We start from the raw sequence: 57,671 nt of genomic DNA, 5'->3' as shown, positions 1-57,671 counted from the left end.
AGTAATTTCGTTGTAATACATATAACTGTAGTTTGGAAACAGATGATGGGCTACATGAAAATTAAAGTTTCCCAATACATTTCTTACAAACCAGTTATTTTCTGTTAAATCATTGGTCACCTCCAATTGGTGACGAAGCCAGCTGAACGGAAGGCCGTTCTCTTTATTTAACCTTGGAAAGGCATTATCAGGAAGCGGATGCAAAGGCAGTAACACAAACAATGCAAAAATACTTGCTGAAATTACCTGTAAAAACCACGCTCCTAAGGCTAATCCTATTGATACTTTAAAGAACACAACGGGAACCACAATCTGATAAAAGAAATAGAACAGCTTATAACTCACCATTTTCACTTTTTCAACAACAGGTATTCTTCCCTGGGTTTTTAAAATCACTCTTTCCTTATCAAAGAAATCCCGAAAGTCTCTTATAAACATCCAGTTGAACAAATACAGCGGATATACTAAGAAAAAGAACTTATGCTGATACTTCTGAATTCCTTTCGCTTTAATCCATGGAACGATCAGGAGCAATCCGCTCTGTTCGATATCCGTATCCCATCCATCTACATTTGGGTAAGCATGATGGCTTACGATATGTCTTTTTTTCCAGATGTAGGAATTGGCTCCTATAAAATCAAAAATGTGGAGAACCAGAGCATTCAGCTTTTTACTTTTATAGATGTTGTTATGAGCTGCTTCGTGGATTAAGTTTAAATAAATCAAAACCAGAGAAATTCCCATTAAAACAAAACTCAGAATATAGACCCAATGCTTTTCAGCATTCAAAACAGCCAGAAAATATAAACCAATATAAACCAGTGGGAGTATTACCGCTTTGATCTGAATATAGATATCCCTGTTTTCAGAAATGGCTTCTACTCTTTTGTTCACTTTCTTTCTAAGCTCATTAAATAATCTGACATCTTCCGAATCTTTTAAATAAATTGGCTTTTCCATATATTTAACTTTGTGGTTTACTTAAAGTTAACATTTATAATTCAGCCTTCATTCTTGATTTTAATTAAAAAAATCTATCAAATCACACAAATTCCTTCAATTTTCTCGGTGGGTAATCTTTCACCAGCTCTGCAATTGCTTTGATATGCTCAGGCGTTGTTCCACAGCATCCACCGATAATATTGATCAATCCTTTCTCAACATATTCTTTAATCTGTCTCGCCATATCTTCGGGGGTTTCATCATATTTTCCGAAAGCATTCGGTAAGCCGGCATTCGGATATGCTGAAACATAGAATTCTGAATTATGGGCCAGTGTTTCAAGATAAGGAGTAAGCTGATCTGCTCCCAATGCACAGTTAAAACCTACGCTTAGTAAATTCAGGTGTGAGACAGAAATCAGAAAAGCTTCTGCCGTCTGTCCGCTCAATGTTCTTCCTGAAGCATCGGTAATGGTTCCTGAAACCATGATCGGAATTTTAATTCCTCTTTCATCCTGCAATTCATCAATGGCAAACAAAGCTGCTTTTGCATTTAAGGTATCAAAGATGGTTTCTACCAGAAGGATATCTGAACCTCCATCCAGTAACGCTTCACATTGCTGCTTGTATGCTACTCTTAATTCTTCAAAAGTAATAGCTCTGTATCCGGGATCATTAACATCAGGACTCAAACTTGCCGTTCTGTTCGTAGGGCCGATAGATCCTGCCACAAATCTCGGTTTGTCCGGATTTTTTGCTGTGTATTCATCACAGGCCTTTCTGGCAATTTTTGCCGACTCATAGTTCAGTTCATATACCAGATCTTCCATATGATAATCTGCCATGGCAATGGTAGTTCCTGAAAACGTATTGGTCTCAATAATGTCTGCCCCTGCTTCAAGATATTTCTTGTGAACTTCTTCAATGGCCTGAGGCTGTGTCAGAGAAAGCAGGTCATTGTTTCCTTTTACCGGATGTTCCCAATCCTTGAAACGCTCTCCGCGGTAATCTTCTTCTTCAAACTTATACCTCTGAAGCATCGTTCCCATGGCACCGTCAAGAATTAAAATTCTTTCGGATAGAGCTTTATATAATTGTTCTGAATTTTTCATTTTTAAATGTTTGATTAAATTCTGTTTCTATTGAATTAATCCAACGCCTGCTTAAGGTCCGCAATGATATCCTCTACATTTTCCAAACCTACTGAGCAGCGCACCAATCCTGCTGTAATCCCTACTTCATTTCTTTCTTCGTCTGAAAGCTTGGAGTGTGTAGTGGATGCCGGATGCGTAACGATCGTTCTTGTATCACCTAAGTTGGCAGACAGTGAACACATCTGTATCTTATCTAAAAAGGCTCTTCCGCCTTCTATTCCGCCTTTTATTTCAAAGGCTACGATATTTCCTCCAAGCTTCATCTGCTTTTTGGCGACTTCATAACTTGGGTGGGATTTAAGAAATGGATATTTTACGAGCTCTACATTCGGATGACTTTCTAAGAACTCAGCTACCTTCAATGCATTTTCGCAGTGTTTTTCTACACGGATAGCCAGTGTTTCAAGACTTTTTGATAATACCCATGCATTAAAAGGAGACAATGCAGGTCCTGTATTTCTTGCAAAAAGATAAATTTCTCTGATCAGATCTTCTTTTCCTACAGCTATTCCTCCTAATACCCTTCCCTGACCGTCAATCAGCTTTGTTGCTGAGTGTACAACAATATCTGCACCATATTTGATTGGTTGCTGAAGATAAGGTGTTGCAAAACAGTTATCTACAATAAATATAAGATTATGTTTTTTGGCGATCTGACCGAAAAACTCAAGATCCAGAATTTCAATAGCCGGATTGGTAGGGGTTTCAAGGTATAAGACCTTTGTATTAGGTTTGATATATTGTTCAACATTCGCTGCATCTTCTGCTTTGAAATAAGAGGTTTCAATATTCCATTTTGGGAAATATTTGGTGAACAAGGTGTGTGTCGACCCGAATACAGACTGACAGCTTACGATATGATCACCCGCATTTAACAAAGCTGCAAATGTAGAATAGATGGCTGCCATTCCTGTCGCAAAGGCATATCCTGCTTCTGCTCCTTCCATTTTAGCGATCTTATCTGTAAATTCTGTTACATTTGGATTGGAGAAACGGCTGTATAAATTTTTAGGTTTTTCTTCTGCAAAGCTTGCTCTCATATCTTCCGCATCCTGAAATATAAAACTGGAGGTAAGATATAGCGGCGTAGAATGCTCGTCAAACTGAGTTCTTTCAGTCTGGGTTCTTATTGCTGATGTTTCAAAATTTTCCATATAGTTTTAATTTGTCAATTTACCAATGTATCAATCTAACAGTTTAACAATGATATTCTTTCCATGCCAAGAATGACAATTACAGTAATTGCTACACTGCTAAATTGGTAGATTGTTACATTAAATATTATTTCGTTTCACTTACTCTTAAAATATCCCCAAATACTCCTCTGGCCGTTACCTTTGCTCCGGCTCCGGCTCCCATAATAACGATTGGATTTTCTCCGTAGCTTTCTGTATAGATTTCAAAGATTGAATCTGAACCTTTCAGCTGTCCTAATGCAGAAGTTGCAGGTACAGAAACCAATTTTACATCCAGTTCCCCTTTATCCTTCTGCAGATCACCATGTAAATCACCCACGTATCTCAATACATGGTCAGGTTCCTGATTTTCTTTTATTTTCTGGTATTCTTCGTCCAGTTCTTCCAGTCTGGAAAGGAATTCTGATTTTGAAACCTCCAATAAGGTTTCCGGAACCAGATTCTGAATATTGATATCTCCGAACTCGTTGATCAAGTCTAATTCTCTCGCCAGGATCAGTAATTTTCTTGCAACATCATTTCCTGATAAATCTTCTCTCGGATCTGGTTCTGTGTATCCTTTTTCCAGAGCTTCATTAATGATGGTTGAAAATTTATCGTTCCTTAAAGAAAAATTATTGAAAACATAACTTAGCGTTCCGGAGAATACGCCTTTAATTCTGGTTATATTTTCTCCTGAAAGATGTAATAATTTGATGGTGTCAATTAATGGTAATCCTGCACCTACATTAGTTTCATACAGATAACGTCTGTTATTTTTGTTCAACGTATATCTTAGTTTTCTGTACTCCTCTATCGGAAGGGTATTGAAAATCTTGTTGGAAGAAACAAGATCGAATCCGTTTTCTGCTAAAGCATGATAGTTTTTTACAAAATCCTTGCTTGCCGTATTATCCACAACGATTAGATTCTCAAGTTGGTTTTCGTTGGAGAAATTGATTAATTCTTCAACGTTGGACGGATGTTGCGCTGTCAAAACCTTATCCCCCCAATTGGCATCAAACCCCTTTTTGTTGAAGGCAATTTTCTTTGAATTGGCTACCGCAACTACTTTAAGGTCTATTTTTTTACGTTTTTTAATTTCTTCAGCAGATTCAAGTACCTGCTCTATCAGGGTTTTTCCTACGTTTCCGTGACCAATGATGGCCAGATGAACCGTCTTTGGTTTTTTGAAAATTTCAGATTCTATAATATTTCTTGTTTTCTCATCCTGCGAAGAAGTCACTACGATATTAACTCTGTTTTCGCCTGCTATCTGGTTTAACAGCAACGGAAAAACATTATTTCTTGCCAGTTCAGCAAAGACTTTATTAAAATCTTCTGCTACGAAACCGATCACAGAAACATTATTGATACTATAGATCTGGGAAACTTTTCCTGACTTTCTTTCTGCTTCAAATTCATCAATAAGACAAGCCACTGCCTTTTCGGCATCGTTTTCGTGAACCAGAATAGAAATTCCGTTTTCGATGGCCTGTTGAGAAATTACTCCTACACTGATACGCGCTAAGGTAAGCGCTTTAAAAATTCGTCCGTCAATCCCTATTTCTCCCAGGAAATCTTCTCCTTCAAATTTGACGATTGATCTGTTCTTCAAAAATTTTATTTCGTTAGCATTTTTCATTTTTCCTGTAAAATGTTTTTTATGATATTATTTAATTGTTGATATTCCATTAGGAAGGCATCATGCCCGTGTATAGATTGGATCTCGTGATAAGAAACATCCTTATTTTTCTCTTTTAAGTTTTCAAAACACATCCGGATTTCAGAAGCCGGGAAAAATAAGTCTGAATCTACGGAGATCATGCGCATTCGTGCCTGTATGTTCTCCAGTGCTGTTTCATCAGCATTTATATTCATCAGGAGATGATTCATCAGTTTATAAGCTTTTAAACTAAACCTTTCGTTTAGAGCATTACCATGATAAATCAGCCAGTCTTCTGATTCCAGGCGCTGTTTTTCCTGGTTATATTGGTTTTGAAATCTGTCATTGAGTGACTGCGGTGTTCTGTAACACAACATGGCATGAATTCTCGCTTTCTGTAATGGTTCTTCATTATCATTTAATAAGAATTTCTGAACCAGACATTGTGAGTGAAGCCAATCGTGCGTTCTGTAATCGCAGGCAATGGGAATAAATATCTCTGCGAGATCCGGCTGCTGGGCAAGCATTTCCCAGGCAATTCCTCCTCCCAGAGAGCCTCCGATAATGGCATATAGTTTTTTGATCTGTAAAGCTTCAAGCCCTTTCAGGAATATCGCAGCGATATCTGAAGGGGTAAAGTCTTCATAGTCTTCAATTAAAAAATTGTCATAACCGTTTCCGGGTATGTTGAAACACAGAACAGTATATTGATCGGTATCAACAATCTGATTTTCTCCTACCAGCTGCTTCCACCAGCCTTTTTCTCCGGACACATTTGAGTTTCCGGTAAGAGCATGATTGATTAAAATGACGGGCGCTGTAAACAGATCTTTCCCAAAAAGCTGATAGCTTAATGAGATATTGTATTCCTTTTGGGAATAAGTTTGATACGTAAGATTAATATAGTTTAGTTCTGTTTTCAATTCTATTATGTTTAATACAATTGAAAATGCCACAGGAAATGGCTGAAAAGAACTTCAGTGAGTTATCTGTCCAAAATTATTTTTGGTAGAACGTAGCACCTTCTTTGCTTCCGCAAAGGGTTGCTAAGGTTTCATAGGGTCTAATCCCTCAACCTTTCTTGATAACATTTTCAATATTTGAATGAACGAATGGTGCAAAGGTAATTCTTTTCTTTCAATTTCAAAAAAAAATTATTTTAATATTTAAAAAAGCCCTTAAATACAAGTATTTCAAGCCCATATTAATAATTATTCAGATGAAAAAAATTGGAATTACCTGTCAAAAAAACTAACTTCGTATGGAAAAATGATGAGATATGACCGCCGAAAAAGAAAGATTACAAGATACCAAATGGAAAAACTGGGGACCTTATGTAAGCAACCGGCAGTGGGGAAATGTACGCGAAGATTATAGCCCGAACGGGAATGCCTGGAATTTTACCAATCATAATAATGCTGAAAGCTATGCTTACCGCTGGGGTGAAGAAGGTATTGCCGGAATTTCTGATGTAAAGCAGCTTTTATGTTTTGCCTTTTCGTTCTGGAACAAGAAAGATAAAATGGTAAAAGAACGATTCTTTGGTTTGAGCAATCCTCAGGGAAATCATGGGGAAGACATCAAAGAAATCTTTTATTATCTGGATAATACACCTACTCATAGCTATATGAAGATGGTTTACAAATATCCGATCAATGAGTTTCCGTATGATGATATTCTTATTGAGAATGGAAAACGCGGCAAAAAAGAACCTGAATATGAGCTTTTCGATACCGGTATTTTTGATAATGATGAGTATTTCGATATTTTCATTGAATACTGTAAGGCCGATCACAATGATATTCTGGCCAGAGTAACGATCTGCAACCGAAGCCAGCATGATGCCCCTATTGTGGTGGCACCTACTGTATGGTTCAGAAATAACTGGAAATGGGGATATAATACCTACAAGGCAGAGCTGAGTGCTTCCCATGACGGAAGCATTACTATAGTCCATGACAGTATTTCAATCAAAAAGCTTTATTCCAGAAATACAAATGCAGAAACTGCATTTTGTGATAATGAAACGAATACTTCAAAGCTTTATGGAGCTCCCGTCGTTGAAAACACCTATTTCAAAGATGGGATCAATAATTTTATTACCCATCAAGCGAACACCATAAATCCTGAAAAAAAAGGAACAAAAGCATCTTTCCTTATAGATGAAACTGTGGGTTCAGGGGAATCAAAAGTTTTTGAATTCAGACTATGTCCTGAGGAAAAAGATGAACCTTTTGAAAATTTTGATACTATTTTTAGTGTAAGGCAAGCCGAAGCTGAAGAGTTTTATAGCGAAATTCAGAATGATACCGTCAATGAAGATGAAAGAAATGTTCAGAGACAGGCTTTTGCCGGGCTTCTCTGGAATAAACAATTCTATCATTACAATATTGGAAAATGGCTGAAAGGAGATCCTAACTTTGAAGCTCCAAGAAACTTCAACGAATATGTAAGAAATACGGAATGGAATCATCTCCACAACAAGGATATTATTTCCATGCCTGACAAATGGGAATATCCATGGTATGCGACGTGGGATCTGGCATTTCACTGTGTTCCTTTTTCTATCATTGATGCTGAATTTGCTAAGGGACAGCTTTTATTGCTTACCAAAGAATGGTATATGCATCCTAACGGACAGCTTCCTGCCTATGAGTGGAATATGAGTGATGTAAATCCGCCTGTGCATGCCTGGTCATGCTTCCGTGTTTTTAAAATTGATGAAAAAAATAATGGAAAACCAGATTTATTATTCTTAGAGAAAGTATTCCAGAAACTGCTTCTCAATTTCACATGGTGGGTAAACCGAAAAGACAAAAACGGCAAAAATATCTTTGGCGGGGGCTTCCTTGGCCTTGATAATATCGGTGCTTTTGACCGAAATATAGAATTAAAGGATGGCCAACATCTTGAACAGGCTGACGGAACAAGCTGGATGGCCATGTATGCATTGAATATGATGCGCATTGCAATGGAACTTGCTCAATATTATCAGGTATATGAAGATATGGCGATCAAGTTTTTTGAGCATTATCTTTACATCGCTGAAGCTATGGAAAATCTCGGTGAAGGAACAAAGGGTCTTTGGAATGAGGAGGACGGATTTTTCTATGATGTGCTTCAGCTTGGAAACGGAGACAGCGTTTCTTTGAGATTAAGAAGTATTGTAGGTTTGATCCCCATGTTTGCCGTTGAGATTGTAGACCACCGTTTATTGGAAAAGATGCCTAATTTCAGAAGCAGAATGGAATGGATCTTAAAAAATAAACCGGAGCTCACGAAACTTGTTTCCCACTGGGATGAGGAAGGCCACGGAAGAAAACATCTGATGAGTATCCTCCGCAAAAACAGGCTTACTAAAGTTCTGACCAGAATGCTTGACGAAAAAGAATTTTTAAGTACTTACGGAATCCGGGCCATGTCTAAGGTATATGAGGAAAATCCCTTTATATTCTCAGTACATGGAACTGAAAATATAGTGTACTATACGCCAGCAGAAAGTGACAGCCGGATGTTTGGCGGAAACAGCAACTGGCGAGGCCCTATCTGGTTTCCTATTAACTTTCTGATTGTAGAAAGCCTGCAGCGTTTCCACTATTATTATGGAAACAGCCTGAAAGTAGAACTTCCAACGGGAAGCGGTGATAAAAAAAATCTTGATGAAGTGGCTCAGAATATCAGCAAAAGACTCTGTTCGATATTCTTAAAAGATGAGCATGGGCAGCGGGCCTTCAATGGAGGTAATCCGAAGTTCAATTATGATGAACATTTCAGGGATTATATCACATTCTTTGAATATTTTCATGGAGATAACGGCCGGGGTGTAGGGGCTTCTCACCAGACAGGATGGACTGCCACTGTGGCGAAACTTATAAAACCAAGACTTACCTTCTAGATGAGAATGAGTAATTAGTAATAGGCAATAGAAAAGCCGGATGATTCATCCGGCTTTTCTATTTTTTTTAATGAGAGATTAAATTTTTTCTCCGTTCACATATACCTCATATCCGATTTCTACATTCGGTTCTAAAGTTTTTGATACAGAACAGTATTTTTCAAAAGAAAGCTCCGCAGCTTTTAGTGCCTTTTTAGGATCAATTTCTCCTTCCAAAAGAAATTTAACATTAATGGATTTAAAAGGTTTCGCATCTTCTACCTGTACTCTTTCTCCTTCTACCTCTGCCTGAAAACTTTTGATTTCCTGACGCTGCTTTTTCAGAATAGAAACTACATCAATTCCGCTGCATCCAGCCACTGCCATCAGTACACTTTCCATTGGAGAAACTCCTTTTGCTCCCGGCTGGGAAGTATTATCCAAAAGAATTGAATTTCCTTGAGCATTGGTACATTCAAATAAAAAATCGTCGTTTATTCTGTTAAGTGTAATTTTCATTTTGTATTGCTTATTGCTTCTGCAAAGTTATAAAATTCCTCTCGCTTTTATCTCCAGATATTTATTGATAACATCGATATTCAAATTCTCAGGAAGTGTATATACGGTATAGATCCCATATTTACGAAGTTCCTGGATGATCAGTTTCTTTTCAAATTCGAATTTTTCACTAATAATCTCATCATAGATTTCCTGCATATTTTCAGGATTTTTGTTGATCAGCGTCTGCAGTTCAGAATTTTTGAAGAATACAACTACCAGCAAATGGTTTTTCGCAATTCCGCGAAGATATTTCAGCTGGCGGTTCAGTCCGTCCAGGGTTTCAAAATTCGTGAAAAGCAAAATTAAACTTCTTTGATTGATAGAATATTTTACATCCTGGTACAAGCGGTTGAAGTCGCTTTCAAAGAAATCAGTTTTAATATTATAGAGTGCTTCTGAGATTTTTTTCAATTGTCCGGATTTATTATCAGCAGCAATTTTATTTTCAGCTTTTTTAGAAAAAGTCATCATTCCGGCTCTGTCTCCTTTTCTCAAAATGATATGAGACAATGCCATGGTTGCATTAATGGAATAATCCAGCAGGCTTAATCCATTGAAAGGCATTTTCATCGTCCTTCCTTTGTCTATCAGCATAAAGATGCGCTGTGATTTTTCATCCTGAAACTGATTAACCATCAGGCGGTTTGTTTTTGATGTTGCTTTCCAGTTGATCGTTCTGATATCATCTCCGGGAACATATTCTTTGATCTGCTCAAACTCCATGGTGTGTCCCAGTTTTCTGACTCTCTTGATTCCACCTAATAAAAACTCACTCTGAATGGCCATCAGCTCATATTTTCTGAGATGAATGAAAGACGGATAAGAAGGCAGCATGGCATCTTTCTGGAAAATAAATCTTTTTGAGATGAATCCCAATGGTGATGATGCGTAAACATTCAAACCTCCAAAATGATATTCTCCCCTTTCTTTAGGCTCTAATGAATACTGAAAAAATGTATTTGCTCCTGAAGCAATCTGTTTTTTAATCAGAAAATCTCTTTTCTGAAACTGGAACGGAATTTCATCAATAATCCTAGTAGATAGAGTAAAGCTGTAATTATTTTTGATGTCAATTTTCACAAAATTTTCATCCCCATTGGACAATTTTTCCGGCAAAATTCTTTGCACCTGTAAGGCATTCTTTTGATTAAAAAGCAACAGAAAATCTACCATTGCTGCCAGAAAAGAAATCAACAGCGCAATATGGGCTACCCACATCAGCACTGGAAAGAAAAATGCCAGAACATACAGTATCCCCACTCCGATGAGCGTAAAAAAGAAACGGGTATTGATGTATAAGTTTTTCATTGGTTAGGTTGCAGGTTGCAGATGAAAGGTTTTAGGTGGTCGTTTATTAGCTTTTTTATATTCATTATTATTGTAGAGAATAAATGAGTCCATTCAACATTTTAGATATATCTATAATCTCCTGATTTAGTTTCAAATAATCATCTTCATTTAAAAAACCGAGATTTTTTGAAATAATTAATTGTGTTTTTACTTCTGCACAACTACCTCTTGATATTTTTAAAAATTGCAGATAATCAGGTTTACTTCTTCTTGAGTTTTCTTCTGCAATATTGGAGGGTATAGAAATGGCGGCTCGTTTGATTTGTGATATTAATCCATAGATTTCGGTTTTGGGAAATGCTTCAGTAATTCTATAGATTTCAGTAACAAAGTCAATCGATTTCTGCCAAACTAAAAGCTCTTTAAAATTTGCCATATATGATAATTTTGTAACTATTAAACATTCACCACTATCACCTGCTACCTGCCAACTATTATCTACCTGGGAATCTCTATTCCTTCTAAAATCTGACGGATAATTTCATCTGCAGTAAGACCTTCCATTTCTCTTTCAGGAGATACAATTACTCTGTGTCTCAACACAGCATAACTTGCCTCTTTAATATCTTCAGGAGTTACAAAATCTCTTCCTCTGATAGCTGCAAATGCCTTTGAGGCAGTAAGAAGTGCCAGGGAAGCCCGCGGGGAAGCTCCCAAATATAAAAACTGGTTTTCTCTTGTATTGATGATAATTTTAGCAATATATTCCATCAGCTGGGCTTCCACTATAATCTCTTTAACCAGATGTTGATAGTTTTTCAATTGTTCAGCTGTGATAACTCGGCTGATCCCTTCCGTTTTATCTTCTTTTTTACTTTCATGCTGATTTTTAATAATCTCTATTTCCTGTTCAAGATTAGGATATCCTACATTGATCTTAAATAGAAAACGGTCTAGCTGTGCCTCCGGAAGCCTGTACGTTCCTTCATGTTCTATAGGGTTCTGTGTTGCTATAACAAGAAAAGGTTCTTCCATAGTATACCGTATCCCATCCATTGTGATCTGCCTTTCTTCCATCACCTCAAACAATGCAGACTGCGTTTTTGCAGGCGATCGGTTGATCTCATCAATCAGGATGAAATTGGAGAAGACAGGTCCTTTTTTAAATTCAAATTCTGAGTTTTTCACATTAAATACAGATGTTCCAAGGATATCAGAAGGCATAAGATCCGGTGTAAACTGAATTCTGCTGAAACCAACATCAATGGTTTTAGCCAATAGTTTTGCTGTTATCGTTTTGGCCACACCGGGAACTCCCTCGATAAGAACATGTCCGTTTGAAAGTAATGCTGCCAAAAGATGTTCTATCATTTTCTCCTGTCCTACGATCACTTTTCCAATTTCTGATTTTACTTTCTCCAAACTTGTACGGAGCTCAATCATATCGATTCTCGAATGAAACGGCTCTTCCTGTTTATTCAGATTTATAGAGCTTGGGTTTTCTATATTTGGGTTATCAAAGTTTTCCATAATACATTTTATTTTACCAATCTAGCGACGTACCAAATTAACGATTATCCTTTGCATGAATAATTATCATTATCACAGGGACTGCTATATCGTCATATTATTATTTTTGTTATTTAATTATTTCATCAAGAAGCTTATTAATCCTTGTAAGGTCTTCCTTCATTACACTGGCATAAGGGTCCTGAGCTTTTTTGATAAGCCCTATCGCTTCATTGATCATCTCCATGGTTTTCCCTGTTTTAAGATGCAGTTTTTTAGCAAATTCCTCATCCAGATTCTGAGTATCTATTAACAGATCCATTCTTACTTTATTCAGAAAATACTGAGCTTTCTTTGCCATCATATCATGGAAATCACCTTCCTGAAGATACAGATTTCCAATACTTTTTACAAAATCCAGGGACGTATTTCTCAATGGCTCTATTACAGGGACTATTCTCTGCTTTCTTTTGGCATTAAAGAAAATAAAAAGAATAAGGCCTCCTAAAAATATCCACCACGCATATTTCAAAGCAGGTTTTGACAATATAAACCGCATAAAGAAACGTGACGCTGAACTTTTACCGGCGACGAACCAAAGGGTTTCCCTATCCTGAAGATAGGAAAATACATCCTGTGCATATTTTACATTTCCTGGTTTAAGAAGATAGTAGTTGGTCAGAAAAAGAGGTTCTGTATGGGCATAAATATATCCTTTCCCAAATTTAACTTTAATAAAATTGGCCTGATCTGTATTCTTTTTCTCAACCGTTTTCCCAAGTACTTCAACTTTAGGTTTGATGAATGAAAACCCTCTTCCTGATGGAAATTTATCTAATCTGATAAAATCATTCTGGTATTTTTTATCGGTAAGTTTCAAGACATTTTGTTCTTCAAAAGATATTTCCGAATCGTAATATCCGATACTGTCTGAAATTTCTTTAGGCATACGGGTCACCATCAGAAATGCATCTGAACCTTCAGATACCTGGCCCAGTATTTTCTTCCAGGACTCATTGTCCAGGGTGTTTTCAATAACAATAATATTATGAGCTCCTTTTTTGTGCTGACTGTAATATTCATAAGGAACCTGCTCCACCTTCTTCAGCTTATTTTTAAAAAGATCTTTCGCTTCATTATTAAAAACAAACAGCCCAAACGGAGATTTTTCATTGATATCAAAGTTCTTTCGCCAGTCTGTAGTTTCTTTTTTGTTAACCTCAAGCAATGCCAGAATAACCATCACAATGATGAAAATTACAGCATATGTTTTGAAAGTTTTATTCATGGTTAATATTGTTATGGTTTAAATCCCTGATACTGATTTTTAAATTTCTGGTAGCTTTGTTCCTCAATACTGAATTCTCCATACCAGACATAATCAAAAATATAAGACAGATTAGAGAACTCATTTTTCAGATGTGGAGCTTTCAGCTCCATGGCATAATCTTTATTTGTTTTTTCAGGATTCCAGTTAATCAGTTTTTTATCACTCAGTTTTTTAAGAATAAACAGGAACTGGTAACGAATGGCAGAACGGTAATCTCCTGCCAGTTCAAATTTTGATATACTTTCAGGAAAATTAATTTCGTGGATATTCTCATGCAGTTCTTCAACATTAAGGTCAAGTTTCTTATTCTTTTTACCAAAAATAAAATTTCCGTCTTTTCCCATAATGTACTTAACAATGAAATACAGCAGAAATCCTACAAGGATAATTGCAAAAAGACGGATAAGGACAGTGGTAAGTTCTGCCGACTTCGTTAGTGCCGTTTCTCCAAAAATTCCCTGTATAATCTGATTAATCTTTCTCATCAGCTTTTGAAAGAAAGACTCTCTTGGCTTTGAAACAGAATAGTTGAACTCATTTCCTTTATATCTGGATGGAATATCTTCTTTGAATGTTTTGGGGTAGATAACATTATCTGATACCGGATTTTTCATCAGCACAGAATCCGCACGCAACATATTCCTGTAATGTCCGGTTGTATATAATGAATCTACTGCATCATCAGGAGCAGGATTGCCATCCTGGGCGTAAATCCGTCCAAGAGAGAAAAAAAGCAGTATGAAAAAAAGAATTTTATTCATTGATTCCTATCGTGTCTATTTCTGCCAATTCTACTTTCTGGTGAAGATCTGTCCGGCTGTCGTAATACATTAATCCTGCGTTCACATACATCAGATTTGAAAGAAAAAATGAAAGGAGCATGGATATTCCATAGAATACAAAAAACAAAACTCCGAAAGTCCCGGTAAAAGGATTTTGTTCAAAATTTCCATCCGGTGTAGTGGTAAGAAGTGATCCGTAAAAGAATATCATCGGAATAAATGTGAAAACAGATGTTGCCATGTAAATAATAATAAACATCACAAAGGCAGCTCCCCAATACTTCCAATACGGAGATTTTTCACTTCCGTTCGGGTAAGAAAACTGTGATCTCAAAGCATAGCTTAAACTTCCCCAAAAGCCTCTTTCTGAATTAAAATAATCATACATCAGAAATGTAGTGAAATTAAATATCGTTGGATAAACCAGCAGGATAAGGAATAACCCGATAATAATAAAGATCAGGATGTAAGAAAATCCTACCACAAAAAGGATCATAGGTGTAACGATAAAGATCATTCCAATGCACAACTTAGCTATTCTCCCTGCATTACTCTTAAAATCACTCAAGATCTCATCAGCTTTTATCTTTTCTGCTCCCTGTGCTATTCTTTTTAAATAAAAAACCGGATAGAGGTAATTCACGATCATTAAAACCATGAAAAGAAGGAACGTCAATAATCCCACCGTAATCAGCATTCCAGCATTATCCGAAAAATACTGTTCAAAGTAATACGTCTCTCCTCCCAGATTGGAACCGAATATCTGCGAAAAAAGTTCTTTATATCCGAAAATTAAAACAGCAGTCATTAAGATCAGAAGCAAACCGTTGATCAGAATATAATTTTTAAAATAATTCTTTCCGTATAATTTGAAAAAATTAAAACTGTCGCTGATAAAGTTCCCGAAGTCTCTTTTTTTATAAAATTGTATCATTGATGTGTTTATTAGTTTTTTTGTTGACTACAGATGGGTATACAAAATAATAAAATCCTATAATCACCAATGAGCCCAGAATAATTATCAGGTTAAGTACCAAAGGCATCTTTAATGCATGTCTTGTAACATAACCTTCTATAATCCCTGCACAAATAGTGAAAGGAACTGTACTTAAAAATATCTTGAAGGAATCTTTAAATCCTTTTTTAAAAGAGTTAAATCTTGAAAATGTCCTTGGAAACAAAATAGAAGCCCCCAGGATCAATCCACACATAGCTTCCACCACCATAGCGAAAATTTCAAAAACTCCATGAAGCCATATTCCTCTTGCACTGTCTTTCAAGGCTCCGTAATCATAAAAAAAGTATTGAAAAGCACCCAGCATAACACTGTTGGAAAGCAGAGCAAATAATGTCCCTACTCCGCCGGCAATGCCATAAATATAAAGTTTAGCCCCTACCTGGATGTTATTAAAAATAATTCCTATCGTACTTCCCCATGTGCTTCCACTCTGATAAACTCCTACGGCATTATTGTTTTTAATATTTTCAATGGTTTCATTCACATATCCTTCACCCAAAATAATATTGACAAAGTCTTTATCATAAATTGCAGACAGTACTCCTATCAGGGTAAACAAAATGAAAAAGAGAAAAGCATACATCAGATATCTCCGGTACTGATACATCAGCAGTGGGACTTCCGTTTTGAAAAAATAAACCAGTCTGTTCTCCTCTACCCTTTTTGTTTTATAGATCTTCTGAAATATCTGGGCAGATAGATGATTCAGGTACACTGTCGTGTTACTTTTGGGATAATAGGTCTGGGCAAAAGAAAGATCATTGATCAGATTTATATACAGCGAAGACAGGTCATCAGGATTTTTTTTAATTTTCCCTTGAATAACCTGTTCTATTCCCAACCATTTTTCTTTATTTTGTTTAATGAAATAAACTTCTCTCATAATTGTTAAGGCTAAAATAATAAAAAATATGTCTCAAATTGCGATAAATACCTCACAAAATGTAAATATTAATTTTAATATTGCAGGTGTAGGAGAAAGGATGCTCGCTTTCATTATTGATCTGCTGATCAGGATTACCTATGTAATGATTATCCTGTATCTGTTCTTCAATATTTTTGATTTGGGATACCTTTTAGACGGCCTCGATGGCTGGTCTGTAAGAGCCGTTTATCTCATTCTCACATTTCCTGCTTACATCTACCCACTTGTGCTGGAAAGCCTTATGGAAGGCCAGACTCCCGGTAAAAAACTTATGAAAATCAAAGTAGTGAAGATTGACGGTTACCAGGCAAGCTTTGCAGATTACATGATCCGTTGGGTTTTCAGAATTGTTGATATATCATTTGCCGGGGTTGTAGGACTTATCTCTATGATTGTTTCCAAAAACAATCAGCGCCTGGGTGACATTGCATCCGGAACAGCTGTCATTTCTCTGAAAAACAATATCAATATCTCACACACCATCCTTGAAAATATTCATCAGGATTACATTCCATCTTTTCCACAGGTTATTGCTCTGAGTGACAACGATATGAGGATCATCAAAGATAACTATACCAAGGCTTTAAAAGTAGATGACCGTCAGATCATCAGCAAGCTGTCTGATAAGATCAAGAGCATTCTGAAACTGGAAATAGACCCCACTAAAATGACAGAAAGACAGTTTATCAATGTAATTATTAAAGATTATAACTATTATACGGGGAAAGATAATTAATTGAGTCAATGGTCAATTTTGCTTCATTGGTGAATGGTCAATTGAAAAATTAGAAAGTGGGACGTTTAAAAAGGCTATCATTCAGTTTCTATAATACTGTAACGCTTTTTGTTTTAATGGATTTTTGCTCCACTCTTCCCATGTTCCTTTATAAGGATCATAGCCACACTTTAAAGGTTTGGAAATATCCAGATTTTCTTCATTAATATGAGTCCGTTCTGTAAAAGCCCGACAATCTGTACAAACATAACGAAACTCACAATCTTTGCATATATCCACACTATCTTTGGTTACATTCCAATATTTTCTAAATTCAGTTTGTTTTAAAGCTTCTTCAAGAGTAGAGGTATTAATATTTCCAAAAATATTTTCCATTAAAGGACAATTTTTAATATTACCTTCTTTATCTATTCCAATTTTTTTGAACAGGCAAGAATTATGATTGATGGCCTCCAAAACTTTAGGAAGGTTAGTATTGAAATATTTTATATCTACTTTCCCACAAGAAGAAATTTTCAAATCCTCTTCAACAAAATTTACGACAAAACATAGTTTATTAATTTCTCTATTATAAGGATTAATTTTACAGTTATAAAAAAACAAATTACTTATTCTACAAGCTTTTGCGCTCAGCTCCTCTAAATGATCCATTTGAATATTAATATGATACGGAGAATATATTTCAATATTTTCTAATGGAGTATTGTTGAATAGCCCATCTATTTCCAAAAACTCACAAAGAGAAATATTTCTTTGGGAATAAAGCACTAAATGCCTTATATGTAAATTTTCAACAGAACATTTGATTTTATATAGAACATCTATATTTTCAAACTCCACAAATAAGTCTGAAATCACATTATAATCTTGGTATTTTAAGGATAGTTGGGGAAATTCATAATCCCAGTCATTTTCTGAAACAAAACCATATTCATTTTCCAAAAGAATCTCTATATATTCAGACAAAATTTTCTGAGATTGATTATCATAATTTTGAAGAGTATTTTCAATAGAACCTATTTTCAACTCCTCTATCAGTTCATATAATTCCAGAGAAAACAATTCGGAAATATTTTTTTGCAAATCTGAAATTAATATCCTACTCACACCTTTTGTTATTAATATATTGGAAAATAAATTGAAATATTTCATAACATACGAACTAAAGATTTTACAGGCTTTTCTTTCATATAAAAACCTGTTCCATATTTTTCACATTCAACATAATAAGAAATATTGGATTTTATAAGCAATCTTCTCTTTTTAACTATTTCTATATATTGGAATGTAAGGGGAAGTTTATTTTTTTCATTAATAATATTCTTCATTAAGTACAAAATAAATTATTATATATTATAAATATTCGGCTATTTCTTTATCTAAAAAATAGTTGCATGTTTTAGATACATTTAAGAATTGTCCTACCGGATTTACTTCAAGAAAATAAAATTGATTTTTACTTTTTATGAAATCAATAGATCCACAATTCAGATCTAAAGAGAGCATCAATTGATGTATTTTTTCTTCAACAGTACTAGGAAGATCATAGGGCACATTTCTGTTAGGATTTTCGTCATTATATTTTCTATAATCTATTTCTGTCTGCCCATCATTTTGTGAAAAAACAGCCATTGACCAACACTTTCCATTTAGATAAAAAGTTCGGATTTCGAAATTTTTCTCTATTTTTTCCTGAAAAAAGGAAATGAAAAAATTATCTTTTGTGTATTTGTCTATCACCGTAGTATACATTACCCCGTAGGAATTTTCCCGAATGCTTTCTAGTGTAGGATTACCTGTAATAGGCTTTACAATAGTTTTTCCAAGTTGTATATCATCTGTATTCTCAGCAAGATAATAGGTAGGAACATCTAATCCGATAATTTCAGCCTTTTTAAGAACAAGCAATTTATTGACATAGCAATTACTCTGTTTATTAATATGTCTTTTCGATTCTAACATTTTAATAACGTAATCTTCCAACCAATGCTGATACTCACTCATATGAATATCTACTGAGAGATTTTCATAATGATTTCTTTTGAACTTTAGCCCACCTCTCCTATACCAAACACTGCTGATATCATCAACAAAAAAACTATTCTTTGTGCTTTCAATATAGACTCTTTTTTCTTTTATTTTGATCTCAAAAACTTCATCTTCATTTACCCTTATAAATTTCTTACCTAAGATGAAGAGCCATTTAATGACCTCGTCAGTTGTAGCTTCTTTATTTTTAGATATAATGAGTATCATTTTAGTAATTTTAAAATCTTTTTTATAGCAATATTTGATGAAGACCTTATTTTACATTTTTCAACAACTCCCATATTGGTTTTGAAGAATCTTTTATAATAAGATTGGTATGTTTTAAACTCGGCAAGCCTATGCTTTTCCTGTTACGGTTTATTTTCGCAGAGTCCGTTGATACGCCGGGATTAAACCCATATATCCTTTCTTTATCTGCAAGAAAAGCTGGATTATCAATCATTAATACATAATCACGGGGAGGACAGTCTCCAGACTTTACATACTCATAGAGTTTTGTCTTTATCTGAGGATAATATTCTTTTGTCTCGTTCATATGGGTAAGAAAAGTTGTCATCGCAAAAAATGTATCTTTATGCCCCATAGCACCCATTTTTTGTGGGGTAGGATAACCATACTTCTTAAATGTCCAAAGAAGAAGCCTTGCATTTTTCATTACATTCTTCTGTGCTAATGCTGTGTCAATTGGTCTCCCTTCCTGGTCTCTTTTCATTGCTACAGTAAAAGAGTCGATAAGTCTTTGGTTTAGATTTTTTTTCCAATCAGAAATCTGTTCCTTTACATCTGCACTATCAATTCCATATTTTTTAAAAAGGGAGTAATATTCTCTGCAATTACCACCCTGTTCTGCTTTTAAAAGGATTAGCTTCTTCAAACTTTTCTTATCTCCAAAATCAATATTATAATGATCTGCCAAAACAATATACGTTTCATATTCATTTATTCTTTCCTGATTTTTGGGCTTATATTCTTCAAAAAGCTTTTTATATTTTTCTACTGCCAGCTTTGGGTTATGTGCTATTCTATATATGCTATCAATTTCATTAACCTTTTGATAATATACAATATAATTCTTTTTTTTACAAGCCGTAAAAAAAATAGAAATAGTAATTATAACTAAGAATAGTCTACAGATGGAGATATATTTATTCATCATATCTAGTAATTATTATCATACAAAATAAGGAGGATCAAATCCTCCTTTAATTTTTGTTAATAAGGGTCTGTAGATACAGCACTTCCTACTGAAAGCCGGTGTGAGTACTTCCAAGTTCCTTCTACTGCATCAGTATAATAATCCACATCATATACAGGACCGTCAGGGCCATTATACCCCGATGATGCACTTCTACTACTTCCAGCACCTCCAGAAATAGCTTGTAAATTTCTAAGTCTTTTGTTTTCTAAAGAAGAGAAGTCTCCCTTCATTCCTTTTAATTTTTTCATAATAATTCTTTTTTATTGTTTGTGTCAACGTTAACATTTCAAATATATCAAACTACATTGAAATACACCCATGATTTTTATGTGAATTTTATGTGATTTTCAACCCATAACCAGCATTTATATTATCAAATAAGTATTCTTTATTTATAATGGTTTCCAAAGAATTAAAACCTCACAGGTTTTAAAAATAGGTGAGGTTTAATCGTTTTTTATATCTATCTAACCCATAAAATCCTATATTTGTATAGACATAAAAAACACCATAATGATCAAAAACAAATTGATAAAAGCCCGAAAGGCGAAAGAGCAAACCCAGGAAAGCATGGCCAAAATACTGCATATGACACAGTCACAATACCAAAGAAGAGAAAAAGGGGAAATTAAGATTTCAGACGAAGAGTGGGAACGTATGGCAAAAGCATTGGATACTTCTGTAGACGATATAAAAGAGGATGATCTAGCCAATATTCATCAGGTGAATAATTACGACAATAACTCCGGCAACTATTCTGCGAGTAATAATTACTTTTATAATATACCTGAATTTCTTCTTCAAAACCAGCAGGAATACATTAACCTTCTGAAAAAAGAAATTCAGGAGCTTAAAGAGCGTATAAAAACACTGGAACAAAAATAAATAACAGTTTGATCCAATGAAATTTGAAAATAATAAATCCGGAAACGGTGGAGTTCTTACTTTAAATAATGAAATAAAAGAAGTCGGGAGGCTTACCTATACTATTTTTCCGGAAGACCATAAACTGATCATTTCTTTTGTATTGGTACATCCTGAATTTGAGGGTAGAGGAATGGGAAAATTCTTAGTGGAAGAAGCCATCAGATTTGCCAGAGAAAATGACTGGAAAGTGTATCCTCATTGCTCCTATGCAAGATCCGTGATGATGAGAATGAATGACGTGGATGATCTGTTTTTAAAAAATTAAAACTTCATTCAAAAGAATATCTTCAATATCATTAGGATAATCCACTTTAAGATGGTGGTCTGAAGCAACCCACTCCATAATTTCCTGAAGGTTTAAAACTTTAGAATTGGGTATTCCCATTTTATCAAGGGCACATGCATTACATTCCTGTTCATACTGATTGTGAATAGGGATTACGAATAATTTCTTATCCATAAACAATGCTTCTGCAGGGGTTTCAAAACCTGCGTTGCACAAAATTCCTTCACAACCTTCAAAATATCTCAGATACTGGCTTTCATCTATAGGAAATACTTCCACATTTTTTACCTTAACCTGTACTTTGCTGTATTTTGAAAACACTTTCCATTCAACAGGAATTTTTCTTAAAACCTTTATAATATTTTCATCTGCAAAACTAGGTAGATATACAAGATAATATCCCTGTTTAGAAGGATTAAGATTTCTGATTTTCCTTCTGATAACAGGTTTTTTGATCTGTGGATGATAATTTTCAAAGTGGAAACCGATTTTTCTTTCACTGGGAACATAATATTTTAGAATCATCTCCCCCAGGAAGTCTTTTTTCTTTGGTTTTGGGGTTTCCGGAAAGCTCATTGACGCCTGATGGCTCAATTCTATCATCGGGAATTTTTTCAGCCTGGAAGCCCAACCCGTCAAAGGTTCATAATCATTGATGATTAAATCATATTTCGAAAGGTCCAGTTGTCTGATGACTTTGGCTGCTTCAAGAAATTTATTTTCACTAAATGTTTTTCGGTAGGATAAACCTCCTGTTTTATTATAGAGAAGGGAAATCCCCCTGTATTGAAAGTTAATGTCAAAATCAGCCTTTAATTGAGACTGATGGCCACTGATCAAAGTATCAACAGATGCATGTTTTTTGAGAAGAGGAATAATTTCCTGTGCTCTGGCAACATGTCCGTTCCCTGTCCCCTGGAATGCATACAAAATCTTCATTTAGGAAAAATTGGTTACGATTTTTAAAAGGGCTGAATTATCCATTTCCGGGATTTCTTCTGCTTCATCATCTTTCAGCAGATGTTTATGCTCGTCATAATAAAAAATCTTCCATTCTTTATCATGATATTCCAAAGCAGAGAGGTTTTCAATCCAGTCACCTGAATTCAGATAGGTACATGAGCCTTTTTTAGTAACAACTTCACGAATTTGCGGCTGATGGATATGCCCGCATACCACATAATCATACTGATTATCGATCGCCAGCTCAGAAGCGGTAAGCTCAAAATCGCCGATATATTTTACAGCCTTTTTCACATTGTTCTTGATTTTTTTAGAAAACGAGTATTTTTCTTTACCCATTTTTTCTAAAAACCAATTTACAACATTATTGATAATAATAAGAAGATCATATCCTTTTCCACCAAGTTTGGCGATCCATTTTGAATGCTGAACGGATGCATCGAAAACATCCCCATGAAAAATCCATGTTTTTTTCTGATCTATATTAAGACAGATTTTATTACAGACCTTGAGTTTTCCCAATTCAAAATCTGTGAACTTTCGAAACATTTCGTCGTGATTACCTGTAATGTAATAGACATCTGTATTCTTGGTCGCAAATGAAAGTATCTTTCTGATTACTTTCAAATGAGGTTTAGGGAAGTAAGACTTTTTAAACTGCCAGATATCAATAATATCACCGTTTAAAACTAAAGTTTTAGGCTGGATAGAATTAAGATATCTCAACAATTCTTTAGCCTTACATCCATAAGTTCCCAAATGAACATCCGATATAACAACTAATTCAACGTTTCTTTTCATAGTTTTATACAAAGAAACTAATTGAAAGTTAACTGTATATGAATGCTATATTATTTTTTATAAAGAGTTCATCAGCTCTTCTGTAATTTCCATGTTATGGTAAACGTTTTGCACATCATCGTCCTCCTCGAAACGCTCAAGCATTTTCATATTTGCTTTGAACTGTTCCTCGTTTACTTCTTTTGTATTATTTGGAATTCTCTGCAGCTCTGCACTTTTAGCTTCAATTCCAAGCTCATCCAATTTATGAGATAAAGAACCGAAATCTTCAAAAGCAGTTGTAATCATCACTTCTTCTTCGTCTTTTTCTACGTCTTCAGCTCCTCCGTCAATCATTTCCATTTCAAAGTCATCCCAATCCATTTTGACCTGTGCCAAATCAATTGTGAAAATTCCTTTTCTATCGAAGATAAATGCCAATTCTCCATTTTTACCAAGGTTGCCGTCAAACTTATTGAAAACAGCTCTTACGTTGGCTACAGTTCTTGTTGTATTGTTTGTAGTACATTCTACAAAAAAAGCAACACCTCCTTGCCCATATCCTTCATAAGTAATTTCCTCATAGTTTTCTGCATCAGCACCACTTGCTTTCTTAATGGCTCTTTCTACATTATCCTTAGGCATGTTTGCCCCTTTGGCATTCTGGATGCATCTTCTCAATGCAGGATTAGATTCTGGATCAGGACCGCCTGCCTTTACTGCAAGGGCAATGTCTTTTCCTATTTTAGAGAATGTTTTGGCCATCTTATCCCATCTGGCCATTTTAGAAGCTTTTCTATATTCAAATGCTCTTCCCATTTTAATTTTTAAATTTCCAACAAAATTACTTAAAAGTCAACAAAAAAAAAATACCTCCAAAAAAATTGGAGGTATTCATTATTTAGAAAAATTAATTATTTTTTCTTTTTAGCTGGAGCTTTTTTCTTTTTAGCCGGAGCTTTAGCTTTTTTCACTACAGTCTTCTTCTCTACAACTTCTAGATCAGATTTCTTAAGTGCATCCCAAGCAGCACCGTTGATAGCCTCAACAACTACTTTTCTGTCAGCCATTCTTTCAGCGTCAGAAGCTTTAGCCGGGATTTGAGCATCTCTAGATCCAACACCTACAGATTTCAATTGGTTTCCACTAACTCCTCTAGCCTCTAGAGCACCTACAACAGAAGCAGCTCTTTCTCTTGAAAGTTTCAAGTTGTAAGCAGCAGCACCTTTAGCATCTGTATGACCAGTTACCAAGAAGGTACCATCGTTAGATTGCTTAATGATTGTTGCAGCTTGATCTAATTTACCACTAGATTCAGGTCTGATTGTAGCCTTATTGAAATCAAATAAGATATCTTTAAGAGCTCCTGTAGCTTCCTTAGCGATAACATCTTTTGGTTTAGGACATCCGTTGTATTCAGGAAGACCTGGAACAGTAGGACAAGCATCATCTTTATCTAAGATACCGTCACCGTCTGTATCTGGCCAAGGACAACCGTTGTTTTCAGCAGGACCTGCTACAGTAGGACAAGCATCATCTTTATCGATTACACCGTCACCGTCTGTATCTGGCCAAGGACAACCGTTATTTTCAACTGGACCAGCTACATCTGGACATTGATCGTCTTTATCTGGAACTCCGTCACCGTCTGTATCAGGACATCCTTGGAATTCTGGTAAACCTGGTGTATCTGGACAAAGGTCATCTTTATCTAGGATACCATCCTTATCTCTATCTCTGTTTCCAAATCTGAATAAGATAGAAGCAGAAGCTTGCCAGAAGTTAGCCACTGTAGATTTATCACCTGGAGTTGATACATAATCACCCTGTACACCAAGACCGAAGTTCTTAGTTACCCAGAAGTTAGCACCAGCACCTGTAGCTACAGTAAAGTGATTAGCTTTACCGTTTTCGTTACCATCCTTACCGTTAGTTACGTTTTCGATTGGGTTACCGTTAGCATCAACAGATGTTCTAGGGAAAGTAAGAGCTGTATAGTCATGTCTTAAGTAGTTAGCACCAACTCTTAAATATGGATCAAACCAAGATTCTTCGTTCCATAAAAGACCTGCCCCATGAGCCTGGAAACCAAGACCTGTCATTAGGAAAAATTCTTTCCCCATGTTGAATCTTTTGTTTTCAACATTTCCAACAGAAGTTTGCCAGTCAATTACTAAACCTTTTCCAATGTTTCTAGCAACTGTTAACTTAGATAATGGAGGTGTAATAGAAAAGTTGTTCACATTGAACATACTTTTTGTCAAATTGTTAGCAGAGAACGTATTACCGAAGCTTGTACGTGCTGCTACGTGGTTTTCTGCATGAGCACCAACTCCGATCAACCACGGATTGTTGGTAGTCTGCGCGAAAACAGTAGAGGCAACAGTAAGCGCCAATGCTGAAATTCCTAATTTTAGATTTTTCATAGAATTAAATGATTAAATAATTGATAATGCAAAATAAATATAATTTTTCTTTATATACAAAGTTTTTCAAATGATTTTTAACTTTTCTTTAATATTCTGTCCAGGTTCCGTTTATTTTCTCTATCTTTTATCGCCTCTCTTTTATCGAAAAGCTTTTTACCTCTGCCAAGCGCTATCAGCACCTTTGCTTTACCCCGATCAGTGATATACAATTTTAAAGGTATTATGGTGTTCCCTGCATCCTTTAACTTTTTTTCAAGTTTTTGCAATTCTTTTTTGTGCAAGAGCAATTTCCGTTCCCTTTTTGTTTTATGATTGTAAAAAGTTCCCAATTTATACTCATCAATCATCATGTTGATGATGTATAATTCCCCATCAATAAACTGACAGAACGATTCTGTGATGGATGCTTTGGATGAGCGTAAAGATTTTATTTCGGTACCCGTCAAAACCATTCCGGCTTCATATTCTTCAAGAATTTCATATTCAAAACGGGCTCTTCTGTTTAATATATTAACTGTTTTCTCAATCTTCATCATTTTAAAATTTCGTTAATGAAATATATAAAAAATACCGTACATTTAAAAACTTGACTATTATAATATTACAAAATACCCAAATTCTTTTCGTATTTTTGCGCCAAATTTACAAAACTATATGTTAACAGTATCTAACTTATCTTTACAATTCGGGAAAAGAGTTCTTTTTGACGAGGTAAATATTATGTTTACCAAAGGAAACTGCTACGGAATCATCGGAGCAAACGGTGCGGGAAAGTCTACATTCCTGAAAATATTAACAGGAAAGCAGGATCCTACAAAAGGACATGTATCTCTGGAACCAGGGAAAAGAATGTCAGTTTTGGAACAGGATCACTTTGCTTACGACCAGTTTACTGTTCTTGAAGCGGTTTTAAGAGGTAACAAGAAATTATTTGAGATAAAAGAGGAAATGGATGCGTTATACGCAAAAGAAGATTTCTCTGACGAAGACGGAATTAAAGCCGGCGAACTAGGCGTAATTTATGATGAAATGGGCGGATGGACTGCAGAATCTGATGCACAGACCATGCTGTCTAACGTAGGAATCACTGAAGATATGCACTGGCAGCTGATGGGTGAACTTGAGAATAAAGACAAAGTAAAAGTTCTTTTGGCTCAGGCACTTTTCGGTAATCCTGATGTATTGATTCTGGATGAGCCTACCAATGACCTTGACATTGATACTATTTCATGGCTTGAAGACTTCCTTGCTGACTATGAAAACACAGTAATCGTTGTTTCTCACGACCGTCACTTCCTGGATACCGTTTGTACACACATCGGTGACCTTGATTACTCTAAACTTAACCTTTACACAGGTAACTACTCTTTCTGGTATCAGGCTTCTCAGCTGGCAACTAAACAAAGAGCCCAGGCAAACAAAAAAGCTGAAGAAAAGAAAAAAGAACTTCAGGATTTCATTGCCAGATTCAGTTCTAACGTAGCAAAAGCTAAACAGGCTACTGCAAGAAAGAAGATGATCGATAAATTAAACATCGATGACATCAAGCCAACTTCAAGAAGATATCCGGCGATCATTTTTGAAATGGAAAGAGAGGCAGGAGATCAGATTCTTGATGTAAAAGGTCTTGAAAAAACCAAAGACGGAGAACTATTATTCTCCAATATTGATTTAAACCTTAAAAAAGGAGATAAAGTAGCGGTACTTTCTAAGAACTCTTTGGCAATAACAGAATTCTTCGAGATCCTTGCTGGAAATGTGGAAGCTGATAAAGGAACAGTTGCATGGGGAGTTACTACAACTCAATCTCACATGCCTTTGGATAATACCAAATTTTTCCAGGAAGATTTAAGCCTGGTTGATTGGCTGAGACAATTTACAAAGAATGATGAAGAGCGCCATGAAGAGTTTGTAAGAGGATTTTTGGGAAGAATGTTATTCTCCGGAGATGAAGCTTTGAAATCATGTAAAGTACTTTCGGGAGGTGAAAAAATGAGATGTATGTTCAGCAGAATGATGCTTCAGAAAGCCAATGTTCTTTTACTGGATGAGCCTACCAACCACTTAGACCTTGAAAGTATTACAACCTTGAACAACTCTTTATCAAACTTCAAAGGAAACATCCTGTTGGCATCACATGACCACGAAATGCTTTCAACTGTCTGTAACAGAATCATTGAACTGACTCCTAAAGGAATCATCGACAGAGAAATGAATTATGATGAATACCTAGCTGATAAAAAGGTAAAAGAATTAAGAGAAAAAATGTATTCCTAAATCAGAACAACATTAAAATCTATATAAAAAACACCTCAAAGCTTTGCTTTGAGGTGTTTTCGTTTAAATAAACAAATAATAATTATTTTGTCAGTTTTGCAGCCGGCAAAGAAACGGTTCCCGGATCTTTCCACAGCCCATCTTTCTCAGCCCTCTTTTTAATAGATTCTGCCCTCTTATTACTGTCCGGATGGGAGTTGAACATTTTTTCAAAATTAGTTTGTGTACTTCCCTGAGAAAGCAAGGCAAGCTTTTTAAAGGCCGTATAGGCACCCACCACATCATATTTATTAGCTTTCATGAAGTCATAAGAATAAGTATCTGCTTCAGACTCCTGTTTTTTACTGTGTGAAGCATCTAGAAATGCATTCGCCATCTTTCCTACCTGGCTGTCATTAAGGGTAGCTACTGCAGATGAGGCTGAGGACGCTGCATCTAATGCTGCGGCTTTCAGATAAGCTGACTTCATGGCGTCTTTTGTATCCTGATTTTTAACGTGACCGATCTCATGCCCGATTACAGCAAGCAATTCGTTATCTGTCATGATATCCATCAATGATGAAAATACACGAACACTTCCATCTGCGCAGGCAAATGCGTTGATATCTTTTACTTTATAAACTTTATAATTCAGGTTCAGACCATCCTGAGACTTGTGTTTTCCGAACAGTTTGTTCAATCTCACAGTATATGGGTCTTTCACTCCTGCAACAGGATTGTTTTTATCCATCCACTCTACGGATTCTTTGGATAGTTTGACAGCATCTTCGTTGGTAAATGTTAATGCTTTTGCACCATTTGAAACCATTCCGGCAGCTTTTCCGAGGTTAATTTTCTGTGCATTGATCGAATACGCAGCCCCCAATACAAGAAGGCATACACTGATTTTTTTCATACCTATTTAAAAATTTGGAGCACGAAGATAGCATTTTTTTAACAATGATTAAGTCGAAACTTCACTCCGGTTCATTTCAGAATGCTATTTTTTTTCCTTATTTTTGTGAAATGAGTCAAAAATGGATTTACAAGCCCGAACCCGATGAGGAAGTTGTGGACAGACTAAGTTCGTCACTTGGTTTTGGTACTTTTGAATCTAAAATCCTCGTTCTAAGGGGAATTGACAATTATCAAAAGGCCAGAGAATTCTTCAAACCGAATCTTAACGATATCCACAATCCGTTTTTAATGGCAGATATGCAAAAAGCTGTAGAGCGTATTGCCACCGCCATTGAAAATGGTGAAAAAATACTGGTATATGGTGACTATGATGTGGACGGAACCACAGCAGTTGCGCTGATGTATCTTTATCTCAGCAAGATTGTTGAGAAAAGATATCTGGACTACTATATTCCGGATAGGAATTCTGAAGGCTACGGAATTTCCACAGAAGGAATTGATTTTGCCAAAGAGAATGGTTTTTCATTAATCATTGCCCTGGACTGTGGAATCAAAGCCCTTGATATGATCAACTATGCCACCCATCTCGGCATAGACTTTATTATCTGTGATCATCACCTTCCCGGTGAGGAAATTCCCAATGCTGCAGCTGTACTTGACCCTAAAAGGAGTGACTGCCGATATCCTTTCAAAGAGCTTTCTGGATGTGGCGTTGGTTTCAAGCTTTGCCAGGGACTTAATACCATTTATAAGTTACCGGAAGCCGAACTGTTTGAGCTTACAGATCTTCTGGCTATTTCTATTGCTGCGGACATCGTATCTATGACAGGAGAAAACAGGGTTCTGGCTAAGATGGGCTTAAAAACGCTTAGAAAGACCCGCAATCTAGGTTTGAGACTGTTGATTCCTGAAGATAAGCTTTCTCATTTTGAAATTTCCAATATTGTTTTTGAAATAGCGCCTAAAATTAATGCCGCGGGAAGGATTTCTCATGGTAAAGCTGCTGTGGAACTTATGGTTTCCGATAACCTGAAACATGCCAACCAGATTGTAAATGACATCATGAATCTCAATGATGAGAGACGTGAACTGGATATGAATTCCACACTTTCTGCCCTGAATCAGATTATAGAATCCCAGCAGGAAACCAAACATACGACTATCGTTTACCATCCTGAATGGAATAAAGGAGTCATTGGTATTGTAGCCTCAAGACTTATTGAAACCTATTATAAACCTACACTGGTATTTACCGATGGGAATAATGGTGAAATGGTTGCTTCTGCAAGATCAGTTTCTGATTTTGATGTACATGAAGCTCTTGATATGTGTTCTGAATATTTCCTTAAATTCGGGGGCCATCATGCGGCTGCCGGCTTGTCAATGGAGAAAGATAAATTTGCTGCTTTTAAGGAAAAATTTGAAAGAATTGTTTCTGAGAAAATCCAGGAACATCAAAAAGAACCTTCCATTACCATTGATACAGAAATTAAAATTGATGAGATCAACAGAGAGTTTATCAATTTTCACAGAAAACTGGCTCCATTCGGGCCTCATAACATGAAACCTATTTTTACACTGACCAATCAGAAGCTTTCAGGATATGTAAAAACCATGGGAAAAGATAACAATCACCTGAAGTTTTATATCAAGCAGGAGTCTACGGGCAGGAATATTGAATGTGTAGGGTTCAAGCTTGGTCAGTTTGTAGAAGATTTTAAAAATAAAAATTTTGATCTTGCTTTCACCCTGGAAGAAAATCACTGGAAAGGCAATGTAACCCATTATCTTAATATTAAGGATGTGAAATTTAGGCAGTAAGAAGGTTGCAGGATTTAGGTTGCAGGTAATAAAAGCCTGCACAAAGATAAAATTCTGATCAAAATATTGATATTTTAAACTACTGTAACCTGCTACCTGGCATCTACTACCTATTACCTAACAAAAAATGAAAAAAATCGGTTTATTTTTCGGATCATTCAATCCTATTCATATCGGACATCTTATTCTGGCCAATTATATTCTGGAAAATTCTGATATGGATGAGCTTTGGTTTGTGGTAAGCCCGCAAAACCCATTCAAGGACAAAAAATCTTTACTGAATGACCATAACAGGCTTGATATGGTACAGCTGGCAGTAAAGAATTATCCCAATATGAGGGCTTCCAATGTGGAATTTTCTCTTCCAAAGCCAAGTTATACTATTGATACTTTAACGTATCTTCATGAAAAATATCCAAATTATTCTTTCAGCCTAATCATGGGAGAAGATAATCTGAAAAGTCTTCACAAATGGAAAAATTCTGATATTCTGATCAACAATCATCATATTATTGTTTATCCCAGAGTGTTTGAAGGAGAAAAGAAAGACTCAGAATATTTACAACATGACAATATCTCTATGATAAAAGCACCTGTAATAGAACTTTCTGCCACAGAAATCCGCAATATGATGAGGGATGGTAAAAATGTAAGACCTATGCTTCCTCCTGAAGTTTTTGAATATTTGGATGGTAGCAGTTTTTATAAGTAATTTTGCAGTTCAGAAATGAGAACATACAGGAAGAAATACCCTTCTTTTAACACTCAGCTCATAATAAAGAAATGAATTTTATCGGAAAAATATTCTCAAAATATCCTCAGGAAAAAATTATCAAATGGTTTAAGCAGATTTGTCTTGCAGAAGCACTTTCATGTCTTTTACTGTACTGCGTGGCGATGATCTGGATACGATATGATGAAAATGTATATTCTATCATCTTTATCAGTGTTATTGGCAGTTTACATGGATTATTTTTTACCCTTTACCTTTTACTCTGTCTGCCCGCCAGAAAAATTTATGCCTGGGATGATGAAGATTTTGTTTTTGCCTTATTATCAGCATTTTTCCCTTTTGCAACGGTTTGGGTAGATAAAAAACTGGCACGATTCGATAGAGAATAAATAATATAATAAGAATAATCAAAGGACCTTTCGGTCCTTTTTATTTTTATGGTCATTACAAACCTCGTTTAGCAAGTGTTTTTAATTCCTAAACTATATGAATAAGCTCCAATGTCGGTTATCTTTTTTCAAAAAATTCTTCAATATTTTTTCATTTGATGTAACATTTAACATCTTTCATTTGTCTTATTACACAGAAAGGTCAAACAATCAATATTTTTAACTAAATTTTTAATAACTGATAATCAATTGATTACAATAAATTAAAAATATTTTTAAGTACTTTGTATTGCATAATACTTAATTTATTATATATCTTTGTAATGTTAAATAACAAACCATACAAGCTATTAATTAAAAAATAATATCATGAAAACTCAAATTCTTATTGCAGCACTATTTTTCGGCGGACTTGTAACTGCCCAGCAGAAAAAAGACAGTTTGAAAGTAAATGCTATTGATGCAGTGAATATCAAGAAGCAGGTTTTCAAAAAACAAGGTGACCGTCTGGTATATGATGTGGCTTCTTCATCTATTGCTAAAGGAACCAATACCTTTAATCTTTTGAAGCAAACGCCTATGATTTCCAGCATTGACGGAAAAACACTGAAGATTTTGGGAAAAAATGATGCCATAATTTATATCAACAATAAGAAAACCAATATGGATTCTGAGGCATTGATCGAAATGCTGAAATCCACTCCATCCGAGGATATTCAGAAAATTGAGGTGATTACCGTTCCCGGAAGCGAATTCCAGGTTGAATCTAAAGAAGGGGTGATCAATATTGTGATGAAAAAAAGCAAAAACAATGGCTACAATGGAACACTGAAAATGCAGAACGAGCAGGCTTATTACAATAACCCTAATGCAGGTGCCTCTTTTAATTTCAGACAAGGTAAATGGTCCGGTAACTCTAATTTCAGAACAGGAAGCTGGACAGACAGACAAAGATATACATTGTCTAACGGGGATCCAACGTTCAGAAATGAATCCTATGGATTTAATGATGATCCTAATAAAACTCTAGGTGGCGGCTTCAATATTGATTATGAGATCAATAAAAAGCACAGTCTTGGATTCTCCTACAACATGAGATACAATAAAAGTTTTAATTCTGTACTGGATATTACCAACTGGCAGAATGGAGTTTTAAATAACAGAACCGTCAATCATGAGGATGCACAAACGAGAAACCATTCATTTAACCTGAATTATGAGATGAAAACAGATTCTCTGGGAAGTAAGCTTACCTCGAATGTTTCTTACTTGTGGTTTAACAGAGATAAGGTGAGTTTCAATGAAAGTTTTCCATTGGATAATAATCCGGAAAATAATTATTCAGCTCTTCATCAATCTGTCCCCCAAATCATCAACAACTACGCTGCCAATATTGACTATCTGAAAAAAACAGCGAAAGGTGCCACATGGCTGATGGGAGTAAGTTATAATCATACCAATACAGACAATGACACCCAGCAGGACAAATTGAAAAACGGAGAATTTGTAATAGATCCCAATCAAACCAATCATTTTATTTACAAAGAAAATATTCTGGGGATTTATCTGAACTATGAAAGAAAGCTTACTGAGAAGTTATCCGGAAAAATAGGAGCCCGTTATGAAATGACGAGAAGTACAGGAGATATCCTTGGAAAGACAGGATTCGAAAGAAATTATAATAATATTCTGCCTTATCTGAATTTAAATTATGCAATCAATTCAGATCATAATCTAAGCTATACTTTTTCCAGCAGAATCAGAAGACCAAGATTCTGGGAACTGAATCCTTCGAGAACATATTTTACTCCTACCAATTATACACAAAACAATCCTTTTATACTGGCAGCCAAGTTTTACAATCAGGAGCTGAACTATATGTATAAAAATGCATTTTATGCCAATCTTAGTTTTAATATGGTAGAAGACGCAGCAGCTTCAGATCTCATTCCGTTACAGGGAACTGTTACAGCTCCGAAAAGAGATGCCAACGGTAATATTATATACGACGGTAGTGGTAATGCCATTACAGAAACAACCCGGTTTTTAAGATACATCAGAACCAATTACGGAAAAAACAGAGAGCTTGCATTAACACTTGGAATGAACAAATCATGGTTTAAAGAAATCTGGACAACTAATTATTCGGTGAACTTAGGATACGTTACGTATACTGGAGGGGTGTGGGAAGATCCAACGTCTATGCCAGCACCCGGAGAAACTGAAGTAGTAGAGCCTTATATCATCAATGTCAAAAATTATAATATGTCCGCTACCATCAATAATGTTATCAGGCTTTCATCCAAAAAAGACTGGTTCCTGGGAGTGAATTACTTTTTTGCCAGCCAGACGGCCATGGAAGGTGGCATGATAGCAGCCAGACAAAGCTTTGATTTCAATGTGAAAAAAATCATTGGCGACTGGACTATTGTAGCGGAAGTAAGTGATTTATTTAACCAAAGCTTTTACAGCATTAAAGGGGTGCAGCCCAATGGAAAATATAACAATATCACCAACTTCAACTATCCAAGACTTATGAGTATAGGGGTTACCTACAATTTCGGAAATCAGAAACTGAAAAAAGCAAGGGAAATGAAATCAGCTAATGATGCTGTAAAATCAAGAACCTAATCTATAAAAACTTATTTCACTAAATCCACTCTTAAATAAACAAACATGAAACGTATAATTTTGTCAATGGCTATCGTATTTGGTACTTGCGCATTAGCACAGGAGAAGAAATCTGATACGGCAAAAACAAAAAATATAGAAGGGGTAACCATCACAAAACAGGTTTTTAAAAAGCAAAGCGACCGTTTTGTATATGATGTAGCAGCATCTCCTGTTGCTAAAGGAAATACTACTTTTGACCTTCTGAAGCAAACCCCTTTATTATCTTCTACGGATGATAAAACATTGAAAATCGCAGGAAAAAATAATGCGCTGATCTATATCAACGGAAGAAAAAGCAATATGGATTCCGAGTCTCTGGCTCAGTTCCTGAAAAATACTCCAGCAGAAAATATCCAGAAAATTGAGGTGATTACCGTACCGGGAAGCGAATATCAGGTAGAATCATCAGACGGGATCATCAATATCATTTTAAAGAAAAAAATGAGCGACGGTCTCAACGGAAACATGAGAATGTCTAATACCACCAACAAATATAACGGAAGTCAGGCGAGTTTCTCAGCCAATTACAGAAAAGGCAAACTTGGAGTAAGTGCAAGTCTTAGCGGCGGTGAGAATATTGAAGCACAAACGTATACTTTAAGAAACGGTACTGCCAAAACATCCAATGAATCTACAGGTGATATTGATGATCCGAACAAAAATATCGGAGGTTATCTGAACATCGATTATCAGCTTAACGATAAAAGCAACCTTGCCCTATCATGGAACACCTGGGCCAATAAAAGCTATAATTCAACGGTAGATTTATTTAATACCATAAAAAAAACAGATACGGAATATACATGGTCCAAAAACAAAGAAGATTCAAGGTCCTACAACAATTCCGTCAATTTGAATTATGAATTAAAAACAGACTCACTTGGCAGTAAACTGAATGTAAATGCCGCTTACCTTAATTATAGGAGATTCCAGTTTACTGATAATCAGACCTTCACTTCGGACATTAACAGAACTGTAGGAGCAAGAACTACACAGGTACTTCAGAATCTTCCTCAAATCATTAATAACTTCTCCGGAATGGTAGATTATATTCAGAAGTTTAAAAATGATTTTACAGTTTCTATAGGAGGAAACTATAACAAAACCAAAACAGACAACGATTCTAAAAACATTACTTATTCCTTTAATCCCCTAACTGCTCCGGATTCAAGACCCAATCATTTTATTTATGATGAAAATATCTATGGAATGTATGTTACCGTAGAGAAAAAGATTTCTGATAAACTTTCCGGAAAAGTAGGTACCAGATACGAGATCACAAACAGTTTGGGAACTTCAGACAATGCACCTACGGACGCACTTAAAAGGATTGAACGAAACTATAACAACATTCTTCCTTATCTGAGCCTGAATTATGCGATTAATGATAAAAACAATATTTCATACTCTTTCTCAAGCAGAATGAGAAGACCGAGCTTCTGGGAACTTAATCCGGTAAGAAACATCCTGACAGAAGATAATTACACTCAGAATGACCCGTTTGTAAAGGCTTCCTCTACCTACAATCAGGAACTTACTTACATGTACAGAAATTCCTATTTTTTGATTTTAAACCATTCTTACATTCAGGACGTCATTACACAGGTTCCGTTACAGGGTTATCCGGTATCGCCGGATGGTAAGATCGGAGATAATCCTGCATTGAGATACATCAGAACCAATTTTGGGAACAAGCAGGAAATGTCTGCCATGGTAGGTATTCAGAAGTCGTTTTTCAAACAATACTGGACGACCAACTTTAATATCGGGGTGCAGCATAACATCAACAATGGAAGTCTTGATACTGATCCTACTACCGGAGACCGGTTTAAGAATGATAAAGGACCTAACGGAAATTTTATTACCTACACCAATAAAACGAATTCTACCAGCCTTTTGATTCAGACCAACAACACCATCCGTCTTGATAAAAAGAAAACATGGTTCTTCGGCGTTAATTACTTCTTTGTCGACAAGCAGCAGATTGAGCTTGGCTCTTTGAAAAACTTAATGAGCTTAGACCTCAGCCTTAAGAAAATGTGGAACGACTGGACTTTTGCTGTCAATGTAAATGATATTCTGAATACCAACATCGTTAAAATTGAAGATTTCCAGGAAAACGGAAATTACAATTACATCCACCAAAACCGCTACAACAGAAGCTTAACGGTAAGCCTTACCTACAATTTCGGAAACCAGAAAGTGAAAAAGGTAAGAGATATTGAAGGCGCTTCTGATGCTATTAAAAGCAGAACCAGATAAAGATTATCTTTCTTCATATTCAATTATTCTTACGGTATCCGCTGATTCTTTTCAGCGGATTTTTTTATATTTAATCACTATGAAAAAAAATATAAGGATTATTGTACTTTTCCCTACCCTGCTCTTTTTATGGATAAGCTGTGGAGAAAAAAAGGTCAAACTAGGTAAAGATATCGGCTTTGATAAGGAGGAAAATATCCATTATGGAAACAGCTCAGGGCAGGTTATGGATCTCTATATTCCCGATACAAAAACGAGTAAAGAAAAGGATGTTTTTATTATGATTCATGGTGGAGGCTGGCGCAGCGGAAATAAATCACAGCTGACATTCTTTACTCTATCCATGATGAAGAGATTTCCTGATCATGTTTTCGTTAACATGAATTACAAACTGGCTTCAGAAACAAACTACGGACTGCCTAATCAGATGAATGACATCAAAGCAGTTACAGCCTTTTTAAAGAAGAAACTCAGATACAACCCTAAGCTCATCATATTAGGAAATAGCGCCGGAGCCCATTTATCGATGCTGTATGCCTACAAGTTTGATGCAGATAAAAAAGTAAAAGCTGTAATTAATATTGTTGGCCCGGCAGACCTCTCTGATCCGGGTTTCAAAAATTATCAGGAGTATTCTTTTGTGGAAAGCAGACTTGTGGATCCTGAAACAATTAAAACCGGAATATCAAAGATCGATTTTGCCAGCCCTGTGAAATGGATAAAAAGTGATTCCCCTCCTACTTTGTCTTACTATGGAAGTTCGGATCGTGTAGTTCCTTCTACACAGGAAAAAAGACTGGATTCAGCCTTGATAGCCAATCATATCATCCATGAATCTTATCAATTCAATGGAGGACATCTGGATTGGGATAAACATCCAAATGATCTATTTCTTATTGATAAAATTAAAACCTTCATTAAAGAAATTGACAAAAAATAACACGTTCTGATTCTTCAAAACGTGTCATTCTTTTATAATTTAATTGTATTTATTCAGATTTTGCAACGGCTGTCCTTACCGAAACCCCATTGGCATTGAAAGCTTCAATCTGGAAATAGTAGGCGTCCGTTCTGTCTGCTCCTGTAAAGAAATATTCATTTTTCCCGTATACCATAATGCTTCCGTACAATTTATCAGGAGATTTTCCAAAATAGATTACATAGCCGTCTGCATCAGGATTCTGCTGCCATTTCATCCAGATACTCCTTCTTTCACCATATTTCTTAGGGTCAGCTCTTAAAGGCACAAATCCCTCAACCTTTGAAGGCTGTTTCCCTGCTCCTTTTCCAAACACTCTGAAACCGCTTAATGCAAATTTTCCGGTAGGCATTTTCAGGTTTTCCATTTTAAGGAAACGGGCTTTTGCCGGATTTTCCAACTCAACATAGTCGTGAGGAACATCTTTAGTGTTTTTGCTTTTATCCACAATCACATTCCATTTCTTACCATCATTAGAACCGTAGATTTTATACTGATGCATTTTTCCAAGGGTTTTCCCCATGAACTCAGCATCCTGATCCGCGTAATTGATCTGAATGGCATTGATCGTAGAAACTTCACCAAGATCTGTCTGGAACCATTCCCCGGCATTTCCTGTTTTAGCACTCCAATACGTTTTGATATCCTCATCTACCGCATAGTTAGGCTGATATCCACCTAAAGTAGATGAAACCTGAACCGGTTTATTGTAATTCAGCAGCATCCATCCGGCAAAAAGGCCTTTCGTAAAATCTTTGCCTTGTGCATACTGCGGAAGGTATGTAGGATAATCACCATAAGCTGTATTACAGTACATTACATCATCTTTATCAAAACCTGCCGGCCAGATTCCCAGTCTTCTTTCAAAATTATTTTTAGTAGAAATAAATATGGTTGAAATGTGCCACCAGTTTTTATAATTGTCTTCAAAAGTAGCTCCGTGACCCGCGCCTCTGGCAAATCCACCCGGTTTATAAGAGAACGGATTATGCTGCTGATATTCGAAACCTTCCAAAGGATTTTTACTCACATACACTCCGTCAGAATACCCACTGAATTCTGTTGCCGGAGCGCCATACTGCATATAATATTTCCCGTTATGCTTCGTCATCCATGCTCCTTCTACAAAAGGCTGAAGAAAAACATTATCATTGTATTCCCCAAACCTTTCCCAACCATGATCTTCAGGTTTTAGCTTAATAATAGGTTTTACGAAACCTTCAGACTGCAGGTTTTTCACTTTTACTTCTGTTCCCAGCAGCGGCCATTCATTACTTGAACCCCAGTACAGATACAGTTTATTTTTATCTTCATCATAATGGAATGCCGGATCCCATGCTCCTACTTTTAAAGTATCCACTGCAATTTTCCAGTCATCTTTGGTTGGGTTGGTACTTTTCCAGATCGGAAAATCCTGTTCCCAGGTTGAGCCATACACATATAAAGTATCTTTCATGGCCCAAACTGCCGGAGCATTAAGATCGTGGATATATTTGTTGTCTCTGAGAAATTTCCTTTTTACAAACTTCCAGTCCAGCATATCATCACTGTACCAGTACCCTTCCTGGTTGGTAGAGAAAAGGAAAAGTTTATTTTTAAAATTGACAATTACCGGATCCGCTGTAGCACGGTGCTTTCCCTGTTTTGAAAAAACTTCGAAGGGTGTATAACCATAATCAATATTGATAGGATTACAGAATGTTTTCTGCTGAGCCCCTGCAATCATTCCAAGAAAGATTGCTAATGACAGAAAATATTGTCTCATTTTCAGATTTTAAACGTTCCGGACAAAGTTAATTAACTTTTTTCGGTTTTCTCCAAATAAAGCCATCCAGAAGATAATGAGTAAGCTGCGGAACAACCAATAAAGGAACCAGAAACTGAAAGAGATTTTCTGAGACCATCATATTCAGGGAAAAGTGCTCATTCCAGATAAGCGTTTCCCACAAAAATTCTTCGAGAAAGGCAAACGATAAAATGACTCCAACAAATAGGAATATTCCTGAAAAGGATTTAAAAATCTGCATCCGGTTCAGCTGCTGATTTTCTTTTTGCTTTATTTCCCGGATATAAATCAATGCTATATAGGGAATCCCGTGAGAAACTACATTCAGAAAAGTAAACAGAAGATCATTGTTGAAGTAAATAATTCCAAAATACCAGGAAAGAAAAGTTCCGGCGATCAACACTGTTTTAGGAATATTAATCCGTTTGGATTTAAAAGCTTCAAAAGCAGTTTTAAAAAGCCAAATGATCAGGATTGCAAAGTAGATTGCAGTAAGTAAAGGAATGTAATCCGGAAGATTCTGAAGCCAGTCAAACTCATTGTTTACAAACCATGTAAAGGCTCGGGGTGTTTTAAACCAATACAACATCGGATAAACAGTCGCGGAGTAAACAGCAATCTCATCTATTTTTTTACTCCAGTTGTTCGGTTCAAAACGGGCATAGATCCTCATAAAGCCGTACTGCTGCCTTATAAAATGAAAAACGGCAATCAATGCCAGTACTGACCAGAAGATCAGACTACCCAACTGGAACAGGATCATTCCCAAGATCAAGCTCAAAACAGGAATTCCCAGATACAGCAGCTTATTTCTCTGTACCTCTCCTTTTACAAAATAGGTTTTAAACAGAGTGGAATAAACGTGGGCAACATCAACAAAAACAATCAGGAAAAGCCATGTGTAAAAGGAATAATGATTTTCCAGTGTCTGAATCTGTTTCTGAAAAAGAAAGATAATCAGCAGCACCAGAAAAGGTGGTGATAAAATAAACCACCAGTCTGTTTTTGCATTATGTATCCACGGCTGTTTCATAGTATTATTTTACATCATTTGTTCTGCAGTCCGGAGCCCCTGATAGAAAGCTTCTTCAAAAATAGAGATTCCTGAAAGATCGGAATGGGCAAAGAAAATTTTACTTTCTATCGGTTCTTTTGCTTTTCTGGTTTCTTCTCCAAAAATCTGGTTAGGAACAGGAGCGATCATCGCATGCCCTATTTTATGAAACTGCATTTCCAGAATGAAATCTTCTATCAGCGGATGTGCTTTCTTCAGATCATCCAAAACTAAATCTTTCAGTTCAGATTCCTTCATGCCATAGAGCTTTTTCCTTGCTTTTCTACAGTCTGAAGTTGAAAAACTTTTATAATGAGTAATCACCTTTTCACCGATAATCTGGTTGAGATTCTGATGCTGATCAAAAATATACCCCAATCCTGAAGAACCGTAGATCACATTATCCCAAGCCAGCTCTTCATCTCCTCCGAATTCATTTTTCAGCGTAATGGTGGTTAAAAGCCAGGGCACATAATGAAAGGAAGATGCTTTTTTATGATTAAAAATTCTCTCATTCACAAACTGCGGTGTGGCAAACAGTACTTTATCGGCAATGATCTTCTTGGTTTTCTTTTGGGTATTATCAAAACTTAATACCTCAACTTTATCATTGATTTTTACATCAAAAACCAGATTTCCCGGCACATGTTTTCCCTCGGTGAATTTTGAAAGATGTTTTGCCAGTCTTGCATTTCCTTCCGGCCATGTGAATACCTGATCTTTATATATTGTGCTCCAGTTATTCTTTCTTCCGGCAAAATAATGTATTCCTGCCCATGCAGAAACGTAGTCTATTCCTAATCCGAAATCATCTCTGCAGGAATAATCCAGAAGCCATAGAAGCTCTTCAGACCGGTAGTTGTTTTCTGTCAGCCAATCTTTAAAAATTACCTTTTCAAGCTTTAAAACCTCATCTTCTCTGCTGGAATCATGTACGGGAATAGCAAACCAATATTTTCCCTCCGCATCCTTCTTTACACGGAACTCATCCATCAGCTTAAAAAAGCGGGTAAGCTCCTGCTGAGTTTGTGCTGAAATTCCTCTTTGGGGAACAATATCGTTCTGCCAGGAATTTTTATAAAATAATCTTTCCTGCTGTGGAAATGTCATTTGGTATTCATCAAGAACAGGTTCTCCGTTTTCTTCTGCTCCCAGGCAGATTTTACATTCTTTCAGGAAGTTGATGATTTCTGTATTTTCTTTGTTCGGTAACGGTAAATAATGGGCGCCCAAAGGAAATTTTGAAAATGAGTTCTCTCCATTGGAGGAATTGCCGCCAAGATGATTTTCCATTTCCAGAAGAAGATAATCACTTTCATTATGCTGGCTGAAGGATCTACACGCCGAAAGACCAGAGATTCCGCCCCCGACAATAAGATATTTAGTGTGGATAACTTCTGAAAACTGTGGAAAATCTTTTGCCCAAAGCATATGCCCTAAGACATGATTCGTTCCGGTGACCTTCAGCAGCAAAGCTTTAACTTTCTTTCCGCAATACTGCAAAAAGGGAAGCATAAGACTACCTAAAAATATAGTTGTGAGAAAATCTTTTCTACTGTACTTTCCCCCACTCTTCATCGAAATATCGGACTAATATCTGGTTATCCAGACGGTTAACTTCTACGTCTTTCACCTTCATATCTTTATTGAAATAAGACATCTGTGAAAAGTTGTAATCATAATATTTTAAGCCAGGCAGCTTTCTGTAGATCCTGTTGTTGACGGGTTCAAATGAAGCCATAGAAAATCCCCATTCCCCAAAAGACGGAACGTAAGTGTGATATGCTGCTGTAAAAGGAAAAATCTGATGGATTGTTTTTTCGATACACCAGAAAGATTTCGGGGCAAAATACGGAGAGGTGGTCTGAACTACAATCTTGGTATCAAGAGTTGTCAATCTCTCCAGTTCTTTATAAAACTGTAAGGAATAAAGTTTTCCGAGGCTGTAATTGGACGGATCCGGAAAGTCTATGATAATGACATCAAACTTCTTTTTGTTCTCTTTTACCCAGATGTAAGCATCTTTATTGATCACTTCCACTTTAGGATTGGAGAAAGAACTTTGATTCAGTCTGCGCATGGTTTCATTGGTTTTGAAAAACTGGGTCATCTCTCCGTCAAGATCTACAAGTGTTACTTTTTTAACATCTTTATATTTTAATACTTCTCTTGCTGCAAAACCATCACCGCCTCCAAGAATCAGGACATTATCTATATTTTTTGCCATCGACATTGCAGGATGTACCAAAGCCTCATGATAACGGTATTCGTCTATGGATGAAAACTGCAGGTTGTTATTTAAATATAAACGGAATTCATGAGTGTTTCTAGTTAAAACAATTCTCTGATAAGGAGAGCTTTTGGTATACACTACATTTTCACCATATAATTTTTCTTCTGAATAGGATAAAATAGTATCTGAGAAAATGAAAAGTCCTAAAAGAAATGCAAATGCTGCAAGAGATTTTACTTTGAGCGATAGTGGCTTTGATAATTCCTTTGTAAGATAATAGCACAGGAATATCGCAATGGAAATATTAATCAATCCGAAAAACAAAGGGGTTTTGACAATTCCCAGCTTCGGAATCAAAACCAATGGAAACAGAATAGATGCCAGTAATGCTCCGATATAATCGAATGCAAAGACATTTGAAACTAAATCTTTAAACTGCACCCTGTCTTTTAAAATATTCATCAGAAGCGGGATTTCCACCCCAACCAGACATCCCGTGAAAAAGACGAAAAGGTATAAAACACTTTCAAAATGGGCGAGCGTATTAAACAGAATAAACAGCACAACAGAGCTGATTCCGCCTACAATTCCTACAAGGATTTCGATCTCAATGAATTTATCAATAAGATTTCCTTTGATGAATTTTGCAAGGTAGGACCCCACTCCCATTGAGAACAGGTATACTCCGATAATGAAAGAAAACTGCTTTACAGAGTCTCCTAAAAGATAGCTTGCCAGCGCTCCGGCCACCAGCTCATAAATCAGTCCACATGTAGCAATGACGAATACTGAAAACAATAAAAGCAGCTCAAGAGGAATCCTCTTCTTATCCATGAATTGCAGCGCTTATAATCATTGAAATTCCGATAATAAATGCCCCGAAGACAATAGCAATTGCTATATTTTTATTCTGGGCGATCTCGTGCCATGTTTTTTCAGGAGTCAGTTTTTCAATAATGAAATAACATGCAAGCAAAATGGCAATTCCTAAAAATGAGTAAAGAACCGAGTTTAGTATGGGTAAGAAATTGATGTTGTCCATAGTTTTATATTTTTATTTGTGATAATATCTGTAGAATCCTACTCTGGAATGACTTCTTGTAGTTCCGTCGCGGTATATTTCCGTTTTGGCACAGTCGCAGACCTGATTTCCCTGATAGGTAAGGTATACAAACCAGGTCATGAAAAACCCTCCGATTAAACAGAGTATCCAGTTTTGTCTTATGTAATGTAAAATATTAGTTATCATGATGTGGCATATGGGGTGTTTGAACTATTTTTCCATTTATTCACATTAAAGAAATGTCTTCCTATCCACATCGCGACAAAGAGTACAATCATTATGAATAAAATGAAGCCAAAGTTCCAGAATGAAACGGGAAGCCAAGTTGCTTTGAGCTGTACATAGGTATTGCTTGAAATGGGGTCTGTGGAAAGTTTAAGTGCTTCAGAATTAATCAGGGAATCCAGCTTTTGAGTTCCGAACGATGCTTTAGCAAGTCTGGTTACTTCCGAGGTATCTTTTTCCAGCGTCTGCCCGTCTGTAAAAGTCTTGGTCTGTACCTTGAATATGTCAGTAACCTCAATTGTTCCTGATTTATCCCGTGATATCATGACCTTTGAATCGGACGATGTAAGGCCTGAAAATGACGGCAAGCCTCCTTCTTTTTCAGCTGAAATAATGAAATGATATTTTCCGGAGCCTACCCCACACAGGTTAAAATCTTCAGACTGGCTCCCTTCTGACCAGCTTTCTCCATCTTCGTAACCATGATACTGTTCAATATCTTTGGAGGTGTAGATGATTTCATTGGTATTCTCATTCACAAGGCTTAGCTGAACATTCGCCCAGGAATTATCAACACCTGAAAAAGCATTCACTTTTAATGGGGCCGAACCTCCGGAAAGGGTAAAGCTTTTGCTGACCAATTCTTTATCTTTTACATCTGCAAAATTGATGGTCTCTGCAAAAACGGTTTCGTTGGCTCTTGAAGTGTAAACATACATTTGAAGCAAACAAATCATTAATGCCGCCACACAAAAGATGTTTACAGCCTGTCTGATATCGAAATAATAAGGCTGAACGATCCCTATTCCTGTATAATACGGCAGGTTAGTTATTTTAAAAGCTTTCTTTACTTCATATTTTGAAATGTGGACTCCATAGAAATACTGGCTTTTCCTGCTGGTCTTCTCCTGAGAGATCATACGGGTTCCGTTGACATATTCTTTGTAGGTAGCAATACTGAAATCCAGATGCTCATCAAAAAAACCAGCTGCGGCTTCAATACTGCATTGAGAGTTTTCGTACCATCGATAGGTTCGCCCGAGATAGGTTGGGAATGCTGAATCTTTACTTTTAAAATCATCAGCATCTATAGGAATCAGGAAAACCCAATGCCCGTCACTTTCACTCAGGAAAGCATCATTTCCTTTACTGTCTTTTAAATAATATTCGCGCCAGAAAATACTGGAACCATATTTCCTGACGATAATGGCAGCAACAGTATATTCTACCTCTCCGATTCTTCCTTTTTGTCCAACATCTAAAACAACATTTTCCGTAGGGACTTTCAGATGTTTAATTTTTTTGTTTCCGGCAACATCAATGAGATAAGAACAGGTACCGCAAACATATTCTTCAACAGGAAAGGTGAGATCTAATTTATTTTCTGATTCGCATGCTGGGCAGACATAGTACATTTTTATCTGTAAATTTTGTGTTTTTGAATGGTATTAGCTTTAAAATACTGAACCACCTCATCTGCAATCTGCTCTACTTTCTGGGTATTGTCCTGAGTATAATTACAAAGGAATACATCAAAGGTAAGCTGTTTAAATTCCGGCCACGTGTGGATACAAAGATGTGACTCTTTCAGAATGACTGCGGAAGTAAAACTCTCATTTTCAAAAATATGATTGGTTACTCCTACAATTTCTACATCTTTAGTTTTCAGAATATCTTCTGTAAACATCAGAAAACCTTTGCTGTCTAATAACAAATCTTCTGACTCTGTTTCCAAAGTCAGAAGAATATGTAAACCTTTACCTGATAATGGGTTCAATTAATTTTTTTGGTAAATATATTATTTTTTTGGAAGAAAAACCTCAGCAAGCATACATCTTGCGCTTCCTCCACCATTTACTTCAATGGTATTCAGGTCTGAATAGATAATTTCACAGTATTTTTCAATGGCGGCTACCTGTTCTGGAGTGAGAGACTGGTAAGCGGTCTGGCTCATCACCAAAAATTTCTCACCCTCTTTGTTCTGAACCTGAAGCATGTTTCCCGCAAACTGCTGCATCTGTTCTTCCGAGATCTCGATGATTTCTTTTCCCGAGCCCTTAATAGTTTCCACTACTTTTTCTCTTTCAAGCTCATCGTCGATACAGTCAAGACAGATTACGACAAATTGATCCGCCACACACATCATTACATTGGTGTGGTAGATAGGAAGCCTTTCCGCTCCTACCGTCTGAAATGAGTGGAAAACTACCGGAGTGAATCCGTATTTGGTACAGAATTCTCTAAACAGTTTTTCATCCAGTCTCAGAGAAACAGAGCCATACGCAATTTTATTATCATGATCGAAGATCATGCTTCCTGTTCCTTCCAGAAAATGTCCCTGAGTTTCAGAAAATGACCAGTCATCAATTTCAGCTACTTCAAATCCCTGAGCTTCGATGGTTTCAATAATATCTTCCCTTCTTTCCACTCTTCTGTTGGAAGCGAACATCGGATATAAAACCACCTTTCCATCTTTATGGAAACTTACCCAGTTATTGGGAAAAATAGAATCAGGAGTATGCGGATCCGGAGTGTCTTTTATGGTAATCACATTGATTCCTTTCCCTCTCAGCTTTCCGACAAAAGTATTAAACTCTGCCAAAGCTTTTGACTGGATATCAGAACCTGTCTGTTCTACCTGGAAATAATTGTTTTTCGCTGTTTCTGCGTTGTAACCGAATGCAATCGGTTCTATCATTAATACGGTATCTGTTGTTTGCATTTTTATTAAGTTTGAGAGTGTTAGTGTATTAGAGTTTGAGTGCCTGAACAGCATTTTACAAATTATTCTCTTCTTTATTCATTGAAGAAAATGAACACCATTTTTCTGACTGGCTCATCATATTAACTAACATTCCTATTATTTGGTTGTATTTGTTGTGCAAATTATTGTATTGCTCGTCATTCATATAATTGCAGGCAAAGGCAAACTGAAGCCATGTTTGGGTTTCTCTTGCTTCTCCTTCCGAATCTGTAAGCTTAGCGATGAAGGATTTTTCATATTTTCTTTTTCCCCAGGCCTCGCTAATATTTGCTGTTACAGATCTTGATGATCTTCTTATCTGATCTGTAAGGGAGTAAAGTTCTTCTTTTGGAAATGATTTTGAGAGTTCATAAATCAGCTGTGCTGTTTCAAATGATTGTTGAAAAACTTTTAAATCCTGATGAAATTTAATTGTCGACATACCCAAATATTTTTTTAAAATTAAAAAAATATTCAAACCCACCAACACTCTAACTCTCAGACTCTAAAATGCCGTCACTCTCAAACACTAAAACTATCCCACTCAATTACTCTCTCACAAGCGGCATTGTAGAACATCTCAACAATCCACCCATTTTGGAGATTTCTCTGTAAGGGATTTCTTCTACTGTCATTCCCCATTCATTTCTCAGGTGGTTATTCATTCTTGTGAATGCTTTGTCTGAAACCACTACATCAGGAGAAATGGAGAAAATATTCGGGAACATTTCAAACATTTCTTCATCATTGATATGGAAACAGTTTTCTTCTCCGAAAATATCAATGATCAAACGGTAGTCGCTTTCGTCTACAAATCCGTTTTTATAAATGATGCATTTGTCTTCTCCTACCGGATTAAATGTACAATCCAAATGCAGAATCCCTTCAAAAGGAACCTTATCGTTTTTCTTCAGTTCCAGATCAATGATTCTTTTCTTTGGAAAATATTCTTTTAAAATTTCAATGGCATACTCATTCGTTCTTGCCGTTTTATAGTTTCTGTAATCTTCGCTGAAGCAGGTTCCGATGAAAATAAAATCATTCCATACAATCACATCTCCTCCTTCGATATGTGCAGTTTCCGGAAGATTGATGATCTTTCTCCATGCTACTTTCTCAAAAACGCTCTTGTAGGCCTCCTGTTCATCTGCTCTGTCTGCGATCACATTGGAAATGATCATCTTATCATCTATTACAAAAGCTACATCTCTTGAAAAAACCTGGTTATAGTCTTTGATGATACTGGGACGCAATACTTCAACGTCATACTTTTTTAAAACCGCTTCAAAAGCGTTCATTTCATTGATAATATCCTCTTCTTTAGGATAAATATTGTGTTCGATTGAGTAATATGACTTTGCGTCATAACTTTCCTCTAGTGTGGGAACCGGTCCCAATGAATTAGGCTGGCCTAGAACTACTGATTTCAGTCTGCCCGTTTCGTTTTTAATGTTTAGTCTCATAAAGATTTATGCAATACTACAAATATAAGTAAAGGTCTCTACCTGTAAAACTTTTGGATTATTTTATGCATTAAATTTGATTGTCAAAACCAACGCTCTTCAACAAAATTTCCTTGTATGTTCAGCCAACTGTAGTGAATAGCTCCAAAAACATCTGCAACTTACTATTTTCCATCTGCATAAGAACAAAAAAACAGATAATTATATTATTTAATTTCCTATATTAGTGATATAATTTTCGCGAAATTATATACAATAAAAACTTAACTATTAACACCAAAAATCAAAGTTATGAACAAGAACAATCCGGTGCTGAAAAACGCACAAAAATTAGGAAGAGACCAACAAAAATCTGTAATGGGAGGCGCTCCAATCTCAACAGTCAAAAGATGCTGTGAATGGGATGACACAGGAAAATGTTATATCTGGACATGCGACAGATGCCAATGCCCATAATAAAATTAAAAGCCGGTTTTTTTTAAGCCGGCTTTGTTATCTGGTTCTGTTTTCTTCTTCCGTCTTCTGGGTCTCTTTGACCTGATATTTTGAACTTCCTATGTTATAACTGAGTGAAAATACCAGCCTGCTGCTGTCCCACCAATGGGTAAAACGGTTATCCATAATCTGCTTATGCCTGAATTCCAGTCTCTGATCGTAAGAATCGAAAAGATTATTAAAACCTATTTTTGTGTTCAGTTTATTATCAAACCATGCCTTTTGCACTGATACATCTACAGTATATCGTGGTTTAATACTATAAAGACTGTTTCCTGTTTTAGATTCATAAGCACCAAATACATTTACAGTAAATCCTTTAGGAAGCGAAAATACCTGATTGATCCTCACTTCGTAATTATAAATATTCAATGCAAAAACCTCATCCAGATAGGGCCTGAATTCATAATTGTAATACCCTGCAATCTGGCTGGTCATATTCCACCATTTTGTTATCCTGACCGGAAAACTGGTTTCCAGCGTAGCAAAATTCCGATACGGAAGATTGGTTCCTAAGTATTCCAGTACATTTGTTTCCGGATTGTAAAGAGGATACCGTGTCATAACATCTTTTTCTTTCCCGATAGTAAAACTTATCACCCAGTTTTTATAACGATAGGTCGCTTTAATCTGACTGGTAAAGGAAGGCAACAGATAGGGATTACCTATCCAATAGTTTAACGGGCTGAAATAAAACCTGAAGGGATTAAGCTGTGAAAAAACAGGTCTTGTTATTCTTCTGCTGTAAGACAGAGAAAGTTCACTGGATGTATTAAAAGTATAGCTGGCACTCAAAGACGGCAGCCACTTCAGATAGTTTCTGGAAACCACAGAGTCCGCAGTAATCGCATTTGAAATACTGTTTGTATTTTCAAATCTTAACCCTGCATTGATCTGAAAGCCTCCTATTTTCTGTCTGTATGCTAGATAACCTGCCCAAATCTTTTCTTTGTATGAAAATACATTACTCCTCGAAGGATCAAAAACGAACTGATTTCCTGCAGATAATGTATCATACCTGATATTGTTTTGAGTGTCTGAATTGCTGTATTTTACTCCTGCTTCAAGATCTGTATTACCCATTTTCTGTGAAACATCGATCTGAGCAGTATAGATATCTATTTTATTAATCAAGTCAGATTTCCAATACGAGAGAAGATTTTCTGTACCCCTATCTTTATTGATGAAATCATCATTTTGTTTATTTTTAACTGAAAGATAATTTCCTAAGAAACTAAGCTTAAATCCCTTATTTTGGAAAGAATAATCGGCTGTCACTCCATAGTTGTCCTGAGAATAATCTGTAGGGTTTTCACTGACAGTATTCAATACCGGTTGGGTTTCAGTTTTGTCAGTGGTATAAAGTGATCCGTTGCGTATTCTGTCATTATTCCGAAAATTACCTCTCATATTGAGGCCAAACCGATTCTTATCATTCAGTCTGAAGTCTGCCCCTGCCAGGACATTGTAAACTTCTCCAAACTCTTCCTGGTAGGTTTGGGTACGCATGATATTGGTATTAGCCAATCGCTGCAAGGCGTGATAACGGTAGGTTGAAACTCCTTCATTATAGCCTGCCTGCAAATTGTATGTCACTTTACCTGTATGATAAGAAATATTGAGTGCATTTTCCCGATAGTTGAATTTATTAATGTATATATTGCCATTATAACTTGCTTTCCAGCCAAGGCTGACATTCTTTTTCAGTTTAATATCAATAATTCCTTTAAATTCCGCATCGTATTTAGAAGACGGATTGGTATTCACCTCAACCGATTCAACCATTTCAGGGGACAAAGACCGCAAATAGGCCTGCAGCTCATGATTGCTCATAACAACAGGCTTCCCATCAATAAAAACGGCGGGAGTAACCCTGCCTCCAATAAGGATTCCATCTTCCTGGTCCACGGTCACGCCAGGTGTTTTTCTCAAAACATCCAGAAGATGGGCAGAGGTTTTAAAATCTTTGTTTCCTGCAACAGAAAGTACAAGATTGCCATTACTCAGTTTCGTTTTTCGGGCAGCTGACTGAATAATGACTTCTGAAATATTTGTTGTTGAAGATTTTACCTCAGAAAGAGAATCCGGAATTTTTACTTTAGCAGCTTCCTGCGCTTTTCCAAAAATTGACAAAAATAGCAGAAGCAGCAGAAGCCATAATTTGATGATCATAGATTTTAAATTTTATGAAATCAAAAGTATGGGCCTGGAGTAAAAAAGCGGTTTTGAAATTAAAATTCCGCAGTACTGAATTATAAATTTGAACTCTGAAACCTAGTGTCAGTAAAGGTTTGCGACTGTTTATACAAAAGAGGGGTTGTATTTTTAATTTTCTTGAATGTAGAAAAGAAAGTCGATTTGGAATTAAATCCCACTTCATATCCTATCTCTTCAATTTTCAGATAAGAGCCGCTTTCTATCATTTCGCAGGCTTCATTGATTCTGTATTCATTGATGTAGATAGAAAAACTTTTACCCAGATTATCATTCAGCAGCTGTGAAAGCTGATGGGCAGAAATATTCATTCTGGATGCCAGATCATTCAACTTAAGGTTGGGGTTTTTATAGAGTTCTTCTGTATGCATCAAACGCTCTAATCTGGACGAAAAGCTATCGGCCTGTTCTTCGGAGATCTTTTTATTGGAGTATCTGCCGGCTTCTTTCACCGGAAGCTGCTGATATTTTTTATTGAAGAAAATCAAAAAGTTAGCATACAGCACAAATGAAAATACCAGGCTTCCTCCTGCACAGTACATCTTTACCCAGCCTGTTGAGATCAGCTGATATGTCAGGAAAATGATCACATTGCTGATCAGTACCGGAAGAACAAATTTGTTCGGGCTCTTGTGATTTTGTTTTGAAAAGTTATAGTACTGATAAACTGTAAGGAATACAAATATAGACCAAATGGTATAAATAAATGTTCCAAAATAATGTTCCCATGTAACAGGGAAAAGCAGATATAATAAACCGACAGCTCCTAAAATTAGTGTGAGCATTCCAAACCATTTCTGGCAGCTTTTCCAATCAAACTGTTCTTGAAGGAAGGAGGATCTCACATAATAATACAGTGCCGGTCCGGTAAAAAATAAGGCAGACAGCCCCAAATGCGGAATAATTCTTGGTAAATCAGGATAAAAATAGATGCATACAGCAATTCCTACTCTGGTGCTCAGCATCAACAAAAGAAGTCCAAGGAAAAAATCCGGGAGATATTTCAGTTTTCTAACAAACAGCAGATAAATGCCCAGCAGAAGTCCATTGAATGCTCCTACTGCACTGAAGAAAAATAGCATCTGTTGTCCGAAAGTCATGATAATACAGTTATTTATTTTATACAATGGGAACAGCAGTAAAACAGCTTCTTATAATACCTGATTATTCAATCATCCGGCTTTGAGCTCCCAATAATTTCATAAAGGTAAAATTAATAAATTATTGAATTCAATTTCAACAACATATATATTTTTCTAAGAAATATTACAGATCAATATCTCTTTTCCATCTGCATATTCTTTGCCCCATTCACATAAGTTTTTCAGAATCGGGATAAGGTCTTCCCCTTTATTTGTAAGTACATACTCAATTCCGGCAGGAATAGTATCGGGAATTTCTTTTTTAATAATAATTTTATGGATTTCCAATTCCTTCAGCTGCCTCCCCAGAACCTGTTCAGAAATATTGGTCAGTTCTTTCTTTAAAAGATGAAACCTGTTATTTCCCTCTGATATCGAATAAATAATTTGTGACTTCCAACGTCCACTGATGACACTTACCGCGGAATTCAGTTCACAAATACCGAACAAAAACTGTTCGTTTGCCGCATTGGTTGAAGTTTCTTTTCTCATAATTATCACTCACAATTTTGTTCGTTATTGTAATCCACAGACAGCTTGCGGAAATTTACATTAAAATTACAAAATTATGAGTACAAAAAACATCCTGTTGATTATTGGTCTTGTGATGAGCCTGCAACTGATCAAAGCACAGGAAAAATGGATTTTAAAATCCGAATTTATATCAAAACCGGATACGGTATTTATTTTCAAACCTAAAACCTATAACGAGAAAGGAAAATATCCCTTAGTATATTTATTACACGGTTATAGTGAAAATTATCTTCAATGGCCACAAACAACCGATCTTCAGAGGTTATCTGATCAATACAAAATGATCATTGTCTGCCCGGATGGATTTACAACATGGTATATAAACAGTCCTTATGATAAAGGGGCAAGAGCTGAAGATTTCTTTTTTAAGGAACTGGTTCCCAAGGTTCATAAAAACTTCAATATTGACAAAAAAAATATTTTCATCAGCGGGTTGAGTATGGGAGGTTATGGTGCTATCCGATATTTTCTGCTTCATCAGGATTATTTCAATACCGCAGGAAGCACAAGTGGAGCTTTTTCTCTGGATCCTGACATTATGAGGAACGCGAGCCTGCAGTTCTTTAAAACAGAAAGGATTACTTATGATCTGAACAAAATATTAGGTTCACCGAAAGAATGGAAGCAGTATAATATTTCAACATTGCTAAAAACCTATAATAAAGGGAATCCTTTTTTAATAGATTGCGGTTCGGAAGATATCCTTTATCCTTCCACCATTGAAATAAAGGATATTGCTGATAGCCTGAAAATTCCCATTACATTTATTTCTCAGCCGGGGAATCATAATACAGAATATTGGAAAAACTCCATTGAACATCACTTTATTTTTTTCAGACAACATGTTAAATAAAAAATCCCAAAGCAAGCTTTGGGATTTTTTATGGTATAAGCAAATATTATCTGCTTGCGATGTCGATATAGTTTCTTTGCTGAGCGCCTTGGTAAACCTGTCTTGGCCTTCCGATCGGATCTCCTTTCAGTCTCATTTCTTTCCATTGAGAAATCCATCCCGGAAGTCTTCCTAGTGCAAACATTACAGTAAACATTTCTGTAGGAATTCCTAATGCTCTGTAGATGATACCTGAATAGAAGTCTACGTTTGGATATAGTTTTCTTTCTACGAAGTACTCATCTTCAAGCGCAACTCTTTCTAACTGCATAGCAATGTCAAGCGCTTTATCCTGGATACCTAATGCTTTAAGGATATCGTCAGCAGCTTTCTTGATGATTTTCGCTCTTGGATCGAAGTTTTTGTATACTCTGTGTCCGAATCCCATTAGACGGAAGTTATCGTTCTTATCTTTAGCTTTAGCAACATATTTAGATACGTCACCACCATCTTTCTCGATAAGCTCAAGCATTTCGATTACAGCCTGGTTAGCACCACCGTGAAGTGGTCCCCAAAGTGCGGATACCCCTGCAGAGATAGAAGCAAAAAGGCCTGTGTGAGCAGAACCTACCATTCTTACAGTAGAAGTAGAACAGTTTTGTTCGTGGTCTGCGTGAAGGATTAATAATTTATCTAAAGCATTTACTACTACCGGATCGATTTCGAAATCAGCGTTTGGTAATCTGAATGCCATTTTGTAGAAGTTTTCTACATAGTTCAGGTTGTTATCTCCGTGGTTTAATGGCAAACCTTGAGTCTTTCTGTAAGTCCATGCACAAAGGTGAGAGAACTTAGCAATCATAAGCTCAGCAGCATGATCCATTTCTTCTTTAGAGTTTACGTTAACAGCTTTCGGGTTGAAAGCAGTCAAAGCAGAAGTTAAAGAAGATAAAACTCCCATAGGGTGAGCAGAACGAGGGAAAACATCGATGATTTTTTTCATCTCGTCTGCAATAAAGTTATATTTTTTAATGTTGTTCTCGAAAGAAGTATACTGATCCTGAGTAGGCAATTCTCCATGTAATAAAAGATACATTACTTCTGTGAAGTTAGATTTTTCAGCAATCTGTTCGATTGGATAACCTCTGTAGAATAATTCTCCTTTATCTCCGTCTAAGTAAGTGATGTCGCTAATGGTAGCCCCTGTATTTTTGTAACCTAAATCCAGAGTGATCAAACCTGTCTGGTCTCTTAATTTTGAAATATCAATCCCTCTGTCTCCGATAGTACTATCCACGATTGGATATTCATATGAATTACCTGCGTAATTCAATATTACTTTGTTGTCTGACATTATTTATTTATTTTTTTTAAATATACTACTTTCCATAAAATACGGCAAACAAAAATTATCGCTTGCCGTTATTTATAAATTCGATTATCTTTTGATTTTAAATGCCTCTAAACCTGGGAAAATTGCAGTTTCACCAAGAGCTTCTTCAATTCTTAATAGCTGGTTGTATTTTGCCATTCTGTCTGATCTGGAAGCCGAACCTGTTTTGATCTGTCCGCAGTTCATTGCAACCGCCAAATCAGCAATGGTAGAGTCCTCAGTTTCTCCTGATCTGTGAGACATCACTGAAGTGAATTTGTTGTTCTGAGCCATTTGTACAGCAGCCATTGTTTCAGAAAGAGAACCGATCTGGTTTACTTTTACAAGAATTGAGTTAGCAATACCTTCTTTTACTCCTCTTGACAATCTGTCTACGTTGGTTACGAATAAATCGTCACCTACCAGCTGTACTCTGTCACCGATTTTATCTGTTAACAGTTTCCAACCTTCCCAGTCATCTTCCTGCATTCCGTCTTCGATAGAAATAATCGGGTATTTGGCAGCCAGTTCAGCAAGATAAGAAACCTGCTCTTCTCTTGATCTGTGAGCTCCTTTATCCCCTTCAAATTTTCTGTAGTCGTAAGTTCCGTCTTTGTAGAATTCTGAAGCAGCACAGTCTAATGCCAGCATGATGTCATCACCAGGTTTATACCCTGCTTTTTCAATCGCCTGAAGTAATGTATCCAAAGCATCTTCAGTTCCATTGAAGGTAGGAGCAAAACCTCCTTCATCTCCTACTGCTGTAGAAAGGCCTCTTCCTTTAAGAATTGATTTCAGGTTATGGAAAATTTCAGTTCCTTTTCTTAATGCGTGAGAGAAAGAATCTGCTTTTACCGGCATGATCATGAATTCCTGGAATGCGATAGGAGCATCTGAGTGAGATCCTCCGTTGATTACATTCATCATTGGAACAGGAAGTGTGTTGGCATTTACACCCCCTACATATTTATAAAGAGGCATTCCCAATTCTGCAGCTGCAGCCCTTGCCACTGCCAAAGAAACCCCAAGAATAGCATTAGCACCAAGATTTCCTTTGTTTGGCGTTCCATCAAGATCAATCATGATCTGATCAATATAATTTTGTTCGAAAACCGGCTGTCCAACCAGATTCTCTGCAATTACTTCTTTTACATTTTCAACAGCTTTCAGAACTCCTTTTCCCTGATATTCTGAACCACCATCACGTAATTCCACCGCTTCGTGTTCTCCTGTAGATGCTCCTGAAGGAACTGCTGCACGGCCCATGGCCCCGCTTTCTGTAAATACATCTACTTCAATGGTAGGGTTACCTCTGGAATCTAAAATCTGTCTTGCTTCTATGTAAGAAATTGCACTCATTTTTTAATTTTTTTAGTTTAGACAAATTTAATCAAAATTTAACTTTCAGGGGTATTTCAAGCTATTTTTTTGAGATAATTCCAAGTTAAATTTTAGTTAATTTATATTATGATAATCCTGCAATTTCTTTGTGGAAGATCCGGGATTTAAAATAAGAAAATCATAACCAGAAAACTCACTCTTGAAAGTGAGTTTTTATCCTGTAAAAGTTTCAGAGCTGTTAATTCTGTATGCCAAATTTCTTCCTTAAAACCTATGGGTCAATTACACAAAAGGAGTATTATAATATTACTTTGAAAATGAGACAGGTTCCGGCACCTTCCGATATAATTTTGCACTCACCAGACAATTCACCCATTCTTCTTTTCATATTCCTGAGTCCATTTCCTTTTGGCTGGTCTTCAGGAACGCCAATTCCATTATCCGAAATCTTCATAGAAAATATATTCTTTTCCTGAAGAAATGAAAGTTTCAGAGTGCTGGCATGGCTGTGCTTGTATACGTTATTGACTGCTTCTTTCAGGCATAGAAAAAGATTCCGTCTCAATTCTGTAGAAATCGGGGTGTCACTCATGATATCTTCACTTTCTGAATGCACCACTATTGTTGTTTTCTTTAAAAAATTTCCGGTGTAAAGAATAGCGTAATCGATAAAGCTTCCCAGGGTATCATTTCCGGAATTCAGGCTCCAGAGCATTTCCCGCATAGAGATATTCATTTCTTCTGAAGTTTTCAGAAGTTCATCAATATCGCTCTGCAAATCTTCATCTTCTGCTTTCTGTTTCAGAAATTCTGCCTGAAGTTTCAATGCGGAAATTCCTGCGCCGAGATCATCATGCATGTCATGGGAAATACGCTCACGCTCCTGTTCCAGTATTTTTTGTTTTTCGAGTTCTTTTTGGAGGAGCTGGTTTTGATGTTCGGATTCTTTGAGTTGTTGCTGCTGAATAAAAAAAAGCTGTCTTTTATTATACAAAACAACAATTAAGACAATAAAGGCAACAAATAACATCATTATTGAAATAGCAATAATATAAGCTAATTTTATATCATCCTGAATATGTGTCATAAATTAATTTGTTTTTCATATTTAATTAATGATAAATAGAACATACTATACATGATGATATTGATGATATTTTGTCCAATTTTTAAAAATTGAAGAAACTCGTTATCATTTTTCGCAAAAAAAAACATAGGTGTTACTCTGAAAATAAAGAAACAACTCCACATTAACAAGGCTGTTGAGATCCAAAATGCAGGATCATCAGTAATCTTATATTTATCAAAAAAAGATATTTTTTGATAATACCAAAGCAAAGAAATAATGATGTAAAATAAAGTAACTGTTATTCCTACCTTTTTATCAAAATCACGTCCTAAGAAATTAGTAAAAAATAATATATAGCTAAAGGAAAGTAACGTCACCAATGTAGATATTTGTTTTAAAGAATATTTAAACCTAAAGGAATAAAAAAAATGAAAAAACACGATACAAAATATAAAATACAGGTGATATTGAAACCCTACTT

At 36.1% G+C, this 57,671-nt stretch carries 54 protein-coding genes and 1 riboswitch (2 of these 55 only partly in view); of the genes, 13 read left to right on the top strand and 41 right to left on the bottom strand.

The features are described from left to right. The 5 genes from CRS_RS18190 to CRS_RS18170 form a co-directional block, all read right to left on the bottom strand. Positions 1–960, bottom strand: the 5' portion of a protein-coding gene (locus tag CRS_RS18190) for a fatty acid desaturase (RefSeq protein WP_142725390.1). It extends 132 nt beyond the left edge of the window; only the first 960 of its 1,092 coding nucleotides appear in the window; the start codon lies at positions 958–960; its stop codon lies off the left edge, out of view. Positions 961–1,042: 82 nt separating this feature from the next. Beyond that, positions 1,043–2,053 (bottom strand): homocysteine S-methyltransferase family protein, encoded by a 1,011-nt coding sequence (locus CRS_RS18185; RefSeq protein WP_142725389.1) that lies wholly within the window; start codon positions 2,051–2,053, stop codon positions 1,043–1,045. A gap of 35 nt (positions 2,054–2,088) precedes the next feature. Continuing rightward, a complete protein-coding gene (locus CRS_RS18180) occupies positions 2,089–3,249 on the bottom strand; it encodes an O-succinylhomoserine sulfhydrylase (protein WP_142725388.1) in 1,161 nt (386 codons plus the stop codon). A 127-nt stretch (positions 3,250–3,376) separates the two neighbouring features. Further along, complete coding sequence (locus CRS_RS18175; protein WP_142725387.1) at positions 3,377–4,915, bottom strand: NAD(P)-binding domain-containing protein; 1,539 nt, start codon at positions 4,913–4,915, stop codon at positions 3,377–3,379. Continuing rightward, a complete protein-coding gene (locus CRS_RS18170) occupies positions 4,912–5,859 on the bottom strand; it encodes an alpha/beta fold hydrolase (RefSeq protein WP_142725386.1) in 948 nt (315 codons plus the stop codon). The genes CRS_RS18175 and CRS_RS18170 overlap by 4 nt, the downstream gene beginning before the upstream one ends. Positions 5,860–5,918: 59 nt before the next feature. Then, a riboswitch (SAM riboswitch) is annotated at positions 5,919–6,027 on the bottom strand. A gap of 188 nt (positions 6,028–6,215) precedes the next feature. On the opposite strand from CRS_RS18170, the gene CRS_RS18165 reads away from it, so the two are divergent. Continuing rightward, positions 6,216–8,831: a glucosidase gene (locus CRS_RS18165; RefSeq protein WP_142725385.1), complete on the top strand. Its 2,616-nt coding sequence runs from the start codon at positions 6,216–6,218 to the stop codon at positions 8,829–8,831. Positions 8,832–8,909: 78 nt separating this feature from the next. Here CRS_RS18165 and CRS_RS18160 read toward each other — a convergent pair whose 3' ends face one another. The 8 genes from CRS_RS18160 to CRS_RS18125 all read right to left on the bottom strand — a co-directional run bounded on the left by CRS_RS18160 (position 8,910) and on the right by CRS_RS18125 (position 16,183). Continuing rightward, positions 8,910–9,329: an OsmC family protein gene (locus CRS_RS18160; RefSeq protein ID WP_002983375.1), complete on the bottom strand. Its 420-nt coding sequence runs from the start codon at positions 9,327–9,329 to the stop codon at positions 8,910–8,912. Positions 9,330–9,356: 27 nt separating this feature from the next. Further along, positions 9,357–10,679, bottom strand: a complete 1,323-nt coding sequence (locus CRS_RS18155; RefSeq protein WP_142725384.1) for a DUF58 domain-containing protein — start codon at positions 10,677–10,679, stop codon at positions 9,357–9,359. Positions 10,680–10,746: 67 nt separating this feature from the next. Further along, a complete protein-coding gene (locus tag CRS_RS18150; RefSeq protein WP_142725383.1) occupies positions 10,747–11,097 on the bottom strand; it encodes a four helix bundle protein in 351 nt (116 codons plus the stop codon). A 62-nt stretch (positions 11,098–11,159) separates the two neighbouring features. Beyond that, positions 11,160–12,191, bottom strand: a complete 1,032-nt coding sequence (locus CRS_RS18145; protein WP_172617107.1) for a MoxR family ATPase — start codon at positions 12,189–12,191, stop codon at positions 11,160–11,162. A 109-nt stretch (positions 12,192–12,300) separates the two neighbouring features. Beyond that, complete coding sequence (locus tag CRS_RS18140; RefSeq protein ID WP_142725382.1) at positions 12,301–13,458, bottom strand: hypothetical protein; 1,158 nt, start codon at positions 13,456–13,458, stop codon at positions 12,301–12,303. Positions 13,459–13,469: 11 nt separating this feature from the next. After that, a complete protein-coding gene (locus CRS_RS18135) occupies positions 13,470–14,261 on the bottom strand; it encodes a DUF4129 domain-containing protein (protein ID WP_142725381.1) in 792 nt (263 codons plus the stop codon). After that, a complete protein-coding gene (locus CRS_RS18130) occupies positions 14,254–15,216 on the bottom strand; it encodes a DUF4013 domain-containing protein (RefSeq protein ID WP_142725380.1) in 963 nt (320 codons plus the stop codon). The genes CRS_RS18135 and CRS_RS18130 overlap by 8 nt, the downstream gene beginning before the upstream one ends. Then, the gene (locus tag CRS_RS18125) at positions 15,200–16,183 is read right to left on the bottom strand and encodes a stage II sporulation protein M (protein WP_142725379.1); all 984 of its coding nucleotides are present in this window, start codon (positions 16,181–16,183) and stop codon (positions 15,200–15,202) included. Before CRS_RS18125 ends, CRS_RS18130 begins: the two co-directional genes overlap by 17 nt. A 28-nt stretch (positions 16,184–16,211) precedes the next feature. Between CRS_RS18125 and CRS_RS18120 the strand changes: the two genes are divergently transcribed. Continuing rightward, on the top strand, positions 16,212–16,961 hold the full coding sequence (locus CRS_RS18120; RefSeq protein WP_142725378.1) for an RDD family protein: 750 nt from the start codon (positions 16,212–16,214) through the stop codon (positions 16,959–16,961). A gap of 81 nt (positions 16,962–17,042) precedes the next feature. On the opposite strand, the gene gwsS is transcribed toward CRS_RS18120, so the two are convergent. From gwsS to CRS_RS18100, 4 genes are all read right to left on the bottom strand, one after another. After that, complete coding sequence (gene gwsS / locus CRS_RS18115) at positions 17,043–18,113, bottom strand: grasp-with-spasm system SPASM domain peptide maturase (RefSeq protein ID WP_142725377.1); 1,071 nt, start codon at positions 18,111–18,113, stop codon at positions 17,043–17,045. Between the two features lie 201 nt (positions 18,114–18,314). Continuing rightward, entirely contained in the window at positions 18,315–19,217 is a 903-nt protein-coding gene (gene gwsG, locus CRS_RS18110) for a grasp-with-spasm system ATP-grasp peptide maturase (RefSeq protein ID WP_142725376.1), read from the bottom strand. Positions 19,218–19,263: 46 nt separating this feature from the next. Next, a complete protein-coding gene (locus CRS_RS18105) occupies positions 19,264–20,166 on the bottom strand; it encodes a hypothetical protein (RefSeq protein WP_228451290.1) in 903 nt (300 codons plus the stop codon). A 56-nt stretch (positions 20,167–20,222) separates the two neighbouring features. Then, positions 20,223–20,438 (bottom strand): hypothetical protein, encoded by a 216-nt coding sequence (locus CRS_RS18100; protein WP_172617106.1) that lies wholly within the window; start codon positions 20,436–20,438, stop codon positions 20,223–20,225. A 283-nt stretch (positions 20,439–20,721) separates the two neighbouring features. On the opposite strand from CRS_RS18100, the gene CRS_RS18095 reads away from it, so the two are divergent. After that, complete coding sequence (locus tag CRS_RS18095) at positions 20,722–21,093, top strand: helix-turn-helix transcriptional regulator (protein WP_142725374.1); 372 nt, start codon at positions 20,722–20,724, stop codon at positions 21,091–21,093. A gap of 16 nt (positions 21,094–21,109) precedes the next feature. Beyond that, entirely contained in the window at positions 21,110–21,400 is a 291-nt protein-coding gene (locus CRS_RS18090; RefSeq protein WP_142725373.1) for a GNAT family N-acetyltransferase, read from the top strand. Here the strand turns inward: CRS_RS18090 and CRS_RS18085 are convergent. The 5 genes from CRS_RS18085 to smpB form a co-directional block, all read right to left on the bottom strand. Continuing rightward, a complete protein-coding gene (locus CRS_RS18085) occupies positions 21,389–22,360 on the bottom strand; it encodes a glycosyltransferase family protein (RefSeq protein ID WP_142725372.1) in 972 nt (323 codons plus the stop codon). The two genes, CRS_RS18090 and CRS_RS18085, sit on opposite strands and share 12 nt — an antisense overlap. Beyond that, positions 22,361–23,185: a UDP-2,3-diacylglucosamine diphosphatase gene (locus CRS_RS18080; protein ID WP_142725371.1), complete on the bottom strand. Its 825-nt coding sequence runs from the start codon at positions 23,183–23,185 to the stop codon at positions 22,361–22,363. Between the two features lie 57 nt (positions 23,186–23,242). Beyond that, complete coding sequence (locus tag CRS_RS18075) at positions 23,243–23,983, bottom strand: YebC/PmpR family DNA-binding transcriptional regulator (protein ID WP_142725370.1); 741 nt, start codon at positions 23,981–23,983, stop codon at positions 23,243–23,245. A gap of 95 nt (positions 23,984–24,078) precedes the next feature. Continuing rightward, positions 24,079–25,590 (bottom strand): OmpA family protein, encoded by a 1,512-nt coding sequence (locus CRS_RS18070; RefSeq protein ID WP_142725369.1) that lies wholly within the window; start codon positions 25,588–25,590, stop codon positions 24,079–24,081. 77 nt (positions 25,591–25,667) lie between these two features. After that, positions 25,668–26,126, bottom strand: coding sequence for an SsrA-binding protein SmpB (smpB, locus tag CRS_RS18065; protein WP_041462062.1), 459 nt, complete (start codon positions 26,124–26,126; stop codon positions 25,668–25,670). A 121-nt stretch (positions 26,127–26,247) separates the two neighbouring features. Between smpB and CRS_RS18060 the strand changes: the two genes are divergently transcribed. Beyond that, a complete protein-coding gene (locus tag CRS_RS18060) occupies positions 26,248–27,870 on the top strand; it encodes an ABC-F family ATP-binding cassette domain-containing protein (protein ID WP_142725368.1) in 1,623 nt (540 codons plus the stop codon). An 82-nt stretch (positions 27,871–27,952) separates the two neighbouring features. Here the strand turns inward: CRS_RS18060 and CRS_RS18055 are convergent, their stop codons facing one another. Continuing rightward, positions 27,953–28,765, bottom strand: coding sequence for a M48 family metallopeptidase (locus CRS_RS18055; protein WP_142725367.1), 813 nt, complete (start codon positions 28,763–28,765; stop codon positions 27,953–27,955). A 110-nt stretch (positions 28,766–28,875) separates the two neighbouring features. On the opposite strand from CRS_RS18055, the gene recJ reads away from it, so the two are divergent. The 6 genes from recJ (at position 28,876) to CRS_RS18025 (ending at position 37,585) form a co-directional block, all read left to right on the top strand. Then, the gene (recJ, locus tag CRS_RS18050) at positions 28,876–30,588 is read left to right on the top strand and encodes a single-stranded-DNA-specific exonuclease RecJ (protein ID WP_142725366.1); all 1,713 of its coding nucleotides are present in this window, start codon (positions 28,876–28,878) and stop codon (positions 30,586–30,588) included. Positions 30,589–30,715: 127 nt separating this feature from the next. Beyond that, on the top strand, positions 30,716–31,300 hold the full coding sequence (gene nadD, locus CRS_RS18045; RefSeq protein WP_142725365.1) for a nicotinate (nicotinamide) nucleotide adenylyltransferase: 585 nt from the start codon (positions 30,716–30,718) through the stop codon (positions 31,298–31,300). Between the two features lie 71 nt (positions 31,301–31,371). Continuing rightward, positions 31,372–31,710 (top strand): DUF3817 domain-containing protein, encoded by a 339-nt coding sequence (locus CRS_RS18040; protein WP_142725364.1) that lies wholly within the window; start codon positions 31,372–31,374, stop codon positions 31,708–31,710. 369 nt (positions 31,711–32,079) lie between these two features. Then, entirely contained in the window at positions 32,080–34,341 is a 2,262-nt protein-coding gene (locus CRS_RS18035; protein WP_142725363.1) for an outer membrane beta-barrel family protein, read from the top strand. Positions 34,342–34,386: 45 nt separating this feature from the next. Next, on the top strand, positions 34,387–36,645 hold the full coding sequence (locus CRS_RS18030; RefSeq protein WP_142725362.1) for a TonB-dependent receptor domain-containing protein: 2,259 nt from the start codon (positions 34,387–34,389) through the stop codon (positions 36,643–36,645). A 79-nt stretch (positions 36,646–36,724) separates the two neighbouring features. Continuing rightward, the gene (locus CRS_RS18025) at positions 36,725–37,585 is read left to right on the top strand and encodes an alpha/beta hydrolase (RefSeq protein ID WP_142725361.1); all 861 of its coding nucleotides are present in this window, start codon (positions 36,725–36,727) and stop codon (positions 37,583–37,585) included. Positions 37,586–37,634: 49 nt separating this feature from the next. Here the strand turns inward: CRS_RS18025 and CRS_RS18020 are convergent, their stop codons facing one another. The 11 genes from CRS_RS18020 to CRS_RS17970 all read right to left on the bottom strand — a co-directional run bounded on the left by CRS_RS18020 (position 37,635) and on the right by CRS_RS17970 (position 48,191). Continuing rightward, positions 37,635–39,389 carry a discoidin domain-containing protein gene (locus tag CRS_RS18020; RefSeq protein ID WP_142725360.1) on the bottom strand — a complete coding sequence of 585 codons (1,755 nt, stop codon included), beginning with the start codon at positions 39,387–39,389 and terminating at the stop codon, positions 37,635–37,637. 28 nt (positions 39,390–39,417) lie between these two features. Further along, positions 39,418–40,443: a hypothetical protein gene (locus CRS_RS18015; protein WP_142725359.1), complete on the bottom strand. Its 1,026-nt coding sequence runs from the start codon at positions 40,441–40,443 to the stop codon at positions 39,418–39,420. 9 nt (positions 40,444–40,452) lie between these two features. Continuing rightward, positions 40,453–41,979, bottom strand: coding sequence for an NAD(P)/FAD-dependent oxidoreductase (locus tag CRS_RS18010; protein WP_228451289.1), 1,527 nt, complete (start codon positions 41,977–41,979; stop codon positions 40,453–40,455). 37 nt (positions 41,980–42,016) lie between these two features. After that, positions 42,017–43,531 carry a polyamine aminopropyltransferase gene (locus CRS_RS18005; protein WP_142725357.1) on the bottom strand — a complete coding sequence of 505 codons (1,515 nt, stop codon included), beginning with the start codon at positions 43,529–43,531 and terminating at the stop codon, positions 42,017–42,019. After that, on the bottom strand, positions 43,524–43,739 hold the full coding sequence (locus tag CRS_RS18000; RefSeq protein ID WP_142725356.1) for a DUF350 domain-containing protein: 216 nt from the start codon (positions 43,737–43,739) through the stop codon (positions 43,524–43,526). Before CRS_RS18000 ends, CRS_RS18005 begins: the two co-directional genes overlap by 8 nt. Positions 43,740–43,751: 12 nt before the next feature. Then, complete coding sequence (locus tag CRS_RS17995; RefSeq protein WP_172617105.1) at positions 43,752–43,946, bottom strand: hypothetical protein; 195 nt, start codon at positions 43,944–43,946, stop codon at positions 43,752–43,754. After that, the gene (locus CRS_RS17990; RefSeq protein WP_142725355.1) at positions 43,943–45,400 is read right to left on the bottom strand and encodes a DUF4178 domain-containing protein; all 1,458 of its coding nucleotides are present in this window, start codon (positions 45,398–45,400) and stop codon (positions 43,943–43,945) included. The genes CRS_RS17995 and CRS_RS17990 overlap by 4 nt, the downstream gene beginning before the upstream one ends. Before the next feature lie 2 nt (positions 45,401–45,402). Further along, complete coding sequence (locus CRS_RS17985; RefSeq protein WP_142725354.1) at positions 45,403–45,762, bottom strand: S-adenosylmethionine decarboxylase family protein; 360 nt, start codon at positions 45,760–45,762, stop codon at positions 45,403–45,405. A gap of 21 nt (positions 45,763–45,783) precedes the next feature. Beyond that, entirely contained in the window at positions 45,784–46,707 is a 924-nt protein-coding gene (ctlX, locus tag CRS_RS17980; RefSeq protein WP_142725353.1) for a citrulline utilization hydrolase CtlX, read from the bottom strand. Positions 46,708–46,762: 55 nt separating this feature from the next. After that, positions 46,763–47,170 (bottom strand): four helix bundle protein, encoded by a 408-nt coding sequence (locus CRS_RS17975; protein WP_172617104.1) that lies wholly within the window; start codon positions 47,168–47,170, stop codon positions 46,763–46,765. A 106-nt stretch (positions 47,171–47,276) separates the two neighbouring features. Further along, a complete protein-coding gene (locus tag CRS_RS17970) occupies positions 47,277–48,191 on the bottom strand; it encodes a dimethylarginine dimethylaminohydrolase family protein (protein WP_142725351.1) in 915 nt (304 codons plus the stop codon). Positions 48,192–48,482: 291 nt separating this feature from the next. On the opposite strand from CRS_RS17970, the gene CRS_RS24515 reads away from it, so the two are divergent. Continuing rightward, positions 48,483–48,647 carry a hypothetical protein gene (locus tag CRS_RS24515; RefSeq protein WP_172617099.1) on the top strand — a complete coding sequence of 55 codons (165 nt, stop codon included), beginning with the start codon at positions 48,483–48,485 and terminating at the stop codon, positions 48,645–48,647. 36 nt (positions 48,648–48,683) lie between these two features. Here the strand turns inward: CRS_RS24515 and CRS_RS17965 are convergent, their stop codons facing one another. From CRS_RS17965 to CRS_RS17955, 3 genes are all read right to left on the bottom strand, one after another. Further along, positions 48,684–50,858 (bottom strand): TonB-dependent receptor domain-containing protein, encoded by a 2,175-nt coding sequence (locus tag CRS_RS17965; RefSeq protein WP_142725350.1) that lies wholly within the window; start codon positions 50,856–50,858, stop codon positions 48,684–48,686. A gap of 80 nt (positions 50,859–50,938) precedes the next feature. Further along, entirely contained in the window at positions 50,939–52,000 is a 1,062-nt protein-coding gene (locus CRS_RS17960; RefSeq protein WP_142725349.1) for an AraC family transcriptional regulator, read from the bottom strand. A gap of 156 nt (positions 52,001–52,156) precedes the next feature. Further along, the gene (locus CRS_RS17955; RefSeq protein ID WP_142725348.1) at positions 52,157–52,534 is read right to left on the bottom strand and encodes a helix-turn-helix domain-containing protein; all 378 of its coding nucleotides are present in this window, start codon (positions 52,532–52,534) and stop codon (positions 52,157–52,159) included. Between the two features lie 76 nt (positions 52,535–52,610). Between CRS_RS17955 and CRS_RS17950 the strand changes: the two genes are divergently transcribed. Continuing rightward, the gene (locus CRS_RS17950; protein ID WP_142725347.1) at positions 52,611–53,429 is read left to right on the top strand and encodes an alpha/beta hydrolase family protein; all 819 of its coding nucleotides are present in this window, start codon (positions 52,611–52,613) and stop codon (positions 53,427–53,429) included. Positions 53,430–53,475: 46 nt separating this feature from the next. Here CRS_RS17950 and CRS_RS17945 read toward each other — a convergent pair whose 3' ends face one another. The 4 genes from CRS_RS17945 to CRS_RS17930 all read right to left on the bottom strand — a co-directional run. Further along, positions 53,476–54,762, bottom strand: a complete 1,287-nt coding sequence (locus CRS_RS17945; RefSeq protein WP_002983296.1) for a citrate synthase — start codon at positions 54,760–54,762, stop codon at positions 53,476–53,478. An 84-nt stretch (positions 54,763–54,846) separates the two neighbouring features. Next, on the bottom strand, positions 54,847–56,139 hold the full coding sequence (gene eno, locus CRS_RS17940) for a phosphopyruvate hydratase (protein ID WP_142725346.1): 1,293 nt from the start codon (positions 56,137–56,139) through the stop codon (positions 54,847–54,849). Between the two features lie 280 nt (positions 56,140–56,419). Further along, the gene (locus tag CRS_RS17935; RefSeq protein WP_142725345.1) at positions 56,420–57,208 is read right to left on the bottom strand and encodes a sensor histidine kinase; all 789 of its coding nucleotides are present in this window, start codon (positions 57,206–57,208) and stop codon (positions 56,420–56,422) included. Continuing rightward, positions 57,205–57,671, bottom strand: partial view of a hypothetical protein gene (locus CRS_RS17930; protein ID WP_142725344.1) — the 3' portion only. 172 nt of this gene lie beyond the right edge of the window; only the last 467 of its 639 coding nucleotides appear in the window; its start codon lies beyond the right edge, outside the window; its stop codon occupies positions 57,205–57,207. The genes CRS_RS17935 and CRS_RS17930 overlap by 4 nt, the downstream gene beginning before the upstream one ends.

It is taken from the genome of Chryseobacterium sp. ON_d1 (genome assembly GCF_006829085.1).
GTDB lineage: Bacteria > Bacteroidota > Bacteroidia > Flavobacteriales > Weeksellaceae > Chryseobacterium.
Note: the sequence above shows the minus strand (reverse complement) of the source record. Positions and strands in the feature narration are given on the sequence as shown.

Bases quoted from the DNA above. Each gene is read 5' to 3' on its own strand.
- CRS_RS18185 (WP_142725389.1), bottom strand. From the start codon at position 2,053: ATGAAAAATTCAGAACAATTATATAAAGCTCTATCCGAAAGAATTTTA.
- CRS_RS18180 (WP_142725388.1), bottom strand. From the start codon at position 3,249: ATGGAAAATTTTGAAACATCAGCAATAAGAACCCAGACTGAAAGAACT.
- CRS_RS18175 (WP_142725387.1), bottom strand. From the start codon at position 4,915: ATGAAAAATGCTAACGAAATAAAATTTTTGAAGAACAGATCAATCGTC.
- CRS_RS18165 (WP_142725385.1), top strand. From the start codon at position 6,216: ATGACCGCCGAAAAAGAAAGATTACAAGATACCAAATGGAAAAACTGG.
- CRS_RS18160 (WP_002983375.1), bottom strand. From the start codon at position 9,329: ATGAAAATTACACTTAACAGAATAAACGACGATTTTTTATTTGAATGT.
- CRS_RS18155 (WP_142725384.1), bottom strand. From the start codon at position 10,679: ATGAAAAACTTATACATCAATACCCGTTTCTTTTTTACGCTCATCGGA.
- CRS_RS18150 (WP_142725383.1), bottom strand. From the start codon at position 11,097: ATGGCAAATTTTAAAGAGCTTTTAGTTTGGCAGAAATCGATTGACTTT.
- CRS_RS18145 (WP_172617107.1), bottom strand. From the start codon at position 12,191: ATGGAAAACTTTGATAACCCAAATATAGAAAACCCAAGCTCTATAAAT.
- CRS_RS18140 (WP_142725382.1), bottom strand. From the start codon at position 13,458: ATGAATAAAACTTTCAAAACATATGCTGTAATTTTCATCATTGTGATG.
- CRS_RS18135 (WP_142725381.1), bottom strand. From the start codon at position 14,261: ATGAATAAAATTCTTTTTTTCATACTGCTTTTTTTCTCTCTTGGACGG.
- CRS_RS18130 (WP_142725380.1), bottom strand. From the start codon at position 15,216: ATGATACAATTTTATAAAAAAAGAGACTTCGGGAACTTTATCAGCGAC.
- CRS_RS18125 (WP_142725379.1), bottom strand. From the start codon at position 16,183: ATGAGAGAAGTTTATTTCATTAAACAAAATAAAGAAAAATGGTTGGGA.
- CRS_RS18120 (WP_142725378.1), top strand. From the start codon at position 16,212: ATGTCTCAAATTGCGATAAATACCTCACAAAATGTAAATATTAATTTT.
- gwsS (WP_142725377.1), bottom strand. From the start codon at position 18,113: ATGAAATATTTCAATTTATTTTCCAATATATTAATAACAAAAGGTGTG.
- gwsG (WP_142725376.1), bottom strand. From the start codon at position 19,217: ATGATACTCATTATATCTAAAAATAAAGAAGCTACAACTGACGAGGTC.
- CRS_RS18105 (WP_228451290.1), bottom strand. From the start codon at position 20,166: ATGATGAATAAATATATCTCCATCTGTAGACTATTCTTAGTTATAATT.
- CRS_RS18100 (WP_172617106.1), bottom strand. From the start codon at position 20,438: ATGAAGGGAGACTTCTCTTCTTTAGAAAACAAAAGACTTAGAAATTTA.
- CRS_RS18095 (WP_142725374.1), top strand. From the start codon at position 20,722: ATGATCAAAAACAAATTGATAAAAGCCCGAAAGGCGAAAGAGCAAACC.
- CRS_RS18090 (WP_142725373.1), top strand. From the start codon at position 21,110: ATGAAATTTGAAAATAATAAATCCGGAAACGGTGGAGTTCTTACTTTA.
- CRS_RS18085 (WP_142725372.1), bottom strand. From the start codon at position 22,360: ATGAAGATTTTGTATGCATTCCAGGGGACAGGGAACGGACATGTTGCC.
- CRS_RS18080 (WP_142725371.1), bottom strand. From the start codon at position 23,185: ATGAAAAGAAACGTTGAATTAGTTGTTATATCGGATGTTCATTTGGGA.
- CRS_RS18075 (WP_142725370.1), bottom strand. From the start codon at position 23,983: ATGGGAAGAGCATTTGAATATAGAAAAGCTTCTAAAATGGCCAGATGG.
- CRS_RS18070 (WP_142725369.1), bottom strand. From the start codon at position 25,590: ATGAAAAATCTAAAATTAGGAATTTCAGCATTGGCGCTTACTGTTGCC.
- smpB (WP_041462062.1), bottom strand. From the start codon at position 26,126: ATGAAGATTGAGAAAACAGTTAATATATTAAACAGAAGAGCCCGTTTT.
- CRS_RS18060 (WP_142725368.1), top strand. From the start codon at position 26,248: ATGTTAACAGTATCTAACTTATCTTTACAATTCGGGAAAAGAGTTCTT.
- CRS_RS18055 (WP_142725367.1), bottom strand. From the start codon at position 28,765: ATGAAAAAAATCAGTGTATGCCTTCTTGTATTGGGGGCTGCGTATTCG.
- recJ (WP_142725366.1), top strand. From the start codon at position 28,876: ATGAGTCAAAAATGGATTTACAAGCCCGAACCCGATGAGGAAGTTGTG.
- nadD (WP_142725365.1), top strand. From the start codon at position 30,716: ATGAAAAAAATCGGTTTATTTTTCGGATCATTCAATCCTATTCATATC.
- CRS_RS18040 (WP_142725364.1), top strand. From the start codon at position 31,372: ATGAATTTTATCGGAAAAATATTCTCAAAATATCCTCAGGAAAAAATT.
- CRS_RS18035 (WP_142725363.1), top strand. From the start codon at position 32,080: ATGAAAACTCAAATTCTTATTGCAGCACTATTTTTCGGCGGACTTGTA.
- CRS_RS18030 (WP_142725362.1), top strand. From the start codon at position 34,387: ATGAAACGTATAATTTTGTCAATGGCTATCGTATTTGGTACTTGCGCA.
- CRS_RS18025 (WP_142725361.1), top strand. From the start codon at position 36,725: ATGAAAAAAAATATAAGGATTATTGTACTTTTCCCTACCCTGCTCTTT.
- CRS_RS18020 (WP_142725360.1), bottom strand. From the start codon at position 39,389: ATGAGACAATATTTTCTGTCATTAGCAATCTTTCTTGGAATGATTGCA.
- CRS_RS18015 (WP_142725359.1), bottom strand. From the start codon at position 40,443: ATGAAACAGCCGTGGATACATAATGCAAAAACAGACTGGTGGTTTATT.
- CRS_RS18010 (WP_228451289.1), bottom strand. From the start codon at position 41,979: ATGCTTCCCTTTTTGCAGTATTGCGGAAAGAAAGTTAAAGCTTTGCTG.
- CRS_RS18005 (WP_142725357.1), bottom strand. From the start codon at position 43,531: ATGGATAAGAAGAGGATTCCTCTTGAGCTGCTTTTATTGTTTTCAGTA.
- CRS_RS18000 (WP_142725356.1), bottom strand. From the start codon at position 43,739: ATGGACAACATCAATTTCTTACCCATACTAAACTCGGTTCTTTACTCA.
- CRS_RS17995 (WP_172617105.1), bottom strand. From the start codon at position 43,946: ATGATAACTAATATTTTACATTACATAAGACAAAACTGGATACTCTGT.
- CRS_RS17990 (WP_142725355.1), bottom strand. From the start codon at position 45,400: ATGTACTATGTCTGCCCAGCATGCGAATCAGAAAATAAATTAGATCTC.
- ctlX (WP_142725353.1), bottom strand. From the start codon at position 46,707: ATGCAAACAACAGATACCGTATTAATGATAGAACCGATTGCATTCGGT.
- CRS_RS17975 (WP_172617104.1), bottom strand. From the start codon at position 47,170: ATGTCGACAATTAAATTTCATCAGGATTTAAAAGTTTTTCAACAATCA.
- CRS_RS17970 (WP_142725351.1), bottom strand. From the start codon at position 48,191: ATGAGACTAAACATTAAAAACGAAACGGGCAGACTGAAATCAGTAGTT.
- CRS_RS24515 (WP_172617099.1), top strand. From the start codon at position 48,483: ATGAACAAGAACAATCCGGTGCTGAAAAACGCACAAAAATTAGGAAGA.
- CRS_RS17965 (WP_142725350.1), bottom strand. From the start codon at position 50,858: ATGATCATCAAATTATGGCTTCTGCTGCTTCTGCTATTTTTGTCAATT.
- CRS_RS17960 (WP_142725349.1), bottom strand. From the start codon at position 52,000: ATGACTTTCGGACAACAGATGCTATTTTTCTTCAGTGCAGTAGGAGCA.
- CRS_RS17955 (WP_142725348.1), bottom strand. From the start codon at position 52,534: ATGAGAAAAGAAACTTCAACCAATGCGGCAAACGAACAGTTTTTGTTC.
- CRS_RS17950 (WP_142725347.1), top strand. From the start codon at position 52,611: ATGAGTACAAAAAACATCCTGTTGATTATTGGTCTTGTGATGAGCCTG.
- CRS_RS17945 (WP_002983296.1), bottom strand. From the start codon at position 54,762: ATGTCAGACAACAAAGTAATATTGAATTACGCAGGTAATTCATATGAA.
- eno (WP_142725346.1), bottom strand. From the start codon at position 56,139: ATGAGTGCAATTTCTTACATAGAAGCAAGACAGATTTTAGATTCCAGA.
- CRS_RS17935 (WP_142725345.1), bottom strand. From the start codon at position 57,208: ATGACACATATTCAGGATGATATAAAATTAGCTTATATTATTGCTATT.